The 56774-nt window shown below is 72.2% G+C and carries 50 protein-coding genes and 3 pseudogenes (2 of these 53 only partly in view); 28 read left to right on the plus strand and 25 right to left on the minus strand.

Annotated features, from left to right (window positions below; genetic code table 11):
- The 3 genes from ODJ79_RS30095 to ODJ79_RS30105 form a co-directional block, all read right to left on the minus strand.
- Nucleotides 1-1000, minus strand: partial view of an ATP-binding cassette domain-containing protein gene (locus tag ODJ79_RS30095; protein ID WP_263026989.1) — the 5' portion only. Its footprint begins 8 nt before the window's first position; 1000 of the gene's 1008 nt are visible here — the first part of the coding sequence; its start codon is at nt 998-1000; its stop codon lies off the left edge, out of view.
- 136 nt (nt 1001-1136) lie between these two features.
- Entirely contained in the window at nt 1137-2015 is an 879-nt protein-coding gene (locus ODJ79_RS30100) for a permease prefix domain 1-containing protein (RefSeq protein WP_263026990.1), read from the minus strand.
- A complete protein-coding gene (locus ODJ79_RS30105) occupies nt 2012-2392 on the minus strand; it encodes a PadR family transcriptional regulator (RefSeq protein WP_263027047.1) in 381 nt (126 codons plus the stop codon). Before ODJ79_RS30105 ends, ODJ79_RS30100 begins: the two co-directional genes overlap by 4 nt.
- A 301-nt stretch (nt 2393-2693) precedes the next feature.
- Here ODJ79_RS30105 and ODJ79_RS30110 point away from each other — a divergent pair.
- A pseudogene (locus ODJ79_RS30110) lies at nt 2694-2870 on the plus strand (sulfotransferase domain-containing protein); the annotation flags it as partial.
- A 147-nt stretch (nt 2871-3017) separates the two neighbouring features.
- Here ODJ79_RS30110 and ODJ79_RS30115 read toward each other — a convergent pair.
- Nucleotides 3018-3827 carry an ABC transporter substrate-binding protein gene (locus ODJ79_RS30115; RefSeq protein ID WP_263027048.1) on the minus strand — a complete coding sequence of 270 codons (810 nt, stop codon included), beginning with the start codon at nt 3825-3827 and terminating at the stop codon, nt 3018-3020.
- Between ODJ79_RS30115 and ODJ79_RS30120 the strand changes: the two genes are divergently transcribed.
- Entirely contained in the window at nt 3729-4082 is a 354-nt protein-coding gene (locus ODJ79_RS30120) for a hypothetical protein (protein ID WP_263027055.1), read from the plus strand. The two genes, ODJ79_RS30115 and ODJ79_RS30120, sit on opposite strands and share 99 nt — an antisense overlap.
- Before the next feature lie 100 nt (nt 4083-4182).
- On the opposite strand, the gene ODJ79_RS30125 is transcribed toward ODJ79_RS30120, so the two are convergent.
- Nucleotides 4183-5070 (minus strand): LysR family transcriptional regulator, encoded by an 888-nt coding sequence (locus tag ODJ79_RS30125; protein ID WP_263026991.1) that lies wholly within the window; start codon nt 5068-5070, stop codon nt 4183-4185.
- A gap of 84 nt (nt 5071-5154) precedes the next feature.
- On the opposite strand from ODJ79_RS30125, the gene ODJ79_RS30130 reads away from it, so the two are divergent.
- Nucleotides 5155-6387: an MFS transporter gene (locus tag ODJ79_RS30130; RefSeq protein ID WP_263026992.1), complete on the plus strand. Its 1233-nt coding sequence runs from the start codon at nt 5155-5157 to the stop codon at nt 6385-6387.
- Nucleotides 6388-6425: 38 nt separating this feature from the next.
- Here the strand turns inward: ODJ79_RS30130 and ODJ79_RS30135 are convergent, their stop codons facing one another.
- Together ODJ79_RS30135 and ODJ79_RS30140 are read right to left on the minus strand one after the other, a co-directional pair.
- Nucleotides 6426-7541, minus strand: coding sequence for a sensor histidine kinase (locus ODJ79_RS30135; RefSeq protein ID WP_263026993.1), 1116 nt, complete (start codon nt 7539-7541; stop codon nt 6426-6428).
- Nucleotides 7538-8194 (minus strand): response regulator transcription factor, encoded by a 657-nt coding sequence (locus ODJ79_RS30140; protein ID WP_263026994.1) that lies wholly within the window; start codon nt 8192-8194, stop codon nt 7538-7540. The genes ODJ79_RS30135 and ODJ79_RS30140 overlap by 4 nt, the downstream gene beginning before the upstream one ends.
- 108 nt (nt 8195-8302) lie before the next feature.
- Between ODJ79_RS30140 and ODJ79_RS30145 the strand changes: the two genes are divergently transcribed.
- Nucleotides 8303-8830, plus strand: coding sequence for a hypothetical protein (locus ODJ79_RS30145; RefSeq protein WP_263026995.1), 528 nt, complete (start codon nt 8303-8305; stop codon nt 8828-8830).
- On the opposite strand, the gene ODJ79_RS30150 is transcribed toward ODJ79_RS30145, so the two are convergent.
- A complete protein-coding gene (locus tag ODJ79_RS30150; protein WP_263026996.1) occupies nt 8811-9392 on the minus strand; it encodes a TetR/AcrR family transcriptional regulator in 582 nt (193 codons plus the stop codon). The genes ODJ79_RS30145 and ODJ79_RS30150 overlap by 20 nt on opposite strands.
- A 117-nt stretch (nt 9393-9509) precedes the next feature.
- Between ODJ79_RS30150 and ODJ79_RS30155 the strand changes: the two genes are divergently transcribed.
- The 4 genes and pseudogenes from ODJ79_RS30155 to ODJ79_RS30170 all read left to right on the plus strand — a co-directional run bounded on the left by ODJ79_RS30155 (nt 9510) and on the right by ODJ79_RS30170 (nt 15885).
- Nucleotides 9510-11030, plus strand: a complete 1521-nt coding sequence (locus ODJ79_RS30155) for an MDR family MFS transporter (RefSeq protein ID WP_263026997.1) — start codon at nt 9510-9512, stop codon at nt 11028-11030.
- Between the two features lie 77 nt (nt 11031-11107).
- On the plus strand, nt 11108-11611 hold the full coding sequence (locus ODJ79_RS30160) for a hypothetical protein (RefSeq protein ID WP_263026998.1): 504 nt from the start codon (nt 11108-11110) through the stop codon (nt 11609-11611).
- Between the two features lie 1034 nt (nt 11612-12645).
- Nucleotides 12646-12909 (plus strand): annotated as a pseudogene (locus ODJ79_RS47245) (carbohydrate-binding protein); the annotation flags it as partial.
- A 135-nt stretch (nt 12910-13044) separates the two neighbouring features.
- Entirely contained in the window at nt 13045-15885 is a 2841-nt protein-coding gene (locus ODJ79_RS30170; protein ID WP_263027000.1) for a GH92 family glycosyl hydrolase, read from the plus strand.
- A gap of 53 nt (nt 15886-15938) precedes the next feature.
- Here the strand turns inward: ODJ79_RS30170 and ODJ79_RS30175 are convergent, their stop codons facing one another.
- From ODJ79_RS30175 to ODJ79_RS30195, 5 genes are all read right to left on the minus strand, one after another.
- The gene (locus ODJ79_RS30175; RefSeq protein ID WP_263027001.1) at nt 15939-17510 is read right to left on the minus strand and encodes a Na+/H+ antiporter; all 1572 of its coding nucleotides are present in this window, start codon (nt 17508-17510) and stop codon (nt 15939-15941) included.
- Nucleotides 17511-17694: 184 nt separating this feature from the next.
- Nucleotides 17695-19290, minus strand: coding sequence for a GMC oxidoreductase (locus ODJ79_RS30180; RefSeq protein WP_263027002.1), 1596 nt, complete (start codon nt 19288-19290; stop codon nt 17695-17697).
- Nucleotide 19291: 1 nt separating this feature from the next.
- Nucleotides 19292-20959: a 3-oxosteroid 1-dehydrogenase gene (gene kstD, locus ODJ79_RS30185; RefSeq protein WP_263027049.1), complete on the minus strand. Its 1668-nt coding sequence runs from the start codon at nt 20957-20959 to the stop codon at nt 19292-19294.
- A gap of 151 nt (nt 20960-21110) precedes the next feature.
- A complete protein-coding gene (locus ODJ79_RS30190; protein WP_263027003.1) occupies nt 21111-22166 on the minus strand; it encodes an LLM class F420-dependent oxidoreductase in 1056 nt (351 codons plus the stop codon).
- Nucleotide 22167: 1 nt separating this feature from the next.
- Nucleotides 22168-23262 (minus strand): Zn-dependent alcohol dehydrogenase, encoded by a 1095-nt coding sequence (locus ODJ79_RS30195; RefSeq protein WP_263027004.1) that lies wholly within the window; start codon nt 23260-23262, stop codon nt 22168-22170.
- An 89-nt stretch (nt 23263-23351) separates the two neighbouring features.
- On the opposite strand from ODJ79_RS30195, the gene ODJ79_RS30200 reads away from it, so the two are divergent.
- Genes ODJ79_RS30200 through ODJ79_RS30215 form a run of 4 tightly spaced genes read left to right on the plus strand, consistent with a single transcriptional unit; the run spans nt 23352 to nt 26101 of the window.
- Nucleotides 23352-23957, plus strand: a complete 606-nt coding sequence (locus ODJ79_RS30200; RefSeq protein WP_263027005.1) for a TetR/AcrR family transcriptional regulator — start codon at nt 23352-23354, stop codon at nt 23955-23957.
- A 41-nt stretch (nt 23958-23998) separates the two neighbouring features.
- Nucleotides 23999-24754: a glucose 1-dehydrogenase gene (locus tag ODJ79_RS30205; protein ID WP_263027006.1), complete on the plus strand. Its 756-nt coding sequence runs from the start codon at nt 23999-24001 to the stop codon at nt 24752-24754.
- Between the two features lies 1 nt (nt 24755).
- On the plus strand, nt 24756-25655 hold the full coding sequence (locus ODJ79_RS30210) for an SDR family NAD(P)-dependent oxidoreductase (protein ID WP_263027007.1): 900 nt from the start codon (nt 24756-24758) through the stop codon (nt 25653-25655).
- Nucleotides 25652-26101, plus strand: a complete 450-nt coding sequence (locus ODJ79_RS30215) for a pyridoxamine 5'-phosphate oxidase family protein (protein ID WP_263027008.1) — start codon at nt 25652-25654, stop codon at nt 26099-26101. Before ODJ79_RS30210 ends, ODJ79_RS30215 begins: the two co-directional genes overlap by 4 nt.
- Here ODJ79_RS30215 and ODJ79_RS30220 read toward each other — a convergent pair.
- Nucleotides 26073-26798: an SDR family oxidoreductase gene (locus tag ODJ79_RS30220; RefSeq protein ID WP_263027009.1), complete on the minus strand. Its 726-nt coding sequence runs from the start codon at nt 26796-26798 to the stop codon at nt 26073-26075. The genes ODJ79_RS30215 and ODJ79_RS30220 overlap by 29 nt on opposite strands.
- 46 nt (nt 26799-26844) lie before the next feature.
- Here ODJ79_RS30220 and ODJ79_RS30225 point away from each other — a divergent pair, with 46 nt between their 5' ends.
- The 4 genes from ODJ79_RS30225 to ODJ79_RS30240 are packed head-to-tail and all read left to right on the plus strand — an operon-like array spanning nt 26845 to nt 30193.
- Nucleotides 26845-27582, plus strand: coding sequence for an enoyl-CoA hydratase family protein (locus ODJ79_RS30225; RefSeq protein WP_263027010.1), 738 nt, complete (start codon nt 26845-26847; stop codon nt 27580-27582).
- 57 nt (nt 27583-27639) lie between these two features.
- Nucleotides 27640-28458, plus strand: a complete 819-nt coding sequence (locus ODJ79_RS30230) for a CoA transferase subunit A (RefSeq protein WP_263027050.1) — start codon at nt 27640-27642, stop codon at nt 28456-28458.
- Nucleotides 28455-29147 carry a CoA-transferase subunit beta gene (locus ODJ79_RS30235; RefSeq protein ID WP_263027011.1) on the plus strand — a complete coding sequence of 231 codons (693 nt, stop codon included), beginning with the start codon at nt 28455-28457 and terminating at the stop codon, nt 29145-29147. The genes ODJ79_RS30230 and ODJ79_RS30235 overlap by 4 nt, the downstream gene beginning before the upstream one ends.
- Nucleotides 29144-30193 (plus strand): NAD(P)H-dependent flavin oxidoreductase, encoded by a 1050-nt coding sequence (locus ODJ79_RS30240; protein ID WP_263027012.1) that lies wholly within the window; start codon nt 29144-29146, stop codon nt 30191-30193. Before ODJ79_RS30235 ends, ODJ79_RS30240 begins: the two co-directional genes overlap by 4 nt.
- Here ODJ79_RS30240 and ODJ79_RS30245 read toward each other — a convergent pair.
- Nucleotides 30177-31310: an acetyl-CoA C-acetyltransferase gene (locus ODJ79_RS30245; protein ID WP_263027013.1), complete on the minus strand. Its 1134-nt coding sequence runs from the start codon at nt 31308-31310 to the stop codon at nt 30177-30179. The genes ODJ79_RS30240 and ODJ79_RS30245 overlap by 17 nt on opposite strands.
- A gap of 68 nt (nt 31311-31378) precedes the next feature.
- On the opposite strand from ODJ79_RS30245, the gene ODJ79_RS30250 reads away from it, so the two are divergent.
- The 3 genes from ODJ79_RS30250 to ODJ79_RS30260 are packed head-to-tail and all read left to right on the plus strand — an operon-like array spanning nt 31379 to nt 34419.
- Nucleotides 31379-32539, plus strand: a complete 1161-nt coding sequence (locus ODJ79_RS30250; RefSeq protein WP_263027014.1) for an acyl-CoA dehydrogenase family protein — start codon at nt 31379-31381, stop codon at nt 32537-32539.
- A gap of 9 nt (nt 32540-32548) precedes the next feature.
- Nucleotides 32549-33550 carry an acyl-CoA dehydrogenase family protein gene (locus tag ODJ79_RS30255; RefSeq protein ID WP_263027015.1) on the plus strand — a complete coding sequence of 334 codons (1002 nt, stop codon included), beginning with the start codon at nt 32549-32551 and terminating at the stop codon, nt 33548-33550.
- Entirely contained in the window at nt 33547-34419 is an 873-nt protein-coding gene (locus tag ODJ79_RS30260) for a TIGR03619 family F420-dependent LLM class oxidoreductase (RefSeq protein WP_263027016.1), read from the plus strand. The genes ODJ79_RS30255 and ODJ79_RS30260 overlap by 4 nt, the downstream gene beginning before the upstream one ends.
- Nucleotides 34420-34443: 24 nt before the next feature.
- On the opposite strand, the gene ODJ79_RS30265 is transcribed toward ODJ79_RS30260, so the two are convergent.
- A complete protein-coding gene (locus tag ODJ79_RS30265; protein ID WP_263027017.1) occupies nt 34444-36420 on the minus strand; it encodes a hypothetical protein in 1977 nt (658 codons plus the stop codon).
- Nucleotides 36417-38201 (minus strand): annotated as a pseudogene (locus ODJ79_RS30270) (HSP90 family protein). The gene ODJ79_RS30265 and the pseudogene ODJ79_RS30270 overlap by 4 nt, the downstream one beginning before the upstream one ends.
- 157 nt (nt 38202-38358) lie before the next feature.
- Here ODJ79_RS30270 and ODJ79_RS30275 point away from each other — a divergent pair.
- On the plus strand, nt 38359-38826 hold the full coding sequence (locus tag ODJ79_RS30275; protein ID WP_263027018.1) for a hypothetical protein: 468 nt from the start codon (nt 38359-38361) through the stop codon (nt 38824-38826).
- A 27-nt stretch (nt 38827-38853) separates the two neighbouring features.
- On the opposite strand, the gene ODJ79_RS30280 is transcribed toward ODJ79_RS30275, so the two are convergent.
- From ODJ79_RS30280 to ODJ79_RS30290, 3 genes are read right to left on the minus strand one after another with little or no spacing between them, the layout of a single operon-like run.
- Nucleotides 38854-39981 (minus strand): sulfotransferase family protein, encoded by a 1128-nt coding sequence (locus tag ODJ79_RS30280; RefSeq protein ID WP_263027019.1) that lies wholly within the window; start codon nt 39979-39981, stop codon nt 38854-38856.
- A gap of 9 nt (nt 39982-39990) precedes the next feature.
- Complete coding sequence (locus ODJ79_RS30285) at nt 39991-40767, minus strand: SDR family oxidoreductase (protein ID WP_263027020.1); 777 nt, start codon at nt 40765-40767, stop codon at nt 39991-39993.
- Nucleotides 40768-40771: 4 nt separating this feature from the next.
- Nucleotides 40772-41926 carry a hypothetical protein gene (locus ODJ79_RS30290; RefSeq protein WP_263027021.1) on the minus strand — a complete coding sequence of 385 codons (1155 nt, stop codon included), beginning with the start codon at nt 41924-41926 and terminating at the stop codon, nt 40772-40774.
- Between the two features lie 88 nt (nt 41927-42014).
- Between ODJ79_RS30290 and ODJ79_RS30295 the strand changes: the two genes are divergently transcribed.
- Nucleotides 42015-42995: an alcohol dehydrogenase catalytic domain-containing protein gene (locus ODJ79_RS30295; protein WP_263027022.1), complete on the plus strand. Its 981-nt coding sequence runs from the start codon at nt 42015-42017 to the stop codon at nt 42993-42995.
- On the opposite strand, the gene ODJ79_RS30300 is transcribed toward ODJ79_RS30295, so the two are convergent.
- On the minus strand, nt 42982-44010 hold the full coding sequence (locus ODJ79_RS30300) for a hypothetical protein (protein WP_263027023.1): 1029 nt from the start codon (nt 44008-44010) through the stop codon (nt 42982-42984). The two genes, ODJ79_RS30295 and ODJ79_RS30300, sit on opposite strands and share 14 nt — an antisense overlap.
- Nucleotides 44011-44065: 55 nt before the next feature.
- Between ODJ79_RS30300 and ODJ79_RS30305 the strand changes: the two genes are divergently transcribed.
- Nucleotides 44066-44965 carry a M15 family metallopeptidase gene (locus tag ODJ79_RS30305; RefSeq protein ID WP_263027024.1) on the plus strand — a complete coding sequence of 300 codons (900 nt, stop codon included), beginning with the start codon at nt 44066-44068 and terminating at the stop codon, nt 44963-44965.
- Nucleotide 44966: 1 nt separating this feature from the next.
- Here the strand turns inward: ODJ79_RS30305 and ODJ79_RS30310 are convergent, their stop codons facing one another.
- The gene (locus tag ODJ79_RS30310) at nt 44967-46064 is read right to left on the minus strand and encodes an NAD(P)H-dependent flavin oxidoreductase (RefSeq protein WP_263027025.1); all 1098 of its coding nucleotides are present in this window, start codon (nt 46062-46064) and stop codon (nt 44967-44969) included.
- Entirely contained in the window at nt 46054-47676 is a 1623-nt protein-coding gene (locus ODJ79_RS30315) for an acyl-CoA synthetase (protein WP_263027026.1), read from the minus strand. Before ODJ79_RS30315 ends, ODJ79_RS30310 begins: the two co-directional genes overlap by 11 nt.
- A 21-nt stretch (nt 47677-47697) precedes the next feature.
- On the opposite strand from ODJ79_RS30315, the gene ODJ79_RS30320 reads away from it, so the two are divergent.
- The 4 genes from ODJ79_RS30320 (at nt 47698) to ODJ79_RS30335 (ending at nt 51755) form a co-directional block, all read left to right on the plus strand.
- On the plus strand, nt 47698-48516 hold the full coding sequence (locus tag ODJ79_RS30320; RefSeq protein ID WP_411267384.1) for a crotonase/enoyl-CoA hydratase family protein: 819 nt from the start codon (nt 47698-47700) through the stop codon (nt 48514-48516).
- A gap of 76 nt (nt 48517-48592) precedes the next feature.
- Nucleotides 48593-49540: a Zn-ribbon domain-containing OB-fold protein gene (locus ODJ79_RS30325; protein WP_263027028.1), complete on the plus strand. Its 948-nt coding sequence runs from the start codon at nt 48593-48595 to the stop codon at nt 49538-49540.
- The gene (locus ODJ79_RS30330; protein WP_263027029.1) at nt 49537-50595 is read left to right on the plus strand and encodes a thiolase domain-containing protein; all 1059 of its coding nucleotides are present in this window, start codon (nt 49537-49539) and stop codon (nt 50593-50595) included. Before ODJ79_RS30325 ends, ODJ79_RS30330 begins: the two co-directional genes overlap by 4 nt.
- Nucleotides 50592-51755: a thiolase domain-containing protein gene (locus ODJ79_RS30335; protein ID WP_263027030.1), complete on the plus strand. Its 1164-nt coding sequence runs from the start codon at nt 50592-50594 to the stop codon at nt 51753-51755. Before ODJ79_RS30330 ends, ODJ79_RS30335 begins: the two co-directional genes overlap by 4 nt.
- On the opposite strand, the gene ODJ79_RS30340 is transcribed toward ODJ79_RS30335, so the two are convergent.
- A complete protein-coding gene (locus ODJ79_RS30340) occupies nt 51727-52959 on the minus strand; it encodes a cytochrome P450 (protein ID WP_263027031.1) in 1233 nt (410 codons plus the stop codon). The two genes, ODJ79_RS30335 and ODJ79_RS30340, sit on opposite strands and share 29 nt — an antisense overlap.
- A 120-nt stretch (nt 52960-53079) precedes the next feature.
- On the opposite strand from ODJ79_RS30340, the gene ODJ79_RS30345 reads away from it, so the two are divergent.
- A complete protein-coding gene (locus tag ODJ79_RS30345; protein ID WP_263027051.1) occupies nt 53080-54195 on the plus strand; it encodes a steroid 3-ketoacyl-CoA thiolase in 1116 nt (371 codons plus the stop codon).
- Here ODJ79_RS30345 and ODJ79_RS30350 read toward each other — a convergent pair.
- Nucleotides 54179-55426 (minus strand): polysaccharide biosynthesis protein, encoded by a 1248-nt coding sequence (locus tag ODJ79_RS30350; protein ID WP_263027032.1) that lies wholly within the window; start codon nt 55424-55426, stop codon nt 54179-54181. The genes ODJ79_RS30345 and ODJ79_RS30350 overlap by 17 nt on opposite strands.
- 64 nt (nt 55427-55490) lie before the next feature.
- On the opposite strand from ODJ79_RS30350, the gene ODJ79_RS30355 reads away from it, so the two are divergent.
- A protein-coding gene (locus tag ODJ79_RS30355; protein WP_411267385.1) for a hypothetical protein crosses the window boundary here: on the plus strand, nt 55491-56774 show its 5' portion. It continues 438 nt past the right edge of the window; only the first 1284 of its 1722 coding nucleotides appear in the window; its start codon is at nt 55491-55493; its stop codon lies beyond the right edge, outside the window.

Here is a 56774-nt window from a genome sequence, read left to right on the forward strand (position 1 = left end):
CCACCGCCTCGGACGAGCGGGACTGATCGGTCCCGAGCCGGTCCGCCTCGCCGAAGCTGCGGCCCGCGTGGTGCAGGTACACGTCGTCGAGCGACGGCCGGGCGACACTGATCGACGCCAGCGCGACACCGGCGTACTCCAACGCGGCCAGCACCGTCGGCAGGACGGCCGCGCCGTTGGTCACCCGGGCGTGCAGCGCGCCGCCCTCGGTCACCACGGCCCCGACGCCGGGAATCGCCTCGATCGCCGCCCGGGCCCGGCCGGCGTCGGTCTGCCGGACGAGACCGGCCCGGATCGTGTCCCCGCCGAGGGCGGTCTTGAGCTCGTCGGGTGTCCCGGTCGCCACCACCCGACCGGCGTCGACGATCGCGAGCCGCGCGGCCAGGTGGTCGGCCTCCTCCAGGTAATGGGTGGTGAGCAGCACGGTCAGCCCGTCCTCCCGGGCCAGCCGGTCGATCTCCGCCCAGAGGTCGAGACGCGCCTGCGGGTCCAGCCCGGTGGTCGGCTCGTCCAGGAACAGCACCCGCGGCCGGTGCATGAGCCCCATCGCCACGTCGAGCTTGCGCTGCATGCCGCCGGACCAGGTGCCGGCCAGCCGCCGGCCGGCGCCGGCCAGATCGAACCGGTCGAGCAGCGACGTGGCCCGCGCCCGGGCGTCCCGGGCCGAGGCGCCGTGGATCCGGCCCTGGAGCACCAGGTTCTCCATGCCGGTCGCGACCGGGTCGAATCCGGGCTTCTGCGACACGTACCCGATCTGCCGCCGCACCCGATCCGGCTGCCGGACCACGTCGATGCCCTGAACGCGGGCCCGGCCCCGATCGGGGCGCGCGAGCGTGGTGAGAATGCGAACGGTGGTGGACTTGCCCGCGCCGTTCGGGCCGAGCAGCCCGAAGACGATCCCGGGCTCGACGGTGAAACTCAGCGAGGTCAGGGCGTGCACGGTCGTGCCGTACGTCTTGCCCAGCTCCACCGCCTCGATGGCGGGTTCCGGTAATGACATCATGCGCTCCTAGACAGGGAGGCGTGAGCTACCGTGTTCGCTGCAGGCACGCACGGTGGGCTCGACCGCCTCGGTCGACAGTTCCGGTGTGTCATCCGTGGCCGCGGTGTTGGCGCACCGCGGCCACGGTCTTGTCTCAGGTACGGGTGGTATCTGAGGGGACGAACAGCATGCGAGCGACCAGGACCATCATCAGTACGACCCCGCCGACGATCGCGAGCCACGACCACAGCCAGCCGACCGTGAGCGTGAGCAGCACGAACCCGGCCAGCGCGACGATCCAGACGATCACGGTGTAGATGCCGAACCGGGCCGCGGCCGACGGGTCCTCGGTGAACCGGTTGCCGACCGCGGCGTGCGACTCGGCCATCCGCATCACCCATTGCTTGTGCCGGTTGGTCTGGGTCGCGCCGAGATAGCTCAGGATCCCGGCGCCGGCGAGCACCGGCGCGATCCCGCCGATCACCCAGCCGATGCCGCCGCCGCGCACGTACAGCCAGCCGCACGCCAGCCCCGCCAGCACGAGGAACACGCCGGCGCCGTAACCGATCGCGCGACCGGTCGGCATCGGGTGGTTGCTGGTGGTCTCCTGCCGCAGCGCGTCGGCGGTCACCGCGCCCGCGGCGAGCGCGACCACGAACGCCGCCACGGCCTCGGCCCCGAACGGAACGCCCCCCGCCGTCGCCGCGAGCACCAGCACCGCCAGCCCGGTCACCCCGAGCGCGGACAGCACGACGGTCCGCAGCACGAAATTCGGTCGCGGCCGGACGCGCGGCGGCAGCGCCGCCCCGGACGAGTCGGTTCCGTCGAGGATCGTGTGCACGTCCCCGAGCTCCGCGATCGCCTGCCGGGCCGCCGCGTCCCCGGCGAGCCCGGCGGCGGTCAGCTCGGCGGCCCGAGCGATCAGGTTCGCTCGCACCTCCTCCTTCAGATCCTGCCGCTCGGGCGTCATCTCGATGCCCGCGAACGCCTCGTCGAGCAGTCGGTGGACGTCGGTGTCGTTCGAATTGGTCACGATGACCGCCTTCCCGGTGCCGCATCGCGGGGACCGGCATTGGAGTCCAGATCGAGCAGGGAATCGATGAGGTCGCGAGTGAGCGCCCAGGCCGCCACGTTCCGCCGATAGACGGCCCGCCCGGCGTCGGTGATCCGGTAGTACTTGCGCCGGCCACCCTGGCTCTCGTCACCCCAGTAGGCCTCGATGAGCCCGTCCTTCAGCAGCCGCCGATAGGTCGCGTAGAGCGTTGCCTCTTTGATCTCATGCCGGCCCCCGGTCGCGTCCCGGATGCGCTTGAAGATCTCGAAGCCATAGCGGTCCTCATCGCGCAGCACCCCCAACACGATCGTGTCGGTATGCCCCCGCAACAGGTCGGCGGCGAACACGTCCTCCATCACGCCGACTACTGTATCAGATCCAGTACTAGATGCGGCAAACCAAAGCCGCGCCGGCCCCGGACGGCCGGGGCGCCTCGACAACATCGACCGAGCCCGGCTGCGCCACCTCACCGGCGCACCGCCGCCCAGCGGCCCGGAGCCGGCGCGGCGGCCGTTGCATCCGTGGCTGCCGGACTGGATCGCGGCCGACCGCGATCCGCGCCTGGCGCTCGACTCGCTGCCGCTGGTCGCCGCCGCCGACACGCCGGCCGTGGACGAGGCCGTCCGAGCCGCGATCACCCAGCTCATGTCGGGCGTGATGTGGCACCTGCGGGACGCCTGGCAACGCCGACACGAGCCGAATGCGCTGTTGGTGCACTATGACGACCTGCTCAGCGACCTGGGCTCGGAGATGCGGCGCATCGGGGCCTGGTTGGACATCGACGTGCCCGCCGGTCCCTGGCCGGAAGTGGTCCAAGCCGCCACCTTCGACCGGATGAGGCAGCGCGCCGGCGACCTGGCGCCGGACAGCGGCGGCGCGCTCAAAGACAGCCAGGCCTTCTTCCGTACGGCAGCGGCCTGCCGGAGTAGGTGTTCGCCCACGACGGCGAGTTTGTCGTCGCCGGTCCGAGGCGCAGCCTCCTCAGTACTCCCGGTCGTTGATGTAGTCCCGCACGTTCTCCGGGAAGAAGACCGTCTCGTCGGTGTCGACCCGCCTCGGCACCCGGATACCGAGGTAGACGTCCTTGATCAGCGCCACCAGCTGCGGCCCGATCAGCGGGTTGCACTCCACGACGTAGTTGATCTTCCCCTCGGCCAGCGCGGTCAGGCCGTCGTGGATGGCGTCGATGGTGACGACCTTGATGTCCTTGCCGGGCCGCTTCCCGGCGGCCTGGATCGCGGTGAGCGCACCGATCCCCATGTCGTCGTTCTGCGCGAACACCACGTCGATGTCGTGCTGGGTCTTGAGCACGGTCTTCATCGCGGCCTCGCCTTCCGACCGGGAGAAGTTTCCGTTCGGCGTCGCGACGATCCGGAACCGCTCGTCGTCGCCCAGCCCTTCCCGAAAACCCGCCTTCCGCTGTACGGCCGGGGCCGAGCCGGCCGTGCCTTCCAGCTCGACGATGTTCACCGGTTTTTGCGAGTTCCGGAACTCCCCCTTGACCCAGACCGCCGCGCTGCTCCCCTCGGCCGTGAAGTTCGAGCCGATCGAGGACAGGTAGAGCCCCGGGTCGGCCGTCTTGATCACCCGATCGGTCAGGATGACCGGGATGCCGGCCGCCTTGGCCTGGCGCAGCACATCGTCGTAGCCGGTCTCCACCACCGGGGAGAACGCAATGACGTCCACTTTGTCGTGAATGAAGCGTTGAATATCGGCGACCTGTTTATCCCGGCTCAGTCCGGCGACCGCGAAGATGAGCCGAACGTTCTCGATCCCGAACGAATTCTTGATCGACTTGGTATTGGCAGCCCGCCAACGACTGGACTCCCCGATCTGCGAGAATCCGACGGTGATCTGGCCGGTCCTCGCCGGCCGCACCTGCACATTTCCATCCTGTCCGCATCCGGCCAGCGCCAGGGCCGTGAGCAGGCACACCAGCAGTCTTCTTCGGACCGGCATTCGACTCCTCGTATCGTCGCAACGGCATTTCCGGGCAATGCAGCGACGCGGGAAAGCACCCATGGCCGGGGAGCGCTCACGGATTGATCAGGAGGCGAGAATCCCGCAGCACACAGGAATGTTAACGTTATCAATCGATTCGTCAACCCCGCTGGTGGGCAGCGCGTCAAGGTGGCACAAAAGCCGATCAGGCGACGGCACCCTCGTAGGGGCCGGCCTCCTCCACGAGCGTCCGGAACCGCGCGGCCGCGGGCCCGAGAGGGCGATCGGTGCGCCAGGTCAGCCCGACGACCCGCTCGGCGCCGGGCGCGGAAAACGGCAGCCCCACCGTTCCCGAGGCCCCGGCGAACGCGGACGGCACGAGTGCCACCCCGAGCCCGGCGCCGACCAGGCCCTCGACCGTGGCCAGGTCGCCGATCTCGAAGGCGACCCGCGGCACCACGCCGGCCGCCGCGAACAGGTCGTCGACCAGGGCACGGAAGCCGAACCCGGCGGGAATGGTCACGAAGTCCTCCCCCACCACGTCGGCCGGCCGGGTGCGCCGACGGGACGCCAGCCGATGCCCGGGCGCAACGATCAGCACCAGCCGCTGACGTTGCAAGGCGATCCACCCGTACGGCCCCTCCGGCGGCCCGGCCATCAACGCCAGCTCGCTGACGCCCGACGAGAGGTCGCGCACCATTTCGTGACCGGGTTCCTGACGCAGCTCGATCCGCATCCGCGGCGCCTGCCGCCGCACGTCGTGCAGGATGCGCGGCACCAGCGAGGTGGCCATCGAGTCGAGGAACGCGAGCCGCACCGTCCCCGCCTCCGGATCGAGCAACCCGGACAGGTCGCGCCGCAGCCGGTCGTACCGGTCGACGATGTCGCGCGCCGCGGCCAGCGTGTGATCGCCCAGCGGGTTCGGGTGCGCGCCCTTGGCATCGCGCTCGAACAGCCGCGCCCCCAGCTCGGTCTCGACCCGGGCGAGCAGCCGGGACAGCGTCGGCTGGCTGATGGCGAGCGCCGTCGCGGCCGCGGTGACGTGGCGGTGCTCACCGAGCGCCAGCAGAGCCCGGAGCTCCTCGATCTCCATGACCAGCGATCATACGTCCCACGCATCAGACAGATAGGAATCATGCATTGGACACATGCGGCAGGCGCGCGGAGCGTGTGCCGGGTGACCGGATATCGCGCCGGAGAGCCCGGCTACCGCCGCGTCGTGCTCGCCCTGTTCGCCGCGGGCGTGGCCACCTTCGCCCTGCTTTACAGCACCCAGGCGGTGCTGCCCGAGCTGGCCGCCGCCTTCCGCGTGACCCCGGCGCAGAGCTCCTGGTCGCTCTCCCTCGCTACGATCGGGCTCGGACTGACGCTGCTGGTCACTGGCCCGCTGTCCGAGCGGATCGGCCGCACTCGCCTGATCCACCTGTCGCTGACGCTCTCCGGGCTGGCCGGGCTGGCCTGCGCCGCCGCGCCCGGCTGGCACGCGCTGCTGATGCTCCGGCTGGTGCAGGGAGTCACGCTGGCCGGCCTGCCCGCGGTCGCCACCGCCTACCTGCGCGAGGAGTTGCACGCCGAGACGCACGCCCGCGCCGCCGGCCTCTACATCGGCGGGACCGCTCTCGGCGGGATGGCGGGCCGGCTGATCAGCGGCGGGGTGGCCGAGGTGCTCGGCTGGCGGTGGGCGCTCGCCGCGGTCGCCCTGGTGGGCCTCGGCTGCGCCGCCGTCGTGGCCGTTCTGCTTCCGGCGTCGCGCAACTTCGTCGCGCGACCGACCGCCGCGATGACCCGCCGCGCGCTCACCGACCCCGCGCTTCTGCTCCTGTACGCGATCGGAGCATGCGCGATGGGCGCCTTCGTCTCGGTGTACAACGCGATCGGTTTCCGGCTCACCAGCGCCCCGCTCTCGCTGGGCGCGGGCGCGATCGGCGCGGTGTTCCTGGTCTATCCGCTCGGCACGGTCAGCTCCGCGCTCGCCGGGCGCCTGGCCGACCGGTACGGCCGCCGCGCGGTCCTGCCGTTCGGGTGCGCGCTCACCGGGATCGGATTGCTGCTCACCCTGCCCGACCGGTTGCCGGTCGTGATCGCCGGCCTGGCCGTGATGACCGCCGGCTTCTTCGTCGTGCACGGCGTGGCCAGCGGCTGGGTGCCGGCCCGCGCCCACCTCGGCGACGTGCCGGCCGGCCAGGCGGCCTCGCTCTACCTGGTCGCCTACTACGCCGGCTCGTCGGTGTTCGGCAGCCTCGCCGGCGCCGCCTGGACGCTGGGCGCCTGGCCGGCCGTGGTCCTGCTCGCCGCGGCGTTCGTAGCGCTCACCGGGCTCCTGGCCACCAGCCTCCGGCGCATCCCGGCCCTGGCACCCACCCCGCGATCGACGACGACGGCGGCTGCCGCGACCGGGTCACCGCGATGACGTCGAGGACGGACGCCGGGTCACGCCCCGCCAAGGAATCATGAGGTTTGCGGAGAGCCCGCGGGTGGCAGCGTGACGGTCACCTCGAGGCCACCGCCCTCGCGCGGACGTGCGGTGACGTCGCCGCCGTGCGCGTGCGCGACCGATCGCACGATGGACAGTCCCAGCCCGGTGCCGCCGTCGTGCGCGACCCGATCGCGCAGCCGGCGAAAAGGCTCGAACAACCCCGGGATCTCGTACGCCGGGATGCGCGGCCCGGTGTTGCGCACGACCAGCTCGGCCCGCCCGTCCCGGGTCGCGGTGGTGACCGATACCCAGCCGTCCACCGTGTTGTAGTCGAGCGCGTTCTGGACCAGGTTCTGCGCGACGCGTTCGAGCAGGATGGGATCGCCCGCGGTCGGCGCCGGCGCGAGATCGATGGTCACCTGTGCGCCGTTCTGCTCGGCCACGTGCCGGGCGATGTCGGCCAGGTCGACCGGATCGCGCATCGTGATGCTCTGTTCCGATCGGGCCAGGGTGAGCAGCCCGTCGATCAGCCGCTCGTGCCGGGCGTTCACCGCGAGCAGGTTCTCCCCCAGGTCGCGGACCTGCGGCGGCGCGCCCGACCGGCGCAGCGCCACCTCGAGCAGCGTGCGGTTGATGGCGAGCGGGGTGCGCAGCTCGTGCGAGGCGTTCGCGACGAACCGGCGCTGGCTGTCGAACGATCGGTCGAGCCGTTCGAGCATCGAGTCGAACGTGTCGGCCAGCTCCTTGATCTCGCCGCGCGGGTCGGTCAGCGCGATCCGCTCGTGCAGGTTGCGGTCGGCCACCCGCCGGGCGGTCTCGGTGATCCGATGCAGCGGGCGCAGCACCCGCTCGGCGATCAGCCAGCCCAGCCCGATCGCGACCACGCCGACCGCGACCAGCGCGAGGGTGCCCTGGGTGAGCAGGGTGTGCATGGCATCGGCGCGCACCTTGTCGCCGAGCGAGCTGTAGCTGAGGCTGGGCGGGTCGTCGCCCGTGGGCGTCCCGCCGACCGTGGTGCTGCTCTCAAAGCGGCCGGTCAGGCTGTGCTGCACGAGCACGTAGGTCAGCGCCAGCAGGGTCGCGCCGGCCACCAGGAACAGCCCGCCGTACAGCACGGTGAGGCGGGTGCGCAGCGTCCAGCCGCTCATCGGATCCGGTACCCGGCGCCGGCCACGGTCTCGACCACCTGCGGCTCGCGCAGCTTGCGGCGCAGCGTCATCACGGCCATCCGCACCACGTTGGTGAACGGGTCGGCGTTCTCGTCCCAGACCCGTTCCAGCAGTTGCTCGGCGGAGACCACGCCGCCCGCCGCGCGCAGCAGCTCCTCGAGCACACCGAACTCCTTGCGGGACAACCCGACGTACCGGCCGTCCCGGTAGACCTCCCGGCGGTTCGGGTCGAGCCGCAGGCCGGCCCGCTCGAGGATCGGCGGCGCGGCGAGGCGGGACCGGCGACCCAGCGCGCGTACGCGAGCAACCAGCTCCTCGAACGCGAACGGTTTGCCCAGATAGTCGTCGGCGCCGAGGGCCAGGCCCTGCACCCGGCTGCCCACCTCGGTCGCGGCGGTCAGCATCAGGATCCGGACCGGGCCGCCGCCCTCGACCAGGGCCCGGCAGACCTCGTCACCGTGCACGATCGGCAGATCCCGGTCGAGCACGACCACGTCGTACTCGTTGATTCCCAGGCGTTCGAGGGCGGCCTCGCCGTCGTAGGCGACGTCCACCGCGAGGGCCTCCTGTCGCAGGCCCTCGGCTATCCCGTCGGCCAGCATCCGCTCGTCCTCCACCACCAGCACACGCACGTGCCGAGCCTGGCGAACCCGGCGTCAACTCGGGGTAAACGTCGGCGCTGACGACGGTCTTACGACCGGCGGCCGCCAATGGTTCCCATGCGATTCACATCAGGAGCAGTGCTCGGCACGCTGATCGTGCTGAGTTTGGGTGCGTGCGCCGCCGAAAAGACGGGCAACGGTGTGGCCACCGCCGGCAACGGCGCCGCGAAGCCGGCAAGCAGCGCATCGGCGGGGCCGGGCGGGGACGACGCCGCCTTGAAGTACTCCGCCTGCGTACGGGCAAATGGGGTGCCGAATTTCCCTGATCCCAATCCGCAGGGCGGCCTGGACCTCGACCTCGGCAAGCTCGGGGTGAGCAAGGAGACGATGGACGCGGCCGACGCGAAATGCAAGCAGTACCTGCCGAATGGGGGCCGGCCACAGAAGATCGACCCGGCGAAGCTGGCGCTGGCCCGGGAGTATTCCAAGTGCATGCGGGCCAACGGCGTGCCGAAGTTTCCCGACCCGGACGCGTACGGCGGCATCGCGCTCGACGGCGGCAAGCTGGGCGTGGATCCGGTCGGCTCGACCATGAAGGCGGCCGAGAAGGCCTGCCAGAAGTACCTCGGCGACGGCGGCGGGCAGCTCAGCAGCCGGACCGGGTGACCAGCGGCAGGAAGATCTGGTCGAGGATCTCGGCGAAGAGCTCGTCGGCGGCGCCTTCGTCGAGTACCTGCCACGCGCGCGGGCTGCGCAGTCCCTCGTAGCGGATCAGATTGAGCGGCAGGGCGGCCACCCGCTCCGGCAGCTCGGCGGTCGGGATCTCGCCGCGGGCGGCCGCCTTGCGCAGAATCTGGGTGACGACGTCGGGCAGCGTGGAGAAGAGCTCGCCGCCGAGCTCCGGCATCTCGGCGAGCAGGCCGTGCATCAGCTCGGGCGTGTAGTGCCGGGCGCGCGCGGCCATCGCCCGCAGCACGGCGAGGTAGTCCTCGCGCAGCGACCCGGTGTCCGGCACCTCGGGCACCAGCGGGCCGAGGGCATGCCGGATAGCGGCCACGGCCAGCTGGACCCGGTTGGGCCAGCGGCGGTAGAGCACCTGCTTGCCGGTGTGCGCGCGGGCGGCCACGCCCTCGACGGTCAGCCGCTGGTAGCCGTTCTCCTGGATCTCGGCCCACGCCGCCTCCAGGATCGTGACCTCCAGTTCCTCGCCGCGACGCCTGCTCGGCACGGCACACCCGCTTCCTGAGAATCCTGAGAAGAGACGTTGCGTCTCTTACGAACGCAGCCTACCATTCCGGCCTAGAGACGCATCGTCTCTTATTTGATCCGGAAGGGACGGCTACCCATGACTCGCCGACAGACCAGCCCCCTGGTGGTGGCGCTGGTGATCGTCCTGGGGCTGATCGCCCCGCTGATGGACACCACGATCGTCAACGTGGCGATCCCCTCGCTGCGATCGGATCTGGACGCCACCGTGTCGACCATCCAGTGGGTCAGCACCGGGTACCTGCTCGCCATGGCGGTGGCGATCCCGGTGACCGGGTGGGCCTCGCAGCGCTGGGGCGCCCGCCGGATGTGGCTCGCCGGACTGTGGCTGTTCCTGATCGGTTCGGTGCTCGCCGGGCTCGCCTGGAACACCGGGTCGCTGATCGGTTTCCGGGCGCTCCAGGGCGTCGCCGCCGGCCTGCTCATCCCGATCATGCAGACGCTGCTGATCGGCGGTGGCGCGGCCGGCGGTCCGGGCGGCGGCGCCCCGATGCGGAACATGATGGCGCTGATCAGCCTGCCGGCCCTGCTCGGGCCGGTGTTCGGCCCGGTGATCGGCGGCCTGATCGTCAACCACATGTCCTGGCGGTGGATCTTCTACGTGAACCCGCCGATCTGCCTCGTCGCGATCGCGCTGGCCATGGTCTTCCTGCCGCGCGACGCCGGCATCCGCACCCATCGACTCGATCTCGTCGGGCTGCTTCTGCTTTCGCCGGCGGTGGCCGGGATCGTGTACGGGCTGAGCGAGCTCGGCAACCGCGGCGGCGTCGCTCATGCGGCCGTCCTGCTTCCGCTCGTCGGCGGCGCCGTCCTGCTCGGCGCGTTCCTGTGGCATGCCCTGCGCACCGCCGAGCCGCTCGTCGATCTGCGGCTGTTCAAGGTGCGCACGTTCTCGGCGGCCGGCGCTCTGCTGTTCCTCACCGGGATGGCATCGTTCGGCGCGCTGCTGCTCCTGCCGCTGTACTACCAGCAGTTGCGCGGCGACAGCGTGGTCGTGGCCGGGCTGCTGATGATGCCGCAGGGGATCGGCATCGCGCTCTCCCGCGGGGTCGCCGGCGTGGCCGAACGGTGGGGCGCCCGCACGGTGGTGCTCACCGCGGTGCTGCTGTCGATCGCCGGCACGCTGCCGTTCGCCTTCGCCGGCCCGGACACCAGCCCGGTCCTGCTCGCGGCGGCCCTGGTCGTGCGGGGCGCCGGGCTCGGCACGGTGATGATGGCGGTGCTGTTCGGCGCGTACGAAGGTCTGGCGAAGCCGCAGATCCCGCACGCCAGCACCACCACCCGGATCTTGCAGCAGCTGGGCGGCTCGTTCGGCACCGCGGTCCTGGCCGTGCTCCTCCAGCGCGGGCTGGCCGCGCACGCCGCGGACCCGGCGGTCGCGTTCGATCACGCCTTCGCCTGGTCGATCGCGCTGAGCCTGCCCGCTCTGGTCGCGGCGTTCTTCGTGCCGGGCCGGAAGCGGCCGGGCGACGCGGGCCCGGAGAGCGATCGCACGCGGGTGGGTGGCCGGCCGACCGACGGGCCCGCCGTCGAGGACGGCCACAGTGGCGACCGGAGCGATCCGATGAGCGATCAGCCCGTCGTCGCGGATCGGCGCTGAGCGATCGCCGCGGCGCGCGAGCATCCGGACGGGCTCGGCGACGGCTGGCGCGAGCCGCGGGAGGCGCGTGACAATCGATGTCTGACCTGGAGGTGAACGTGGCCGTTATCTCGAAGCTCGCAGCCCCTGGCACCCAGCGTCACCAGGACGCCCTGGCCGTCCTCGACGCGACCCGCGCGGTGGTCGCCCGCGGCTGGACCCAGCGCACCTGGTTCGTGATGGAGACCCCGCGCGGACGCCGCCGCCTGGCGCAGCGGTTCTTCCCGACCCGGCTCGACCACCGCCGCGTCGTCGAGGCGTGCCTGGTCGGTGCGGTCGTGCACGGCGCGCATCGGCTGAGCTCCCGCCCCGAGTACGCCTACCCCGCCCTCGATGCGCTCTGGAACGCGCTGTTCGACGCCGAGGCGACCGGCGGGGTGTCCGGCGACCCGGTGGGACCGCTGACGCCGCCGCTGATCCGGGCCGCCCGGGTCCGCGACCTCACCACCTGGAACGACCGGCCGTACCGGACCAAACAGGACGTGGTCCGGCTGATCGACCTCGCCACCGCCCGGGTCGGCGGCGCGCGAGCCCGGGTGTAGCCCCACCGCATCGACAGTCTTCAAAGACCCATGACATTTGTCATGGGTCTTTGCCTCCCTTAACGATTAAGAAACTTTGTTAAAGGTTTCTGGGAGGCCACATGAAACGACTGTTCCTCGCCGGGGCCGGCGCCCTGGCACTCGCGGCGGCTGGCGTCGCGGTGGCGACGCAGGCCGACGCCGCCACTCTCAGCAGCAACTGGTACGCCTCGGCGCCCTATCTGATGCCGTTCGACAACAGCCCGCCCGACCCGGTCGAGGTCATGAACGCCACCGGCCAGAAGGCCTTCCAGCTGGCCTTCATCCTGGCCCCGAACGGCGGCGGCTGCTCGCCGACCTGGGACGGCACTCGCGCGGTCTCGTCCGACACCGACGCCACCACGCTGATCAACCGGATCCGGTCCAACGGGGGCGACGTCAGCGTCTCGATCGGCGGCTACGGCGGCACCAAGCTCGGCCAGACCTGCGGCACCCCGGAGGCGACCGCGGCCGCGTACCAGCAGGTCGTCACGAAGTACGGGCTCAAGGCGATCGACTTCGACCTGGAGGAGCCGGAGTACGAGAACACCGCGGCCGTGCACAACGAGATCGGCGCGGCACGCATCCTGCAGCAGAACAACTCCGGCCTGTACGTGTCGATCACCACCGCGGGCACGGCGGCCGGCACCGGCTGGTTCGGCACGCAGATGCTCAACGAGGCCAAGTCGCAGGGCTTCACCCCGGCGAACTACTCGATCATGCCGTTCGACGGCGGGTTCAACGGGGCGAGCTCGCAGGTGGCCGCGCTCGAGCAGTTCCACACGCTGCTGATGAACACCTTCGGGTGGAACAGCGCCACGGCGTACGCCCACGAAGGAATCTCGCAGATGAACGGCCGCAGCGACTCCGGCGAGTACTTCCGGCAGGCCGACTTCCAGACCACATTGGACTACGCGACCAGCCACGGACTGGCCCGGTACACGTACTGGTCGGTCAATCGCGATCGGCAGTGCGCGGACCCGAATCAGAGCACCACGTCGGGCACCTGCAGCAGCGTGCCGCAGACCGCCTGGGAGTTCACGAAGTACACGACCCGGTTCGCCGGCGCCACGCCGCCGACCACCCCGCCGACCACGAGCCCGACCACCGGCAACCCGGGCACGTGCACGATCCCGGCGTGGAGCGCGACGGCGGTGTACACCGCGGGCAACCAGGTCAGTCAGAACGGGCACAAGTACACCGCGAAGTGGTGGACGCAGAACGAGTCGCCGGCCACCCACAGCGGTCAGTGGGACGTCTGGGCGGACAACGGCCCCTGCTGATCCACGCATTTTCCCGCGGGGGACGCAGGCGCGTCCCCCGCGATCGTAAGGCATTGACATATTCCTGTATATGGATGGAATCTGGCCTGACATCGTTGTCACTGACATCGTTGTCAGGGGGAGGAAGTCCATATGCTCCGAAGCGTCCTGGCCGCTCTCACCGGGCTGGCGGTGACCGTCCCGATCGGCGCCGCTGCCCAGGCCGCCGGCCCCACGGATCCCGTTTCGTACGTCAACCCGTTCATCGGCAGCACCAACCTCGGCAACACCTACCCGGGCGCGGTCAGGCCGTTCGGCATGCTCGCCTGGAGCCCGCAGACCTCCAGGGGCAACCAGGTCTCCACCCCGGCCCCGGGCGGCTACCAGTACACCGCCACCAAGATCCGCGGCCTCAGCCTGACCCATCTGAGCGGCGTCGGCTGCTCCGGCGCCAACGGCGACATTCCGATCTTCCCGTACGCCGGAAGCCCGGTCACCTCGCCCAGCGCCGACACCACCGACTCGGTATACGCCGGCACCTTCGCCCACGCCAACGAGGCGGCCGAACCCGGCTACTACCGGGTCGGCCTGGACAGCGGCGCCGGCGCCGAGCTGACTGTCACCGACCGCACCGGCATCGGCAAGTTCACCTTCCCCGCCGACAAGCCGGCCAGCCTGCTGTTCCGCACCTCGCTGTCGGAGACCGGCAGCACCGACGCGACCGTCCACATCGACCCGGCCACGCGAACCGTCACCGGGTCGGTCAGCGCCGGCAACTTCTGCGGCCCGCAGAGCACCGACAACTCGCACGCGTACTACACGCTGCACTTCGTCGCCACGCTCGACCAGCCGTTCGCGGCCACCGGCACCTGGAAGGACGGCACCCTCGCCCCGGACAGCACCGACGCCCAGGGCGGCAGCGGCTACACCGCCTCGGGCCGGCCGGTCGCCGGGAAGGGCTCGGGCGGCTACGTGACGTTCGCGCCGGGCACCACGGCGGTCACGATGCGCGTGGCCATCGCGTACACGGATCTGGCCGGCGCCGAACGCAACCTGGCGGTGGAGTCCCCGGATCGGATCGGTTTCGACCAGATCCGGGCGAAGGCCCGGGCGGCCTGGACGGCCCGGCTGAGCAGGATCCGGATCGGCGGCGGCACGGCCGACCAACTGACCACGTTCTACACCGCGCTCTACCATTCCGCGCTCGAACCCACGCTGACCAGCGACGTCGACGGCCGCTACTACGGCGCCGACGACCAGATCCACCGGCTCGCGCACGGCCAGCGGGCGCAGTACGGCACCTTCTCCGGCTGGGACCAGTACCGCGCGCAGGTGCAGCTTCTGGCTCTGCTCGACCGGCGGCAGGCGAGCGACTATGCGCAGTCGCTGTTCAACTACGCCACCCAGCGGGGCGGCGAATGGGATCGCTGGCTGCTGGAGCACGGCAAGACCTCGGTGATGTCCGGCGACCCGTCCGCCGCCACGATCGCCGCCATGTACGCGTTCGGCGCCCGCGACTTCGACGCCCGCGGCGCGCTCACGTCGCTGGTGCACGCCGCGACCGTGCCGACCGAGAACGACACGAAGGACGACGGCTGCAACGTGGAGTGCGTCGGCCAGCGCCCGGCACTCGACTTCGCGCTGGCCAACGGGTATGTGCCGGCCGACGACTGCCACTGCTGGGGCGGCGCCGCCGAAACGCTCGAGGACGCGGCCGCCGATTACGGCATCGCGCAACTGGCCGCCGCGCTCGGCGACCACCGGACCTACCGCGCCTTCCTCGATCGCTCACACAACTGGCGCAACGTCTACGACCCGGCCGCCCAGGCCGACCCGGGCCTCGCCCACAACATCCGCGAGCACATCACGACGATCACGGCGAGCGGCGAGAACGCGCCGTACGAGGGCAAGGCGCAGGCCTTCGACGGCGACAAGGGCACCAAGTGGCTCACCTTCGCCACCACCGGCTGGATCGCCGCGCAGCTCGACGCGCCGCTCACCGTCGACCGGTACGCGCTCACCTCCGGCAACGACGAGCCGGCCCGCGACCCGGCCGACTGGCAGCTGCAGGGCTCGGCCGACGGCAGCACCTGGACGACCATCGACACCGAGACCGGGCAGAGCTTCCCGAAACGAGGACAGACCAAGACGTACGCGGTGGCCGATCCGCAGCCGTACGCGTACTACCGCTTGACCGTCAGCAAGAACGGCGGCGCGGACATCGTGCAGCTCGGCGAGCTCGAACTGGCCGACCCGGCGGTGCCGACGCCGGCGCCGATCGACAGCCCGTACGTCGGCTGGATGCGCGACCGGTACCGCGACGGCACCTGGGCCGAGGGCTTCAGCCCGTCCACCGAGACCGGTTTCGTGGAGGGCACCAGTGCCCAGTACACCTGGATGGTCTACTCGGACGTGACCACGCTCGCGCAGAAGATGGGCGGGAACGACATCGCGGTCCAGCGGCTGGACTCGTTCTTCCGCAACCCGGACGGCACCTTCGACCTGAGCGCGACGAAGGGCACCCGGATCGACGTCACCAACGAGCCGGACATCCAGACGCCGTACCTGTACAACTACCTCGGCGCGGCCGCGCGGACGCAGGAGACGGTCAAGGCCATCATCGACACGAAATGGAACAGCGGCACCGGCGGCATCCCGGGCAACGACGACGCCGGCACGATGAGCGCCTGGTACGTGCTGTCCGCGCTCGGCCTCTACCCGACCGTGCCGACCCGCGCCGAGCTGGCCCTAACCACGCCGCTCTTCCCGCACGCCGTGGTCCGGCTGGGAAGCGGCCGCACGCTCGTCATCGACGCGCCGGGCACCGAGTCCGAGCACTACGTCAGCGCTCTGCGGGTGGACGGCCGGCCGACCACGAAGGCGTGGCTGCCGGCCCGCGCGGTGACGGCGGGCGCGCACCTGACGTACACGTTGAGCGCGACGCCCAGCGCGACGTGGGGCAGCGGCCCCGGCGACGTCCCGCCGCAGAACTGAGAAGACCCCCGCGCCGCCGGTCTCGACCGCCATCGGTCCGGCGGCGCGGGTCATCACAGCTCGTCGGTGTAGCGGGCGTCCTCGAGGTCGAGCTGGCGCTCGACGCGGCGGCGGGTCTGCTCGCCGGCCTGGCCGCTGTCGTGCAACCGGCGCAGCTCGGCCCGCTGCACCGCGACCACCGCCCGGCGCAGCGCCCGGTACTCGGCGTCCAGGCCGTCCGCCGCGGTCGACTCCCGGACCAGGTCGGCCCGGGTGGACAGGCTGCGCCGCACCCGGTCGGCGACCACCGGCGGGACCGACTCGGCGTCGAGCCGGCTGTCCACGTAGTCGATGGCCGTGTCGGCCAGGCGCAGCCGCACCTCGGCCAGTTCGGCGCGCTCGTGCTCGGCGGGCACCGCGAGGCCGGTGAGCCGCACCAGCGGGGCGAGGGTGAAGCCCTGCACGATCAGCGAGATCACGATGACCGTGGCGGCGATCGCCTGGAGCAGATCCCGGTACGGCAACGGCAGCCCCGCGCTGTCGGTGAGCGGGATGGACAGGGCCGCGGCCAGCGGGACCACACCGCGCGCGCCCGCCCAGGACAGCACCACCGGGACCCGCCAGGATCCCGGCAGCCGGGCCTTCGCCCCGCGCCCGCGCTGCCGGCCGCGCCGCCAGGCGGCGAGCGGGAACACCCAGGCGATCCGGACCACCAGCAGCACCACGGTGACCACCAGCCCGGCCAGCAGCCACGGCTGGTCGGCCGCGGAGAGCCGGCGGACGATGCCGGGCAGGGTGAGGCCGATCAGCGCGAAGATCACGCTCTCCAGCAGGAAGACCGTCGTGCTCTGCACCGCGGCGGCGTGCAGCCGGGTCGTCGGGGTGCTCAGCCGGGGCGCCAGGATGCCCAGCAGGACGCCGGTCACCACCACCGCGGTCACGCCGGACGCGCCGACCGCCTCCGCCGTCGTGTACGCGGCGTACGGCGCCATCACGATGATGACCGTCTCCACCACCGAGTCGTCGGTACGCCACCGCACCAGCGACGCCACCGCGGTGGTGAGCAGCCCGGCCAGCACGCCACCGCCGGCCAGCCGGAGGAACTCCAGCACCGTCTGGCCGGCGCTCAGGGTGCCCCCGGCGACCGCGACGGCGACCGCGATGCGGAACAGGATCAGGCTGGTCGCGTCGTTGAACAGGCTCTCCGCCTGCACCAGCACCTGCATCCGCGGCGGCAGCGCGAGCCGCCGGCCGAGCGCGGTCACCGCGACCGGATCGGTGCTGGCCAGCACCGCCCCGAGCAGGAAGCCGAGGGACAGCGGGATGTCGGTGATCAGGGTGGTGGCCACGGCGACCGCGCCGGCCGAGGCGAGCACCAGCCCGACCGACAGCACCGCCACCGGCTTCCAGGTGCGGCGCAGCTCGGGCCAGGACAGGTCCTCGCCGGACGCGTACAGCAGCGGCGGCAGCACGATCAGGCTGATGATCTGCGGGTCGACCTGGATCGCCGGCACGCCCGGCAGCAGCGCCACCGCCACCCCCACGGTGACCAGCAGCGAGGGTGGCGGGACGCGCAGACGCTCGGCGACGGCGGCGACCAGGGTCGCGGCCAGCACCAGAAGGAGAATGACCGGAACACCGTGCACGCCGCATCGCCCCCGGGCACACGCTAACAGTCCGGGTCAGCGCGCGACGATCAGACACCCTGGGCGTCCCGGCCCGCGCGGCGTGTCGCTCGGTCGCCGCCCGGGCCGGCTCGGCCGGCGTCTCTCAGAGCCCGTCGTTCTCTCTCAGAGCCCGTCGTTCTCTCTCAGAGCCCGTCGTTCTCTCTCAGAGCCCGTCGTTGGCGAGGATGTTCTCGATGTTGCGCTCGGCCAGGGCCGTGATGGTGACGAACGGGTTGACCCCGGTGCTGCCCGGGATCAGCGAGCCGTCGATCACGTACAGGCCCGGGTAGCCGGGCAGCCGCCCGTAGTTGTCGGTGGCCTGGTTGAGGATGCACCCGCCGAGCGGGTGATAGGTGAAGTCGTCGCCCCAGATCTTGTTCACGCCGAACAGGTCGCTGCGGTAGACGGTCACCTGCCTGGCGTTGATCCGGTCGAAGACCCGTTTCGCCGCGTCGATGGCCGGTTGGTTCTGGGCCGTCTGCCAGCTCAGATCGACCGCGCCGGTGGAGGTGTTGAAGGTGAACTGCGCGCGGTTCGGGTTCTTCGTGATCGCCAGGTAGAGGCTGATCCACAGCTCGGTGCCGGCCGGGAACGGCGCTATCTCGGCGAAGACCGGCCCGGCGGAGTCGGCCCAGTTGTCGATGCCCATGGCCGGCATGCCGGACTGGAGGGCGCCGGTGGTGTTCCAGATGTGGTTGGCCCGGGCGACCATCACGTTGCCGTTGTTGCCCCAGCCCTTGCCGACCGCGTCGGGCAGGCCGGGCAGCAGCCCCTGGGCGCGCATCGCGACGAGCAGCTTGCTGGTGCCGACGCTGCCGGCGGCGAAGAACACGCGATCGGCCCGGACCGTCTTGGTGGCCACCGTGGCGCCGCCGGTGTCGATCTGGTTCATCGTGACCGCGTAGCCGCCCGCCGAGCTCGGGGCGACCGCGGTGACCACGTGCTGGGCGGAGACGGTCAGCCGCCCGGTGGCGGCGGCCGCGGCCAGGTACGTCCGGTCCAGCGACCGCTTGCCGTAGTTGTTGCCGTAGATGACCTCGCTGGCCAGCGCCGAGCGGGTCACCGTGCCGGCCTGCTCCTGTTTCATGTAGCCGAAGTCGTACACGTTGTTGAGGAAGGTCGTGGTGTAGCCGGACGCCTTGGCCTGGTCGCGACTGACCCGGGCGTACCGGTAGCAGTCGGCGGTCTCGAACCAGGCGGTGTCGATGGCGTTGACGGCCAGCCCGGCGTTCGCCCGCGGGAAGTACGTGTCGTACATCGAGGCGACGTCGACCGACGGCAGGATCTGGGCGAAGTAGTCGCGCTTGGGCACGACCGCCATCCCGCCGTTGACCAGCGACCCGCCGCCGACACCGCGGCCCTGGTAGACGCGGATGCCGGCGAACTTCTCCGAGTCGAGCACGCCGGTGTACCGGCCGATCGACTTGTTGGCGTTGATGCCGAGGAAGTAGCCGAGCGGCTGATCGGTGGTGGTCCGCAGCCAGTACGAACGCTGGTCCGGGTTGAGCATGTCGCAGAACACCTTGCCGTCCGAGCCGGCCGTGTTCCACGCCATGCCCATCTCGACCACCGCGGTGGCGATGCCCGCCTGGGTGAGCCGCAGCGCGGCGACCGCGCCGCCGTAGCCGCTGCCGATGACCAGCGCCGGTACGTGGTCGCCGGACGACAGGGCAGCGCCGGCCGCGGACGCCTTGGCGAGCAGCGCCGCGGCGGGAGCGCCGAGCACGGCGGCCTTGAGCAGGGTGCGACGACTGGTCATCTCAGGCCCCCTCGGCGAGGTCGTTGGCGGCGATGTAGCCGAACGTCATCGCGGGACCGATCGTCGAGCCCGCGCCGGCGTAGCTGTGTCCCATCACCGCCGCGCTGGAGTTGCCCGCGGCGTACAGGCCGGCGATGACCGAGCCGTCCGCGCGCAGCACCCGGGATCGCGGGTCGGTGCGCAGCCCGCCCTTGGTGCCGAGGTCACCCGGCACGATCTTGCAGGCGTAGTACGGCGGCAGCCAGAGCGGCGCGAGGCAGGAGTTCGGGATGACCGCCGGGTCGGTGTAGTAGTGGTCGTACGCGCTGTCGCCGCGGTGGAAGTCGGTGTCCTTGCCGGTGAAGGCGAACCCGTTGAATCGGGCGACGGTGGCCGACAGCGCGGACGACGAGACACCGATCCGTCCGGCCAGGGCGCTCAGCGTGTATTCCTTGAAGACCGCGCCCGAGCTGTACCAGGAGTCCGGGAACGGCAGGGTCGGCGCGACGTCCCGGAACAGGTACCGGTTGCGGTAGTTCTGATCGAAGATGAGCCACGCCGGGATGTCCGGCGTGATGACGTTCTTGTCGTACATGACATGCACGACATCGCTGTACGGCGCGGCCTCGTTGACGAACCGCCGGCCGGCGCTGTTGACCAGGATGCTGCCCGGCAGGGTCCGCTCGGCGAGGCAGAAGTACGGCTCCTCGGGCAGCGGGATGGCCGGACCCCACCACGAGTCCTCGAGGAAGTCGGTGGCCGCGCCCGCGCGCAGGCCGGCCTGGATGCCGTCGCCGGTGTTCTCCCGGGCGCCGACCGTCCAGTCGACGCCGATCGGCTGCCGCTGGTAGGCCAGCCGCATCGCCAGGTTGTGCTCGAAGCCGCCGGCCGCCACCAGCACGCCGCGGTTGGCGGTGACGCCGGTCGCGACGCCGTCCTTGGTGACCACGACGCCGGTGACCCGGCCACCGGCGTCAAGCTGCAGGTCAGTCAGGGGCGTGTTGAGCCAGACCGGCACGCCCGCGGCGGCCAGCCCGGCGCGCAGCGCCCCGGCGAGCGCCTGGCCCATGGTGAGCGGCGTCCGGCCGGCCGCCACCGCCGCGGTGTAGCGGGCGACGCACTCGGTCGCGACGGCGGCGCCCTTCGCGTTGACCAGCGCGAGGTTGAGCCATTTGTAGTCGGCGCTGAACACCGTCAGACCGGCGGGCGTGGGCAGGTACGCCGGGTTGAGGTGGGCCAGCTCCGCGCCGAGCAGTTTGCCGTCGAACATGTCCGGCTCGATCGAGCGGCCCTGCGGCATCCCGCCGGGCAGCTCGGGGTAGTAGTCGGAGTAGCCGGACATGTAGCGGAACCGCAGCGGGCTGTTCGCCATCACGAAGTCGATCATCGATGGCCCGTTGTCGAGGAACGCCTGCTGCTTGGCGGTGGGCACGTCGCCGTTGACGACGGCGGCCAGGTAGGCGGCCGCCTTGGCCGGGGTGTCCGGCACCCCGGCGGCGAGGATGACCTGGTTGTTGGGGATCCAGATGCCGGCGCCCGAGCGGGCCGCCGATCCGCCGAAGGTGGGTGCCTTCTCCACCACGAGAACGCTCAGCCCGCGCTTGCTCGCGCGCAGCGCCGCGGTCATGCCCGCGGCGCCGCACCCGATGACCACCACGTCGTAGCTGGGCTGGGCGGCCCGCGCCGGCATGCCGAGCGCGGACGAACCGGCGACCAGGCCGGTTCCGATGGCTGCGGCGCCGGTGAGGACCTGGCGCCGGTTGAGGTGAGCGGACATCGCGAAGCTCCTCAAAGGTTGGAGCTAGAACGCGTTCTACTATCAGCCCGCTGTTAACAAGATGTCAAAGGGATGCGTCAATTAGAACTTGTTTCAAATCGGCAATGTCCTTGACCCGCTCCGCGCGCGAGCCGGCCAGCGGCGAGACGAGCAGCGTGGTAACCCCGGCGGCGGCCAGTGCGGCGACCTGGGTACGCAGCGAGGACAGATCGCCCACGAGCGACGTCGCGCGCACCAACGGCTCGGGCACCGCGGCGATCGCCTCGGCGCGCCGTCCGCTCAGGAAGTGCTCCTGGATCGCCGCCGCCTCCTGCGGGTAGCCGTATCGGCGTACGAGGTCGTTGGAGAAGTTCCGGCCCTTGGCTCCCATCCCTCCGATGTAGAGCGCGAGTTGCGCGCGGTGGCGGCCGAGCAACTGCTCGCTCGGCTCGGCGACCGCGAACGGCAGCGGCACCATGATGTCCAGCGGCCCGAGCGCCGGATCGCGCCGGGACAGGCCCTCCTGCAGAGCCGGGCCGAAGACCCGGGACAGCGCGGCCGGGTCGAGGAAGAGCGCCTGCCAGCCCTCGGCGACCTCGGCGGCGAGCGCGACGTTGCGCGGTCCCATGGCGGCCAGCAGGATCGGGATGCGGTCGCGGACCGGGCGGTTGATGAGCTTGAGCGGCTTGCCGAGGCCGGTCCCGGCATCGGCCGGCAGCGGGATCCGGTAGTGCGGGCCGTCGTGGACGAGCACCTCCCGGCGCCAGACCCGCCGGCAGATCTCCACCACCTCCCGGGTACGCGCGAGCGGCGCGTCGTAGGCGACCCCGTGGAAGCCTTCGATCACCTGCGGCCCGGAGGCGCCGAGCCCGAGCGAGAAGCGTCCGCCGGAGACGTAGTCGAGCCCGGCCGCGGTCATCGCGGTGAGCGTCGGCGTGCGGGTGTAGAGCTGCATCACCCCGGAGGCGAGCTGCATCCGGCTGGTCCGGGCGGCGAGGTAGCCGAGCTGGCTGACCGCGTCGAAGCTGTACGCCTCGGGCACCACCACCAGATCGGCGCCCGCCGCCTCGAACTCGGCGACCTCCTCGACCGCCGCGGCGAACCCTTCCCCGCTGTACCCGAGCTGAATGCCCAGCCGCATGTCAGGCGCCGGCGTCGTGGACGATCACCTGGCGGATGACGTCGCCGCGGCCGAGCGCGGCGAGCGCGTCCTCGACCTGCTCGAGCCGGATCCGGTGGCTGATCATGCCCTCCAGGTCGAGCCGGCCGGCCCGCCAGAGGGCGATCAGGCGGGGGAAGTCGCGCGGCGGGTAGGCCGAGCCGTACAGCGACGGGATGATCCGCTTGCCCTCGAAGAGCAGCTCGAACGGGCTGAACTCGACCTGGTGCTCGGGCCGGCCGGCGCCGACCAGGACGACGGCGCCGCCCCGGCGGACCGCGGTCCACGCCGTACGCAAGGTCTGCGGGACGGCGACCACGTCGAAGGCGTAGTCGAACCCCTCGCCCGCGGTGATCTCACCGATCAGGTCGCTGAGGGCCTCGGGCGCGACCGCGTGGGTGGCGCCGAAGCGGCGGGCCACCGCCAGCTTCTCCGGCACGGTGTCGACGGCCACGATGACGGACGCACCGGAGAGCCGGCAGCCCTGGATCGCCGCGATGCCGACGCCGCCGCACCCGATCACCACCGCGGTGTCCCCGGGGCGCAGCTCGGCTGTGTTGACGACCGAGCCGACGCCGGTCATCACGCCGCAGCCGACCAGGGCGGCCACCTCGTACGGCACATCCGGCTCGATCTGGACGGCGCCGATCCGGGGCACCACCATCTCCTCGGCGAACGCGCCGCAGCCGGCCATCCCGAACACCGGCAGATCGCCGGCCATGAAGCGGGGCATGGCGTACCCGGCCATCACGTGGGTCATGCAGAGGAACGGCATTCCCCGTACGCACTCGGCGCAGGTGCCGCAGGCGGGCAACCAGTTGACGATGACCCGGTCGCCGGGCGCGAGGTCGTCCACCCCGTCGCCGACCTCGAGGACGTCGCCGGCCGCCTCGTGACCGAGCACCGCGGGCACCGGCTGGGGCAGCCCGCCGTCGCGGGCGGACTGGTCGGAGTGGCAGACCCCGGCCGCGCGCACCCGGATCCGGATCTCGCCCGGGCCGGGCCCGAGCACCGTCACATCGTCGCGTATGTCGAGCTTCTCGCCGTCGCCGATGCCGTGGAGAACCGCTGCTCGCACCTCGCCACCCCCTCCTGAAATTAGAACGCGTTCTACGCTAGTGGCCGCGCCGAAACCGAGCAAGCGTTTGGCCAAGTAGGATCGGTCAGGTGACGACCACGAAGAAGGCCGCGCCCCCGTCGGAGCGCCGTGCCGATCTGATCCGGCTGGCCGCCGAACTGTTCGCCGAGAAGGGTTTCCAGGCCACCTCGGTCCGCGAGATCGCGAAGGCCGCCGGCATCCTCTCCGGGAGCCTGTACCACCACTTCGACTCGAAGGAGTCGATCGGCGACGAGATTCTCCGCGAGTTCATCGACGACGTGCTCGGGGCGTACCGGGAGGCGGTCGCCGGGACGGACTCCCCGCGGGTGGCGATCGAGCGGATGGTGCGGTCCAGCACGGCGGCGCTCAGCCGGCACCGGGCCGCCCTCACCATGCTGCAGAACGACTGGGCCTACATCAGCACCCTGCCGCGGTTCGCGTACCTGCGCACGGCGACCCGGGAGATCGAGCGGACCTGGATCTCCCAGTTGGAGCGCGGCAAGCAGAGCGGCGTGTTCCGGGCCGACCTCGACGCGCGGCTCACCTATCGGCTGCTGCGCGACATCCTGTGGATACCCACGTCGTGGAAGCAGGGCCGGGGCAAGTCGTGGAGCACCGACGAGATCGTGAACGGTCTGCTGCGGCTGCTTTTCGTCGGTATCAGCACGCCCTGACAGTGCTAGTCTCCCAAGCAATCGCTTGGTTGGAGGCTCGGATGGGGCGTCTCGACGGCAAAGTGGCACTGATCACCGGCGGCGCGCGCGGCATGGGCAAGTCGCACGCCCGGCACTTCGCCGCCGAGGGCGCGAAAGTCGTGATCGGCGACGTGCTCGACGACAAGGGGCAGGCGGTCGCCGACGGGCTCGAGGACTGCCGCTACGTGCACCACGACGTGACGAGCGAGGCCGATTGGGCGGCCGCGGTGGCGACCGTGCTCGACGCGTACGGGAAGCTGGATGTTCTGGTCAACAACGCCGGCATCCTGCGGCACGCGCCGATCGCCGAGATGGACCCGGCCGAGTTCCGCCGGGTCATCGACGTCAACCTGGTCGGCTGCTGGCTCGGCGTACACACCGTGGCGCCCACGATGATCGCGGCCGGCCGCGGATCGATCGTGAACGTCTCCTCGATCGAGGGGTTCGCGGGCGCAGCCGGGCTGTCGGCCTACAGCGCCAGCAAGTTCGGCGTCCGCGGCATCACCCGGTCGGCGGCGCAGGAGCTGGGTCCGCTCGGCATCCGGGTCAACTCGGTGCACCCCGGCGGCGTGCTCACGTCGATGTCCCTGTCGGTGGCCGAGCACATGACCGGGATCGACCCGGCCGCGTTCCTCAAGGCGATGCCGATCGCCCGGTTCGCCGAACCGATCGAGATCTCTCGCCTGGTCGCCTTCCTCGCCTCGGACGAGTCGTCGTACACGACCGGCGCCGAGTTCGTGGCCGACGGCGGGCTGCTGAGCGGGCCGGGGTACTGAGATGGCTTCCCTGGACGGAAAGATTGCGGTCGTCACCGGCGCCGGGCAGGGCCTGGGCGCGGCCGAGGCGGTCGCGCTCGCTCAGGCGGGCGCTCGGGTGGTGCTCAACGACCTGCCCGGCCCCGGCCTCGACGCGGTGGCCGCCCGCATCCGGGACGGCGGCGGCGAGGCGACCGTCCGCCCCGGCGACGTTGCCGAGTGGTCGACCGGCGAGGCGCTGTTGCGCGCGTACGACGGCCTCGACATCCTGGTGAACAACGCCGGCGTGCTCCGCGATCGGATGATCTTCTCGATGTCCGAACAGGAGTGGGACACCGTGATCCGGGTGCACCTGCGGGGTCACTTCGTGACCACCCGGCTCGCCACCGCGTACTGGCGGGACGTGAGCAAGGCACAGAACAAGCCGGTGTACGCCCGGATCGTCAACACCTCGTCGGAGGCGTTCCTGCTCGGCTCGGCCGGGCAGCCCAACTATGCGGCGGCCAAGAGCGGCATCGTCGGGCTCACCGTCGCCACCGCTCGCGGCTGCGCCCGGTACGGCGTGCGCGCCAACGCGATCTGCCCGCGCGCCCGCACCCGGATGACCGGGGAGCTGATGGGTCCCGCGCCGGAGGGTCCCGATCCGATGTCGCCCGACCGCGTCGCGCCGCTGGTGGTCTCGCTGGCCGGCCCGGCCGGCGAGCACATCACCGGCGAGGTCTTCGTGGTGCACAGCGACGTGGTGGCCGTGCTCGCCCCGCCGACCGTCCGGCAGACGTTCCACGCCGCGGGCAGCCAGTGGACTTCCGACGAGTTGGACGCCACGCTGAGCAGTGTGTTCACCGCCGACCCGCCGGTACCCGGCTTCGTCTGCGAGGACACCATGGCCCTGGCCGACGCCACCTTCGGGGAGAACTCGTGAAGCAGCGCGACATCGTGTCGATGCCCGCCGACGAAGTCCAGAAACTGCTCGAGAACGGCCGGAAGCTTCAGCTCGCCACGATCAACCCGGACGGCACGCCGCACCTGGTGAGCATGTTCTACGGGATGCGGGACGGCCGGATCGCTTTCTGGACCTACCGCGCCTCGCAGAAGGCGCGCAATCTCGCTCGCGATCCTCGGGTGACCTGCCTGGTCGAGGATGGCGACGACTACTTCGAACTGCGCGGCGTGCAGGTGAACGGCGTGGTGACCCGGATCGACGACCTCGCGGGCGTCACCGCGGTCGGCAAGCTGGTCGCCTCGCGGATGGCCGGGCAGGATGCCGAGGTGCTCGACGACTACGTCGCGCACGCGGCGGCCAAGCGCTGCGCCTACCTGGTCGAGCCGCGCCGCGTGCTCAGCTGGGACCACCGCCGGCTGCTCTGAGGTCCGCCAGATACGCCGGCCACTCGCCGCCGCCGTGCACGGCCAGCGCCGCACCGCTCAGGTAGGCGGCCAATGGCGAGGCGAGCAGCAGGCAGACGCCGGCCACCTCGGCCGGCGTCGCGGGCCGGCCCAACGGCACGGTGCGGGCGAGGGCGCCGGGATCCAGCCCGGCGTTGCCCACCGGGCCCGGGATCACGCTGTTCACCCGCACCGCGGGCGCCCACTCCACGGCCAGGCTGGTCGCGAGGTGGTGCAGGCCGGCCTTGGCCGCGCCGTAGGCGGCGAAACCGGGGGACGGCCGGGTGCCGCTGACGCTGCCCACCATGAGGATCTGACCGCCGCCCGGCTGCTCCTGCATGACCGCGTTGGCCGCCTGCGCGACGTGCAGCGGGGCGATCAGGTTGAGCTCGATGATCTTCGCGTGCAGCCGGGGCGAGGAGGTGGCCGCGGGGGCCGGTGGCCCGCCGCCGGCGTTGTTCACCAGCAGGTCGAGCCGGCCGAACCGATCCACCGCCGCGTCGATGAGCGCGGCGGCCTGCTCGGGATCGCGCACGTCGGCCCGGACCGCGTCCGCACCCGACGCATGGCGGCCGCAGACCAGCACCTGAGCGCCCGCGTCTCGGAAGGCGGACGCTATCGCCGCGCCGATTCCCCTGGTCCCGCCGGTGACGACCACCGCGCGGCCGGTGAAGTCCATCGGCCGATGGTAGCCGACCAAGCAAGCGCTAGGTTAGCCTGTCGCGATGGGCGTACACCTGGAGCGCGGCGCCGTCGCCGAGGTGGTGATCGACTTCCCGCCGGTGAACGCGGTGCCGGCGACCGGCTGGCTGGCCGTCGCCGATCTGGTGACCGCGGCCGGCGCCGACCCGGCGACCCGGGCGGTGGTGCTGTCCGCCACGGGTCGCGGGTTCTGCGCCGGCGTGGACATCAAGGAGATGCAGCGCGGTCCCGGCCACGAGGTGCTGCTGGCCGCGAACCGGGGCTGCGCCGCCGCGTTCGCGGCCGTCTACGACTGCCCGGTCCCGGTGATCGCCGCGGTGCACGGCTTCTGCCTCGGCGGCGGCATCGGCCTGGTGGGCAACGCCGACCTGATCGTCGCCGCCGAGGACGCCACGTTCGGCCTGCCCGAGGTGGACCGGGGAGCGCTCGGCGCGGCCACACATCTGGCCCGGCTGGTGCCGCCGCAGCTGATGCGCGCCATGGTCTACACCTGCCGTCCGGTCAGCGCCGCCGACCTGCACCGCTTCGGCACCGTGCACGAGGTGGTGCCCGCGGGCCGGCTGCGCGCCGCGGCGCGGGCGGTGGCCGAGGAGATCGCGGCCAAGGACCCGGTGGTGATCCGGCGGGCCAAGGAGGCGCTCAACGGCATCGACCCGGTCGACGTCAAGCGGTCGTACCGGTTCGAGCAGGGCTTCACCTTCGAGCTCAACCTCAACGGCGCGGGCGACCGCGCCCGGCGCAAGTTTGTCGAGGGCAGCTGAGGTGACCGCCGAGCGGGGCTGAGGTGTTTGTCGAGGGGAGCTGACGTGGGGATCGTCATGACGATCGGCGACGTGGTCGGCGAGCTGCGCGACGGGATGACGATCGGGATCGGCGGCTGGGGGTCGCGGCGCAAGCCGATGGCGCTGGTCCGGGCGATCGGCCGGGCCGGTCTGCGCGATCTGACCGTGGTCACCTACGGCGGCCCGGACGTCGGGCTGCTGGTCGCCTACGGGTGTGTGCGCAAGGTGGTCACCGGCTTCGTCTCGCTGGACAGCATCGCGCTGGAACCGCATTTCTGCCGCGCCCGGCAGGAGGGCGCGATCGAGCTGACCGAGTACGACGAGGGGATGCTCTACTGGGGACTGCTGGCGGCCGCCAACCGGCTGCCGTTCCTGCCGATCCGGGCCGGGCTGGGCTCGGACGTGCTGCGGGTCAACCCGTCGCTGCGGACGGTCCGCTCCCCGTACCCGGACGACACCGAGCTGGTCGCCGTGCCCGCGCTGACCCTGGACGCGGCGCTGGTCCACCTGAACCGCGCTGATCGGCACGGCAACGCTCGCTACCTCGGCCCGGATCCGTACTTCGACGATCTGTTCTGCCTGGCCGCGCGGCGCCGCTACGTCTCCTGCGAGCGGCTGATGAGCACCGCCGAGCTGATGGATGCCGGGCCGCCGCAGGGGCTGCTGCTGAACCGGATGATGGTCGACGGCGTGGTGGAGACCCCGCGCGGCGCACACTTCACCAGCTGCGTGCCCGACTACGGCCGGGACGAGGCGTTCCAGCGGGAGTATGCGACGTCCGGCTGGGATCAGTTCCGATCGGCCTATCTGGACGGCGACGAGGAGAGCTATCAGAAGGCGGTGGCCGCGCGATGACCCGGGCCGACGTCTGCGTGGTGGCGTGCGCCGAGGCGTGGCGCGGGGACGGCGCGGTGCTGGCCTCGCCGACCGGCCTGATTCCCCGGCTCGGGGCGCGGCTGGCGCAGCTCACCTTCGCACCCGACCTGCTGCTGACCGACGGCGAGGCGACGCTGCTGCGCGACGACGAGGTCGAGGGCTGGCTGCCGTACCGGGCGGTGTTCGGCGTGGTGGCGGCCGGTACCCGGCACGTGATGATGGGGGCGAGCCAGATCGACCGGTTCGGCAACCAGAACATCTCCTGCATCGGCGACTGGTCGCGGCCCGCCCGGCAGCTGCTGGGCGTGCGGGGCGCGCCGGGCAACACGGTCAACCATGCCACCAGCTACTGGGTGCCCCGGCACGCGCCGCGCGTCTTCGTTCCCCGGGTGGACATGGTCAGTGGTGTCGGCCACGACCGCGGCGCGATCGAGATTCGGGTGGTGGTGACGAACCTGGCGGTGCTGGACTTCGCCACGCCCGATCGGTCGATGCGGCTGCGCTCGGTGCATCCCGGAGTGTCGGTGGCCGAGGTCGAGGCGGCGACCGGGTTTGCGCTCACGATTCCGGCCGACGTTCCCACCACCCGGCAGCCGACGGCCGCCGAAATGAAAGCGATGGCGGAGCGGCTCGACCCGGAAGGCCTGCGGGAGAAGGAGATCCGGTGAGGACCCGGCTCACCGAGCTGCTCGGCTGCCGGCATCCGATCGTGCAGACCGGGATGGGCTACGTGGCCGGCGCCGGGCTGGTGGCGGCCACGTCGGCCGCGGGCGGCTTCGGGATCGTCGCGTCCGCGACGATGAGCGTCGAGCGGCTGCGGGAGACCATCCGGGAGATTCGCTCGCGCACCGATGCGCCCTTCGGGGTCAATGTACGCGCGGACGCGCCCGACGCGACCGACCGGATCGACCTGCTGGTCCGGGAGGGGGTCCGGTTGGCGTCGTTCGCGCTCGCGCCCAGCCGGGAGCTGATCCGGCGCTGCGCCGACGGTGGTGTGCTGACCATGCCGTCGGTGGGTGCTCGCCGGCACGCCGAGAAGGTGGCCTCGTGGGGCGTGGATGCGGTGCTGGTCCAGGGCGGCGAGGGCGGCGGGCACACCGGACCGGTCCCGACCACCCTGCTGCTGCCGCAGGTGGTGGACGCGGTCGGGATTCCGGTCGTGGCGGCGGGCGGGTTCTTCGACGGGCGGGGGCTGGTGGCGGCGCTGGCCTACGGCGCCGCCGGGATCGCGATGGGCACGCGTTTCCTGCTCACCTCGGACAGCCCGGTCGGCGCCGAGGTGAAGCGGCAGTACCTGGCCGCCACGGTCACCGGCACGGTCGTCACCACCCGGATCGACGGTGTACCCCACCGGGTGCTGCGCACGCCCTTCGTCGACGGCCTGGAACGCTCCAACCGCCTGGCCGGCCTGGTCCGGTCGGCACGGCACGCGGCCGCGTTCCGGCGGGAGACCGGGCTGTCCTGGCCGGCTCTGCTGCGGGCCGGGCGGGCGGCCCGGCACGGCCGCGAGCTGTCCTGGGCCCAGACGTTGATGGCGGCCAACACGCCGGCGTTGCTGCGCACCTCGATGGTGGACGGCCGCCCCGAGTCGGGCGTGATGTCGGCCGGTCAGGTGGTCGGCCTGATCGACGACCTGCCCTCCTGCGCCGAACTGATCGACCGCATCATGACGGAGGCCGACGAGTGCCTGGCCGCACTCACCCGCGCTCGATGATGGTGACGTTGGCCTGGCCGCCGCCCTCGCACATGGTGAGCAGGCCGTAGCGGCCGCCGCTGCGCTCCAGCTCGTGCAGCAGGCTGGTCAGCAGACGGGCGCCGGTCGCGCCCAGCGGATGGCCGAGGGCGATCGCGCCGCCGTTCACGTTCACCCGGGACGGGTCGGCGCCGGTCTCGCGCAGCCAGGCGAGCACCACGCCGGCGAAGGCCTCGTTCACCTCGAACCGATCGATGTCGCTCACCCGCAGGCCGGCCTTCCGCAACGCGTACGCGGTGGCCTCGATCGGCGCCGCCAGCATCAGCACCGGATCGCCGCCGCGCGCGGACAGATGCCGGACCACCGCCCGCGGCCGCAGCCGGTGCGCGGTCACGGCCTGCCGGGACGCCACCAGCAGAGCCGCCGCCCCGTCCGCGATCTGGCTGGACGACGCGGCCGTGGTGACCCCGCCGCGGCGCAACGGCTTCAGCGCCGCCATCCGCTCGGCCGACGTGTCCCGGCGCGGTCCCTCGTCGGTGTCGCAGTCCCCGACCGGTACGGTCTCGGCCCGGAACCACCCCTCGTCGATCGCCCGGATCGCGCGCCGGTGGCTCGACAGCGCCCACTCCTCGAGGTCCGCACGCGTCAGCGCCCATTTGGCGGCGATGTCGTCGGCGCTGCGGAACTGCGAGACCTCCTGATCGCCGTAGCGCGCCTGCCAGCCCACCGATCCGGCGTACGGCCCGGACGGCGCCATCGCGCTGCCGATCGGCACCCGGCTCATGCACTGCACCCCGCCGGCCACCACGAGATCGGCCGTCCCGCTCATCACCGCCTGCGCGGCGAAGTGCACGGCCTGCTGCCCCGACCCGCACTGCCGATCGACGGTCACGCCGGGCACGTGTTCCGGCAGCCCGGCCGCCAGCCAGCTGGTCCGGGCAAGGTCGCCGGACTGCGGGCCGAGCGTGTCCACACAGCCCAGGATCACGTCGTCCACGGCCGCCGGGTCGACGCCCACCCGGTCGAGCAGCGCCGCGATGACCTGCCCGCCGAGGTCGGCCGGGTGCACACCGGCGAGCCCGCCGCCGCGCTTGCCGACGGGCGCGCGGACCGCGCCCACCAGATACGCCCTCTCCACGGTTGACGCCCCTCCGCCGGATGGACTCTACTAGAACCTGTTCTAATCTATGACACCGGGCGGCCGCAATGCATGTGGGATACACACCCGAGCAGGAGCACCTCCGCCGGGAGCTGCGCGCGTACTTCGCCGGCCTGATGACGCCGGCCCTGCGCGCGGCGCTCACCAGCGACGAGGGCGAGTACGGCGACGGCACCGCGTACCGGGAAGTGGTTCGGCAGCTGGGCCGGGACGGCTGGCTGGCGCTGGGCTGGCCGGTCGAGCACGGCGGCGGCGGGCGGTCCCCGATGGACCAGCTCATCTTCGCCGACGAGGCGGCCATGGCCGGGGTTCCGGTGCCGTTCCTGACCATCTACACGGTCGGCCCGACCATCGCCCGGCACGGCTCCGATCAGCAGCGCGCCGAGCTGCTCCCCCGGATCGCCGCCGGCGAGGTGCATTTCTCGATCGGCTACTCCGAGCCGGACGCGGGCACCGACCTCGCGGCGCTGCGCACCCGCGCGGTCCGCGACGGCGACGAGTACGTGATCAACGGCCAGAAGATGTGGACCAGCCTGATCCGGTACGCGGACTACGTCTGGCTGGCCTGCCGCACCGATCCGGAAGCGCCCCGCCACAAGGGCATCTCGATGCTCGTGGTGCCGACCGACGCGCCCGGCTTCTCCTGGACGCCGGTGCGCACCGTGGCCGGGCCGACCACCAGCGCGACCTACTACAGCGACGTGCGGGTGCCGGTGTCGGCCCGGGTGGGCGCCGAGAACGAGGGCTGGCGGCTCATCACCGATCAGCTCAACCACGAGCGGGTGGCGCTCACGCCGGCCGCGCCGCTGCGCCGGGCCCTGGACGAGGTCACCGCGTGGGCGGTGGAGAACCGCCGGGTCGAGAAGGAATGGGTTCGGTTGCATCTGGCCCGGGTGCACGCCAAGACCGAGGTGCTCAAGCTGCTCAACTGGCGGGTCGCCGCCGGTGACGACGGTCCGCCCACCGCGGTGCGGGCGTCCGCCGGCAAGGTGTACGGCACGGAACTGGCGGTCGAGGCGTACCGCCTGCTCATGGAGGTGCTCGGCCCGGCCGCCACGGTGCGGGCCGGCTCGCCCGGCGCGCTGCTGGCCGGGCGGATCGAGCGGATGCACCGGTCCTCGCTGATCCTCACCTTCGGCGGCGGCACGAACGAGGTGCAGCGGGACATCATCGCGGCCGGGGCGCTCGGCCAGCCGGTCCGGCGTTAGGAGGCTCCCATGGACTTCACGCTCAGCGGCGAGGCGCACGATCTCGCGGCATTGACTCGCGATCTGGCGGACTCGGGCCGTCCACTGTGGCCGGCCCTGGCCGAGGCCGGCGTGCTCGCCGCGGCGCTGCCCAAGCGGGCCGGCGGCGAGGGCTACGGGCTGCTGGAACAATGCGCGATTCTGATCGAGCTGGGCCGGGCCGCGGCCACCGTGCCCTACCTGCCCTCGATCGTCGCGGCGGCGTCCGCGCTGGCCCGTTCCGGCACCGACGAGCAGGTCGCGGCGTGGGCCGAACCGGCCGGCCGCGGCGAGCTGGTGCTGACCGCCGCGCCGGTCGACGGCGTCGACGCCCGCCCCGCCGGCGACGGCTGGCTGCTGGACGGTGCGGTTGCCGCCGTACCGGCCGCCGACCGGGCCGCTCTGGTCCTGGTCGCATCCGGTCCGGATGTGTTCCTCGTCAGAGCCGGTGACCCAGGTGTGGAGGTGCAACCGCAACGGGTCGCCGGTGGCCCGGGAGCGGGCCTGCTCCGGCTGGCCGGGGCGGCGGGTCAGCCGCTGGCGGGTGCGGCGGCCCGGCTCCGGGCGCACGCCACGATCGGCGCCTGCGCCGCCCAGTTGGGCGTCGTCGAGCGCGCCCTCGAGATGACCGCCGAATACGCCCGCTCCCGGGTCCAGTTCGGTAGACCGATCGGATCGTTCCAGGCGGTGTCGCAGCGCCTGGCCGACGCGTACGTCGATGTGGAAGCTCTTCGGTTGACGACGTGGCAGGCGGCCTGGCTGCTCGCCGCGGAGCAACCGGCCGCCGCCGAGGTCGCGACCGCCGCGTTCTGGGCGGCCGAGGCCGGCCACCGGGTGCTGCACACCGCCGTTCATCTGCACGGCGGCGTCGGCGTCGACGTGGAGTACCCGCTGCACCGCTACTTCCTGGCCGCCAAGTACCACGAGTTCCTGCTGGGCGGCGCCACCGGCCAACTGCTCGAGCTGGCCGCGACCCTAGGAGAGAACGGATGAAGTTCAGTCTCGGCATCGCGCTCAGCCCCCTCGACCAGCTCATCGAACTGGCCCGCACCGCCGAGGAGTGCGGCTTCGCGTCGATCGCGCTGCCCGACTCGCTGTTCTACTCCGAGGAGGTCAGCGCGAAATACCCGTACACCCCGGACGGCAGCCGCTTCTGGAACGCCGAGACACCGTGGTCGGACCCGCTGGTGACCGCCGCCGCGCTCGGCGCCGCCACCACGACCATCCGCTTCTACACGCAGGTGCTCAAGCTCGGCCCGCGCAACCCGGTGCTGCTGGCCCGTCAGGTCGGCTCGGTGGCCGCCCTGACCGGCAACCGGTTCGGGCTCGGCGTCGGCCTGGGCTGGTCGCCGGAGGAGTCGCTGTGGTGCGGCGCCCCGTTCAGCGACCGCGGCGCCCGCGGCGACGAGGCGATCGAGGTGCTGAAGCTGATCCTCGGCGGCGGCATGGTCGAGTACCACGGCAAGCACTTCGAGTTCGGCAGGCTGCAGATGAGCCCGGCCCCGACCGAGCCGGTCCCGATCTACATCGGCGGCCACACCGGCGTGGCGCTGCGCCGCGCGGCCCGGGTCGGCGACGGCTGGTCCTCGGCGATGATGCGCTTCGACGAACTACGGACGGTCATCGGCAAGCTGGACGCGCTGCGCGCCGAGTACGGCCGGGCGGACAAGCCGTTCGAGATCCAGGCGGTCTGCATCGACCGGTTCGGCCTGGACGGCTTCCGGCAGCAGGCCGACATCGGCGTGACCGACGCGATCGTCGTACCGTGGCGCGCGTACGGCGTCGGCTTCGACGGCGACCTGGCCGCCAAGCGCGACGGCCTCCGCCGCTTCGCCGACGAGGTGATCAGCAAGATCGCCTGACGGCGGCGAAGCCGGACTCGTTCGTCAATCGCCCAGCTCGTCCATCTCGTCCAGCTCGTCCAGCTCGGACGGGTCGATGTCGTGTTCGGTGAGGAACGCTTCGGCGTCAGGCCTGCGGTCCTGGGCCAGCAAGGCCTTGGCGACGAGCATTTTCGGCCACCAGTTCGCCCGGTCGGCGGCGACGAGCTCGCGGGCGCGCTCTTCCGCCTCCACCGGCCGATTCAACGCCAGCAGCGAGTTGATCTCGCTGTTGCGCAGGCCCGCGTGGTTGCCGGGGTACCGGCGTGCACGGTCCAGGGCAGCGCCGTGCCGGCCGGCGGCGGCGTCGTGGTTGCAGAGCATCTCCTGCGTGTCGAGCAGGTCGTCGCCTCGCAGCGAGCCGGTGAGCGCGTCGAGCCGGGCGATCGTGTGGTCCGCGATGGGGCCGTGGCCGCGGGTGTTGCGCAGGCTGCGCGCCTCGCCCGGCGCGTCCGCGGACGCACGGTACAGGTCGGCGGCCGCCAGGAGGTGGGCGGCGGCCGCCGGTCCGTGGGTGAGGACGGCCGCCTCTTCCAGCAGGGCGGCGCGCGACGGCAAGCCGTCCGGCAACGACGCCGCATCGAGCAGTTCCCCCAGCAGCGTGTACGCCGTGTCGCGCCGGCGCCAGTCGCGCCGGTACAACTCGACGAGCAGGTGCCGGGCGGCCAGCGCCTCATCGGTCAGCCCCGCCTGCTGGAGGCTGCGCAATGCTTCCTCGGCCGTTTCGGTGGCGTCGGCCCACTGGGCGGCGTTGCGCAGTTGGTAGGCGATGTCGAGGCGGGCCCGCGCGGCGGCCGGCGCGTCCGCGGCCACCGTCAGCTGCGCCACCCGGGCGACGAGCTCATCGATCCTTTCCTTTCCCGGGTACGCGATGAGCGGGCGCCCCTGCAGCACGGTGAGCGGCAGTCGCGCCACGACAGGCTCGGCCGCGATGCGCCGCTCGACCTGCCCGCTCTGGTAGTCGTTCTCGTTGCGCGCGTCGAACTTCGCCGCGAGCGTACGGGCCAGCGCCGCCATCTCGGCGTACGTGTCGGCGACGGTGGCGGTCCACTGCCGGTCGCCGCGGTCGGTGCGCCGCCGCACGCGGTCGTCACCGTGACCGGTATCGCGCAGCCGGCGCAGCAGCAGCGCCGCGGATGAGGCGAACCGCATGGCGGCCAGCTCGGAGCAGGGCCGGTCGAGCCAGGGCAGGTGCCGTTCGACGATGGCCAGACCGTGGTCCTCGTTGCCGGAGAGAGCGCAGAACTCGACGTGCATGGCGATCAGCCCGAGGTCGTCGCGATCGTCGCGCTGGCGCGGGTAGGCCGTGCGGTGCGCGTTCGCCGCTTCGGCCAGCCGACCGCTGCGCAGGTACGGCAGCAGCAGGTAGGCGAGCAGGTTTTGCGGCTGATTGGCGCAGCCACCGCTGAGGTGCGGATCACCGACGCGCACCGCCTCCTCGTCGTCGCCACGCGCCGCGTGGTACATCACGACGCTCATCGGCACGCAGGCGGCACAGCTGGACAGGCCGTCGCGGCGGGCTGTGCTCATCTCGGCGTACCAGTGCCCGGCCGCGTCCAGGTCGCCGAGGTGCAGGGCGACCCGGCCGCGCCGCTCGTAGACGGCGTGCAGACTGTGCCCGCCCGCCCGGTAGCGGCGTTCCATGTCGTCCATCAGCGCCCGGGCACGGTCCAGCGGCACCGTGCTGAACGACGGCATCCCGTCGACGATCCACTTGTACGACCACAGCAGCGTTCGCTCGTCACCCGAGCGCACCAGCTCGGGCCGGCCGTCGAAGACCGGCAGACACGACGTGAACGCCAGGAACCCGCGCGCGAACTCGCCGCTGTTCGTGAACTGCTCGATCAGCCCGAGCCGGGTTCGATACGCGAACTCGTCCTCGCCGTCCGCGTCCGCCTGCCGCAGCACCGCGTCGAAGGCCGCATACCTGGCCTGGCCGGAAAGCCGGTACGCCTCGTTCAGCCGGTCCTGCAGGTCGGTCATCGCGGTTGTCCCATCGCGCGGGTGAGCAGACCCAGGAACGACTGGTTGAATGCGGCGGTCGCCGCCGGGGTCAGCGGCTGGCGGCTGAGCAGCAGCGCCTGCGTGAACAGGCCCTCGACGGCCAGCGTGGCCAGTTCGTCGTCGCCGGTGCTCATTGCCTGCCGGGCGAGCGGGTTGCGGTGGTTGAACACCAGCTGTGGCCGGGTGTCGTTCTCGGCGGTGAACGCGCCGAGCAGCGACGCCCACAGCTCGTCGGCGTCGTCGCGGGCGCGGCGCAGGTCGCCCTGCAGCGCGGTGTCGCCGTCGAGCAGGTACAGCGCGGGCAGACTCGGCGGGTCGAACGTGCGGACCACGACCTGCACGCCCTGCCGGTCCAGGACCCGCTGGGCGAGCACGACGAACGGCCGCACCGCCTCCTCGTCGGCGGGTGCGAGCCGGTCCAGCCGCAGCGTGAGGTCGCCGGGGGCGAGCACCTCGATCGCGGTGGCGGCGACCGCGTCCGGGAGGCGGGCGATCAGCTCCGCCTCGTACACGTAACCGCCGTTGACGACCGGGATCCGCTGTGCGGCGGCCACCGCGGCCACCTGGCGGAACTCGTCGACCGACGGCGAATAGCGGATGACGCCGTACCGGTCGTGGAACTCGGCGAGGGTGAGCGAGCCGGTGTTGGTCTCGAACGGCCACCACTGGTGCACCAGGCGCAGCATCTCGTCGTCGTGCACAGCCAGTGCCTTCACGCCGAGGTGATGCACGGCGAGGAACTCGCGCAGCCGGCGCGGATCCCGGGCGCCCAGCCGGGCCAGCCAGCCGCGCAGGCCGTCGCCGAGGCTCTCGCGCACCTGTTCGAGCAGGCTGTCGTCGTACAGAGCCTCGCGGCTGGCGGTGGGCCGCAGCTCCGTGGTGTCGGCGACGCAGCGCACGAAGAACGCCCATGGGGGCAGCAACCCCTCGACGCCCTCCGACAGCAGCATCTGCTTGAGGTAGACGCGGTGGGTCACCCGCACCGCCGGATTGGCCGGCGCGGGCAGCACGAACGCGATCGCGCGCACCCCGCCCTCGGGCGCGGCCAGCTCGACCGTGTCGAACGGCAGGAAGCCGAACGCCTCCTCGCAGTACGCGGCGAGCCGAGCGCGCCGCTGCAACGGTGTCTCGCCGGCGCTGCGCTCCCACGGCGGCAAGTCGGCGGTGACGGTGTCGTCGCCGACCCGCACCGTGATCGGCAGCATCGACCCGTACAGGGTGGCCAGCTCGCGTACGGTTCGCGCGCTGACCCACTGCTCCTGGCCGGGGCGCGGCACGAGCGTCACCGTGGTGCCCGGCGCGGCGCGCTGCTCCGGCGGCAGCTGCACGGTGTACCGGCCGTCGGAATGGCCCGTCCACACCACGGTCGGGTCGTCTCCGCTGCGGGTCACCACGCGGATCTCGTCAGCGACCATGAAGCAGGAGAGCAGGCCGATGCCGAACTGGCCCAGGAATTAGTGCCGGGCGAAGCCGAGGTCGTCACGCTTGGAGCTTCGGCCGATGGTGGCGAGCAGCTCATGAACCTGACTCTCGGTCAGGCCGATGCCGGTGTCGTGCACCCGGAGCGTGCCGTCGCCGGTGCATTCGGCCGGTTCGAACCACACGTCCCCGGCCGCGTCCGGCTCCGACAACCGGCGCGCGGTGATCGCGTCGACGGCGTTCTGCGTCAGCTCACGCACGTAGACGCGGGGAGTCGCGTACAGGTGATGGCTCAGCAGATCCACCACGCCACGCAGATCAACCCGGAAGGCGAAGCTCAATCTCTTGTCCCCCAGCGGTCCGGGCCGAATGATTTCCCGGCGAGACAGGCATGATATCCAGCAAGATCGACGCAAGCACGTCCTTTACCTCCGGACGGCGCGCGGCGGCCCGGTCCCGGTGCCGGCCAGGTGAAGCGAATCGATAGAGTGCCGCGCTGTGCGGATGAAGATCGTGCTCGGCTCGGCCATCGCCGTCGTCCTGATTCTGGCCGGCGCCGGCTATGTCGCGGTGCGGGGCCTGCGGGTGAACCCGGCACCATGGAGCCTCACCGGGCTGTGGGTGAGCGACGACCGGTCGACCTGGATCAGCCTCCGGCACGACGGCGGCTTCACGGCGAGTGGCATCAGCAACTGCATCGGTCAGGTCGGCCTGGTCAACCGGGGAACCGGCCAGATCGACCAGGTGCCCGACATCCCGTACGGGGAAGGGTCCTGGAATTACGGCCCGAACCCCGACGGCGGCAGCGACGTGTTGACGATGCAGTTCCAGAAGCCGGCGCCGCTGCGATTGCCGTGGTTTGTCGTGGGATCCGTCGAGTGGCGATTTCGCCCGGTCTCGGTCACCCTGGGCATCATCAACCAATCGGGCGACGCGGACGTGCGACGGTGCTCTCTGCATACCTGATCCGGCGTGATCGGCAGGACGGCACGCCTATGCGAAGGCGGCGTCCACGTCGGCCGCGGTCAGGCCGAAGTCGGCCAGGTCGTAGTGGTGGGCCGGGCCGCGCGGCTCGGCCTGCAGCGACGTCATGGCGGCCCGCGCCTCGGCGGTCAGGGGCGATCCGATCCGCTCGTAAACGGACTCGACCGTGCCGATCGGATCCGCCACGAAGTCGTCGTAGTCGACGTCGATGAAGTGCGCGGGGTCGTGCCGCTCGCGTTCGGTCGCGAACCGCCGCAGCCCGCGTGACCACAGCTCCAGCTGCGCCCGGCCGAGCACCTCGCCCCGGAACAGCTCCGACCAGCCCTCGGAGGCGCGCGCATTCAGACTGCACACCGAGGCGATGACGGTCCGCGGCGCGCGATGTGTCTGGATGACCACCGCGTCCGGGTAGACGGCGAGCAGCGCGTCCAGCGCGAACAGGTGACTCGGGTTCTTCAGCACCCAGCGCCGATCGCGGTCGTTCGAACCGATCAGCTGCAGGTTGCGCCGGTGCCGGCGATAGGCGGCCGTCCAGTCCTGCGAGCTCAGCCGGCGCGAGTACGACGGGATGTGCGCGAGGCACTCGAAGGACACCGAGGTCATCGACTGGACGAGCAGCCGCCAGCACTCCTCGACCTGGTCGGCCGCGGTGTAGTGCACCCCGGTGAACTCCGGGTCGGTCACGTGATGCTGCTCGTATCCGGCCTGGAGGGCGGCGAAGAACGGGTTGGACTCCCAGGTGTCGCGGGGCGGCCGGGGCTGCGGCGCCTCGGTCAGCCACAGCTCGAGGCCCTGATGCGCCGGGTCGGCGGCGAGCAGCCGGTGCAGCGCGGTGGTGCCGGTGCGCGGCAGGCCGGTCACGAAGATCGGCCGGGGCACCGGCACCGCGGCGTGCTCCGGGTGCTGTTGCCAGGCCGCCTCGCTGAGCAGCCGGGAAACCAGCGCCGCGCGCAGCAGGCCCCGGGACACCTTGCTGCCGGCCGGGGTCAGGGCCGCTTCCGTCCCGTACGCGAAAAGCAGCGTTTCCAGTCCCTCGCGATACCCGTCGTCGTCGCCGAAGTCGTCGAGCCCGGTGAGGCGGGTCGCGGACGCGTGCAGATCCTCGACCGTGCCGACGTCCGTCCGCGTGCTTGGCATGCCGACCCCTCAGTGGTGGAACTCGCCGCAGTTGACGTCGAGGCACTGTCCGGTGATGCCACGGGCCATCCCGGAAATCAGGAACAGCACGGCGTCGGCGACCTCGTCCGGCTCCGGCAGCCGGCGCAGGTCGGTGGTGGCCGCGACCTCGTCATAGATCTGCTGGGGCGGCACCCCGCGCTGCTCGGCCTGGTAGTCGAACCACCAGCGCAGGCTGTCCGCCCAGATCCAGCCGGGGGCAACGGAATTCACCCGTACGCCCTGCGGCCCGAGCTCGCCGGCCAGGTTCTGCGCGACCGCGAGGAGCCCGGCCTTGGCCAGCTTGTACGGCCCGAACGGCTTCCGCGAGTGCCGCAGCACGGCCGAGTTCACCATCACGACCGAGCCGCCGGACTCGATCAGCGCGGGGGTGAGCAGCCGGGTCAGCCGCAGCGCCGCCAGCACGTTGACCTCGAAGTTGGCCCGCAGCTCGTCGAAGTCCACCTTGCCCAGGCTGCGCATCGGCGGCATCGCGAAGGCGTTGTTCACCAGGGCGTCGACCCGGCCGAACTCGCCGAGCGCGGCCCGCACCAGCGACGCGGTCGCGGCCTCGTCGGTGAGATCGGTCGGCGCCACCAGGGCTCGCCGGCCGGCCGCCTCCACCTTTCCCGCCACCTCGCTCAAATACGATTCCGTCCGGGCGGCCAGCACCACGTCGGCGCCGGACTGCGCGGCGCGCGCCGCGACCGCTTGGCCCAGGCCGGGACCGACCCCGGCGACCACCACGACCTTGTCGGCGAGCAGCATGGGCTCAGCCCAGCATCCGGGCCGCGGTGGCGGCCTGCCGCTCGCGGATCCGGGCCCGCCACTGCGCGGAATCGATCGGTTCGTAGTAGGGCAGCTGCTTGGGCAGGTCGTCCACGGCGATCACTTCCGTTCGAGGGCCGTCGGCGTCGGTGAGCACGCGGGACACCCGTTGCCAGCGCAGTTGCACATAACCGCGGTCGTGGCCGGTGCGTTCGATCCAGTTCGCGAGTGCCGGGTCACGCTCGCTGATCACGTACCGGATCATGCCGTCCGGGTCGACCCGTGCCTGCGGCACGGTGAGGCTGGTCTGGTGGTTGACGTAGTCGAGCGAGACGTACCACATGCTGCCCAGCTGGAGGCCCTGGTACGGCGCGTCGCCGGCCGGGACGGTGACCACCATGGCCTGGTCGTCGGCGAGCTCGTAGTGCCCGGCCGAGGAGTACTGGGTGGCCAGCCCGCCGGGGGTGAGCCGCGGCGGTGTCAGCGTGTTCACCGGCAGGTTCAGGTAGAACCGCTCGGCGAACGCCAGGAACGTGCGGATCCGGCCGACGAGCATCTTGCCGGCCACGGCGTACCGCTTGGCGACGGTTTCCATGGTGAGCGGCGGTGGCGCGGCGCCGGCCCGATCGGCGCGGTGGATGCGCAGCATGCCCGGCCGTTCGTGCCAGTCGCTGAACACCTCGCGCACCACGAGCATGGCCGAGCCGGGCGCGAGCGGGAACGCGTTGCGGCCCGACAGCCCGGGACCGAACCGGATCTCGAAGGAACCATCGTGATCGATCTCGATCGCCCGGTCGTCGAACGCGGCGAGGCTGCCCGGCACGTTCACCGGCGAGTACGACCCGTCGAGGATCTGGAAGCTCAGATCGGTGGTGCTGCCCCGGCGCCCGGTCACCACGTACTCGGCGTCGTCGCGCAGCCAGGCGTGGAAGTACAGCGTGTCCGGGTTGTCGAGACCCATTTTCGTGTACGGGCCGGTCGAGCGCACGAAGTAGGGGAAGTCGCGGTCGAACGCCCACGCCATCTGGATCGATGCCCGGATGCCGCCGGCCAGATAGTCCTGACCCTCGATCAGGTCTTGTGGGCCACGGATGTGGGGGGCTTCGGCGACGACGCGCTCGGCTTCCGCGATGGCGTCGGCGAACGGCTCGGTAAGCACGGTTCATGCTAGAACGCGTTCTAATCTCGGGTCAACGTGCCCATCGGCGTCCCTTGACCACCGCTAGAACATGTTCCACTCTTGAGCGATGCGGGCGTTCCGAATGTTCGACTGGGGTGCGGCACCGTCGCACGAGGAGGTGCCCGTGCCGGAGCCCGGCGCCGGGCAGGTGCTGGTGCGCGTGGCCGGGTGCGGGCTGTGCCGGTCAGATCTGACCATGCAGCAGATGCCCCGGCCGGTCGGCGAGAAGCTGGGCTGGCAGATGCCGTTCACCCTCGGCCACGAGACGGCCGGCCGGCTGGACGACGGCTCGCCGGTCGCGCTGGTCGCCACCGCCTCGTGCGGGCGGTGCCGGCTGTGCGTGCGCGGCCTGGAGAGCGTCTGCCCGCACGGCCTGACCGGCCGCGGCTACGGGCGGGACGGCGGCCTCGCCGAATACGTGCTCGCCGACCGGCGCAGCGTGCTGCCGCTGGGCGACCTCGACCCGCGACACGCCGGTCCGCTCACCGACGCGGGCGCCACCGCGTACCACGCGGTGCGGCGGGCGCTCCCGCGCATCGTTCCGGGCGGCACGACCGTGGTGATCGGCGCGGGCGGGCTGGGCGCGTTCGCGGTGCAGTTCCTGCGCGTGCTGACCGCCACCACGGTGATCGCGGTCGATCCGGCGGAGACCCGCCGGGCGTACGCGGAATCGGTCGGCGCCCATCAGGTTCTGTCCGGTTTGGAGCTTCTCCCCCGCCGGCTCGGCGCCGATGCGGTGCTCGATTTCGTCGGCGCCGACCAGACCATTGCGGCCGGGATCGCGGCGGTCCGGCCCGGCGGCGCGTACGGGCTGATCGGCTCGGCCGGCGGACGGCTCGACCGGCCCTGGTTCGGCACGCTGCCCCGCGACGGCGAGGTCTTCACCTTCCAGGGCTCGACGATCGCCGACGCCCAGGAGGTCATCGCGCTGGCCGCGGCCGGGCTGGTGCGCAACCAGGTGGAGGAGTTCCCGTTCGAGAAGGTTGAGGAGGCGTACGAGCGGCTGGCGACCGGCACGCTCACCGGCCGCGCCGTCATCGTGCTGTGACCGGCCGGTCCAGGCCGAGACTCGGGTGCGCAGGTCCGCCCAACTGCGCCGAGATCCGGTCGAGCAGGTGCCAGGTCTTGCGTTCCTCGGCGGCGGCCGCAGGCCCGTCGTCGTCCGCCTGCTCCCAGGCGGCCGCGCTCGATGCCACGCTCGAGGCGACCGAGGCCCATTCGTAGCCGCGCAGGACAACGATTGCTGGGCGGCCCGCCGCGCGTCCGGCGATCCGTGCCCGGATGTCCGCGTCGATGCGTCGGTCCCGCTTCCGGGCCTCGATCTGGTACTGGGTGATGAACTCACCGTCGGCCGGCGTGCGGTCGCCGCCGTCGTCCGGGAGGAGCCCGTCCAGCACCAGCCGCCATTCGCGGACCGTCAGCGTGACCGGATAGCGGCGCCTCGGTTCCAAGCCCAATTCCCGGATCGTGGTGTCGTCCGCCTCGATCAGGTCCGCCAGCCCGGACCTCACGGTGAACTCGCACCAGTCGGACCAGCCCGGCACCGTGGCGTCCTCCGCCGTCCCGCGGACCCGCCACCGGTAGGACCTGCCCGGCACCAGTTCGGTGTCTGGCTCCAGGACCGCCTGCCGGCCGGCGGCCACCGGAACGGTGCCGAGGCTCGACTGCTCCGACCCGTCCAGCGGCGCCTGCTCGAACGTGGCCTCGGCCGGCGTCGGCCCGGCCGCCGCGAAGGTCACCGCCAGGGTAGGTCCGACCGTGTCGAGCACCGGGCGCGCCGGCCCTCGGACACAGCCCGACAAGCCGTTCGTGGCCAGCCGTATCGGTAGCGGCACGCCCACCGCCTGCCCGCTGCTCGGCGACCGGGGTGCGGGTGTCGGGTCGATTCTGATCACGCAGGTGGCGGCACCCGGCTCAGCGGCACCCGAGATGGACCGGCACAGGGCGACCGCGTCGTCGATCGTCGCCCGCCTCGGCTCGGCCGGGCCGCCGGCCAGCACCGCGGCGGACGCCGCGAGCACCCCGGCGATCGCCACGAATCGCCCGGCACTCGCCTTGATCATCGGCACACTGTACGGGCAGGTCGCCGGAAGCGGAACAACGAGGCAGACTGCCTCCGTGCGACTTCGGCGGCTGTTGACGACCCTGCTCGCGTGCGGGGTCGCGGCCGGCTGCGCAGGCCCCTCGCCCGCGCCGGCGCCGGCGACCGCACCCGGCGCGCCGGCCGCCACACCCTCGACGCCGGAAAACAGCCGAGGCCGCGGGCAGGCCGCCGCGCCGGAGCCGAGCCCGTCGGTCACCCGCGTCGGCGATGCCACCGCGGCCCCGGCCTGGCTCGGCACCCGGGTGCTGCCGGTCGGCGCCAACGGCTTCGCCGCCGCCCGGGCCACCCCGCCCGAGCTGCGGAATCGCTCGATCATCACGACCGACTACCTCCCGCCGCCGGGGGACGGAAAGTTCCACGCGACGATCCGCGCCGTGCCGGCCGCGGTGCTCGCCCGCTCCAGCTGGACCAGCGCCTGCCCGGTGAAGGCCACCGACCTGCGATACGTCACGGTCGGCTTCCGCGGCTTCGACGGCCGGGCGCACACCGGCGAGATGCTGGTCCACCGGAGTGCCGCCAACGGCCTGGTCAAGGTGTTCGGGCGGCTGTTCGCCGAGGGCTACCCGATCGAGGGGATGCGGATCACCAGCCGGGCCGCGCTCGACGCGCCGCCGACCGGGGACGACAACCTGACCGACGCGTACGCCTGCCGCCCGGTCCGCGATGCGAAGGCCTGGTCGCAGCACGCCTACGGCCTGGCCGTGGACGTGAACCCGTTCCAGAACCCGTACCACAAGGGCAAGATCGTGCTGCCCGAGCTGGCCACCTCGTATCTCGACCGCGGCGCCGTGCGGCCCGGCATGATCGGGCCGGACGGGCCGGTGGTGGAGGCGTTCGCCGCCATCGGCTGGAAGTGGGGCGGCGCCTACCGCTCGCTGAAGGACTACATGCACTTCTCGGCCACCGGCGGCTGACCTAGAGGATGAGCTTGCCGAGCCGGGCCAGGGTCTCGTCGGCCTCGGCGACCAGGTCGGCCAGCACGGCGGCGACCGGGCGCACCTCGTTCATCCGGCCCACGATCTGACCGACCGGCATCGGCACCACCGTGGGGTCGCCGGACTCCATCAGCCGGGTGTGCGCCTCGGCCACGAGCAGGTTCTGCAGCGGCATCGGCAGCGGTTTCGGCGCATCGTCCTCGTTCCAGGCCTCGGTCCAGCGGTTGCGCAGCAGGCGGGCCGGCTTCCCGGAGTAGATCCGGCTGCGGACGGTGTCGCTCGACCGCGCCTTCAGCAGCGCCTCGCGCAGCGCCGACGACGTCTGGTACTCGGCCGTGCCGAGCCAGACCGAGCCCATCCACACCCCGCGCGCGCCGAGGGCGAGGGCGGCCGCGATCTGCCGGCCGCTGCCGATGCCGCCGGCCGCCAGCACCGGCACGTCCTCCCCCACCGCGTCGACCACCTCGGGCACCAGCACCATGCTGGCGATCTCGCCGGTGTGCCCGCCGGCCTCGTAGCCCTGGGCCACCACCAGATCGACGCCGCTCGCCACGTGGCTGCGGGCGTGGTCGGCCCGGCCGGCCAGCGCGGCCACCAGCAGGCCGTGCTCGTGGGCCTGGGCGATGACGTCCGGCGGGGGCGGGCCGAGAGCGTTCGCGATCAGCCGCGGGCGGTGGGTCAGCGCGACCTCGACATGCGAGCGGGCCACCGAGTGCAGCCAGCCCAGCACGCCGGCCCGGCGGGACTCGTCCACCCCCAGCGGCGGCACGCCGAGACGCAGCAGGGTGCGCTCGACGAAGTCGCGGTGGCCCGGCGGGATCAGTTTGTCCAGGTCGGTGGCGGCGCCTTCGGTGGGCACGTGGCTGGGCATGACCACATCCACGCCGTACGGGCGGCCGTCGGTCGCCTGGTCGAGCCAGGTGAGCGCCTCGTCCAGCTCCTCGGCCTCGTTGTAGCGGACGCAGCCGAGCACGCCGAGGCCGCCGGCCCGGCTGATCGCGGCGACCACCTGCTCGGACGGGCTGAAGCCGACGATCGGCTGCTCGATGCCGAGCCGTTCGCACAGCTCAGTCCGCATGGCTGACCTCCTCGGCGCCGGACGCGGCGGAATGCGACGCGGCGTACTCGTGGGCCCAGCGGTAGTCGGCCTTGCCGCTGATCGTGCGGGAGATCTCGGCGACCAGCCAGACCGCGCGCGGCACCTTGTAGCCGGCCACCTGGTGGCGCAGGTGCTCCTCGACCGCGACCAGGTCGACCCGGGCACCGGGGCGGGGCTGGATCAGCGCGGCGACCCGCTGGCCGAGGCGGTCGTCGGGCAGGCCGATGACCAGGGCGTCGAAGACGTCGGGGTGGGTCTTCAGGGCGCCCTCGACCTCCTCCGGGAAGACCTTCTCGCCGCCGGTGTTGACGCAGGTCGCGCCGCGGCCGAGCAGGGTGATGGTGCCGTCCTCCTCGAGCCGGGCGAAGTCACCGGGCAGCGCGTACCGGACGCCGTCGATCTCGGTCAGCAGCTGAGCGGTCTTGACCGGGTCCTTGTAGTAGCCGAGCGGGAGATAGCCGCTCTTGGCGAGCCGGCCGACCGCGCCGGGCGGCACCGGCTTGCCGTCGTCGCCGAGCACCACGGTGGTCGGGCCGGGCATGACCCGCGGGTCCTCGATCGCGCCGCCGGGCACGTCGGCGACCACGCCCAGCCCGGTGAAGCCGGTCTCGGAGGCGCCGACCGCGTCGGTGACCAGCACGTTCGGCAGCAGGTCCAGGTATTGCCGCTTCACCACCGGGGAGAACAGGGCGCCGCTGGAGGAGACCGCGCCGAGCGAGGAGCCGTCGAAGTCGCCGGCCGCGTAGGCCTCGACGATCGGCCGGGCCATCGCGTCGCCGATCAGCACGACCACGTTGACCCGGCGCCGGTCGATGGTGCGCCAGACCTCGTCGGCGTCGAAATGCGGCAGCATCACCACGGTGTCGCCGGCGAACAGCGCCATCAGCGCGGCCCACTGCGCGTTGCCGTGGATCAGCGGGGCCAGGCAGAGCCGGACCATCGGCTCGGCGCCGACACCGCGCGCGGACTGCTGCCACTCGTCCTCGAGCGGGATGCCGGTCATGAAGTCGACGCCGCCGCCGAGGGTGCGCCACACGTCCTCGTGGCGCCACAGCACACCCTTCGGGTAGCCGGTGGTGCCGCCGGTGTAGAGCAGGTAGACGTCGTCGGCCGAGCGCTCGCCGAAGTCCCGGCGCGGATCGCCGGCGGCCAGCGCCTCGTCGTAGTGGCAGTCGCCGGTGTCCTCATCGGACCCGTCCGGCAGCACGACCACCGTGTGCAGGCCGGGCGTGGCGTCGCGCACGGCGGCCACCCGGGGCGCGAACCGGCGGTCGTGCACCAGGGCCGCGAGCTCGGCGTCCGCGAAGAGGAAGTGCAACTCGTTCTCGACGTACCGATAGTTGACGTTGACGACCGCGGCGCGCAGCTTGTAGACGGCGATCATCGCCACCACGGCCTCGATCGAGTTGCCCGCGTACAGCCCGACGTGGTCGCCCGGGCGCACGCCGCGATCATGCAGGAAATGCGCCAGCCGGTTGGCGCGCTCCTCGAGCTCGGCGTACGTGATGCTCTGCTCGCCGAAGAACACGGCGGTACGGTCGCCGAAGGCGTCGACCGCATGCTCGAACAGGTCCGCAATATTTGCCGCCATCACCAGAAAGTAGAACCTGTTATTGTTCGTGACAAGCCCCAGCTTCGGTGGAGGAGAGCCGTGGAATCGCATGCCCTCGTCGAGCAACGCGGACCGATCCTGATCGTCACGATGAACCGTCCCGAGGTCCGCAACGCGCTCTCCGCCGAGATGATGGCCATCATGCGCGACGCCTTTGACCGGGTGGACAACGATCCGGACCTCCGGGTGTGCATCCTGACCGGGGCGGGCGGCGCGTTCTGCGCGGGCGCCGACCTGCGCGCGATGACCCGGTCGCACCCCGGCGACAGCTTCGACGGCGCCGACCTCTCCCGGATCGACGCGCTCCTCAAGGGACGCCGCCTGACCAAGCCGCTGATCGCGGCCGTGGAGGGGCCGGCGGTCGCCGGCGGGACCGAGATCCTTCAGGCCACGGACGTACGCGTCGCCGCCGAGAGCGCTCGTTTCGCGGTCTCCGAGGCGCGCTGGGGTCTGTTCCCGCTGGGCGGTTCGGCGGTGCGGCTGGTGCGCCAGATCCCGTACACGATCGCGGCCGAGATGCTGCTGACCGGTCGCCAGCTGAGCGCGGCCGAGGCGCTTTCCGCGGGTCTGATCGGGCACGTGGTACCGGACGGGCAGGCCCTGACCAAGGCGCTCGAACTGGCCGAGGCGATCGCGGCGAACGGGCCGATCGCGGTGCAGGCCATCCTGCGGACGATCCGGGAGACCGAGGGCCTGGCCGAGAACGACGCGTTCGCGGTCGAGTCGAAGATCGGCATGGCGGTGTTCCGGAGCGACGACGCCAAGGAGGGTCCGCGCGCCTTCATCGAGAAGCGCAGGCCCCAGTTCCGCGGTCGATAGAACTCGTTCTAGTTGCTCGGATGCGGCTGCGCGACCCGCTTGCCGCGGGAAGTTAGAACGTGTTTCACTGGCGTACGTGGACACCGTGCTCGCTGCCCCGCTGGAGATCGGCTTCGACTACACCCGCTCGCTCGGCCCGGTCCTGGGCCGGTTCATGACCGGCCTGCGCGACCGCCGGGTGCTCGGCAGCCGCACCGCGGACGGGCGGATCCACGTGCCCCCGCTCGAGTACGACCCGGCCACCCACGCGCCGGTGACCGAGCTGGTGGACGTCCGGCCGACCGGCACGGTGGTCAGCTGGACCTGGACCGACCGGCCGCTCGACGGGCAGCCGCTGGATCGGCCGTTCGGCTGGGCGCTGATCCGCCTCGACGGGGCGGACACCGCTCTGCTGCACGCCGTCGACGCCGGCGCGCGCGAGCGGATGCGCACCGGAATGCGGGTCCGGATCCGCTGGGCCGCATCCCGGGTCGGGCACATCCGCGACATCGAGTGCTTCTCGCTGCTGGACGCGCCGGAACCCGACGCCGAAACGATCGCCGGCGATCCCGTGACGGTCATGACGACACCGGTCCGGCTCGCGTACACGCACACCACCTCGCCCGAAGAGGGTCGCTACCTGCGGGCGCTGGCCGAGGGCCGGCTGCTCGGGCAGCGCTGCCCGGTGTGCCGCAAGGTGTACGTGCCGCCGCGGGTCTGCCCGGCCGACGGGGTGCCGACCGAGGAGGAGGTCACCGTACGCGATCACGGCACGGTGACCACGTTCTGCGTCGTGAACGTGCCGTTCGCCGGGCAGCGGCTGGAACCGCCGTACGTGGTCGCCCAGATCCTGTTGGACGGCGCCGACATACCGATCCCCCATCTGATCCTCGGCCTGCCCGCCGACGAGGTGCGGATGGGCATGCGGGTGGCGGCGGTCTGGCGCGACCGGGCCGAATGGACCACCAGCCCGACGAACATCGCGCACTTCCTGCCGACCGGCGAACCGGACGCGCCCTACGAGTCGTACGAGGACCACTTGTGAGCGAGACTGTCGCCGTCATCGGCTTCGCCCAGGCGCCCAACCGTCCGTCCGCGGGAACCACCAGCGGCGTCGAGACGCTCGTGCCGGTCTTCCGCGAGGCCCTCGCCGCGGCCGCGCTCGACCGGCGGGACGTCGACTTCTGGTGCTCCGGCTCCTCCGACTACCTCGCCGGGCGGGCGTTCTCGTTCGTGAACGCGGTCGACGCGATCGGCGCGTACCCGCCGATCTGTGAGTCGCATGTGGAGATGGACGCGGCGTGGGCCTTCTACGAGGCGTACGTGAAGATCCTGGCCGGCGAGGCGGAGACCGCGCTGGTGTACGGGTTCGGCAAGTCCTCGGCCGGCCTGCTGCGCCGGGTGCTGGCGCTGCAGCTCGACCCGTACGTGACCGCGCCGCTCTGGCCCGACTCGGTGAGCGTCGCCGCGCTGCAGGCCCGGCTCGCGCTGGACGCCGGGCTCGTCACCGAGCGGGCGATGGCCGAGGTGGCGGCGCGCAGCCGGGCCGACGCGACCACCAACCCGTACGCGCGGGTGTCCGGGAACGCCGATCCGAGCGACCTGCTGGCCGCGCCGTACGTGTCCGACCCGTTGCGCGCCCACGACTGCGCGCCGGTCTCGGACGGCGCGGCCGCGCTGGTCCTCGCCGGCGGTGAGCGCGCCCGGCGGCACCGCGAGCGGCCGGCCTGGATCACCGGCGTCGCCCACCGGATCGATCCGCCGGGTCTCGGCGAGCGCGACCTCACCGCGGTGCCCTCGGCGGCGGCCGCGGCCGAGGCGGCGGGCCTGCCGGACGACCTGGACGTGGCCGAGCTGCATGCCCCGTTCACACATCAGGAGCTGCTGCTGCGCGCGGCGCTCGGGCTGGGCGACCGGGTGCGGATCAACCCGTCCGGCGGCGCGCTGTGCGGCAACCCGATGTTCTCGGCCGGCCTGGCCCGGATCGGCGTCGCCGCCGAACAGGTCATGTCCGGGCGGGCGCGCACGGCGGCCGGGCACGCCACGAGCGGCCCGGCCCTGCAACAGAACCTGATCTGCGTGCTGGAGGCGGAGTCGTGAGACGAGCGGCCGTGCTGGGTACCGGGCAGACGTACCACCGGACCAGGCGTACCGACGTGTCGATGGCCGGGCTGTGCCGGGAGGCGATCGACCGGGCCCTCGCCGACGCCGGCGTGGACTGGCCGGACATCGACGCGGTGGTTCTGGGCAAGGCGCCCGACCTGTTCGAGGGCGTGATGATGCCGGAGCTGTTCCTGGCCGACGCGCTCGGCGCGAGCGGGCGGCCGCTGCTGCGCGTGCACACGGCCGGCTCGGTCGGCGGGACCACGGCGGTCGTGGCGACCAGCCTGGTGCGGGCCGGGGTGCATCGGCGGGTGCTCGCGGTCGCGTTCGAGAAGCAGTCCGAGTCGAACGCGATGTGGGCGCTCTCCATCCAGCCGCCGTTCACCGCGCCGATCGGGGCCGGGGCCGGCGGCTACTTCGCGCCGCACATCCGCTCGTACATCCGGCGGTCGCACGCGCCCGGGCACATCGGGGCGATGGTCGCGGTCAAGGACCGGCGCAACGGGGCGCTCAACCCGTACGCCCATCTGCGCCAGCCGGACATCACCCTGGAGTCGGTGCAGGCCTCCCCGATGCTCTGGGACCCGGTCCGGTACGACGAGACCTGCCCGTCCTCGGACGGGGCGTGCGCGGTCGTGATCGGCAACCAGGAGGCGGCCGAGGCGAGCGAGCGGCCGGTGGCCTGGATCCGGGCGACCGCGATGCGCACCGAGCCGACCTTCTTCGCCGGCAAGGACCACGTGAACCCGCGGGCCGGCGCGGACGCGGCCCGCGCGCTGTGGCAGGCGGCCGGGATCGACGACCCGTTCGAGCAGGTCGACGTCGCCGAGATCTACGTGCCGTTCTCCTGGTTCGAGCCGATGTGGCTGGAGAACCTGGGCTTCGCCGAGGCGGGGCACGGCTGGAAGCTGACCGAGTCGGGCGAGACCCGGCTCGGCGGCCGGTTGCCGATCAACCCGTCCGGCGGGGTGCTCTGCTCGAACCCGATCGGCGCCTCCGGCATGCTGCGCTTCGCCGAGGCGGCCATGCAGGTGATGGGCCGGGCGGGCGACCACCAGGTGGCGGGCGCCCGGACGGCACTGGGTCACGCGTACGGCGGAGGGTCGCAGTTCTTCTCGATGTGGGTGGTCAGCGATACCGCACCGGCAAGTGCTTGATGCTGTTGAGCCAGCCCGAGCGCAACCGCTCGGGCTCGCCGGCCAGGGCGATCTCCGGCATGTGGTCGGCGATCGCGTTGAAGATCAGGTCGATCTCCAGGCGGGCGAGGTTCGCGCCGAGGCAGAAGTGCGCGCCGCTGCCGCCGAAGCCCAGATGCGGGTTGGGGCTGCGGGTGATGTCGAAGCGCTCGGGGTGGTCGAAGACCTGCTCGTCGAAGTTCGCCGAGCCGTAGAAGAGCGCGACCCGCTCTCCCTTCCTGATCTGCTGACCGCCGAGCTCGGTGTCGCGGGTCGCGGTGCGCTGGAAGACGTTCACCGGGGTGCCCCAGCGGACGATCTCGTCGACCGCGGTGCGCGGGCGGGTCGCCTTGAACGCCGCCCACTGGTCGGGGTGCTGGAGCATGGCGAGCATCCCGTGCGAGATCGCGTTGCGGGTCGTCTCGTTGCCGGCCACCGCCAGGATCAGCACGAAGAACCCGAACTCGTCGGCGGACAGGTGCTCCCCGCCGATCTCGGCCTTCACCAGCGTGGTGACGATGTCGTCGCGGGGGCACTCCTGCCGCTCCTCGGCCATCTTCATCGCGTAGCCGAGCAGCTCCATCGCCGGCTCGAGCGGGTCGCCGGCGGCGCTGTACTCCGGGTCGTCGTAGCCGATCATCGCGTTCGACCAGTCGAAGACGTCCTTCCGATCGCTCTGCGGCACGCCGAGCAGCTCGGCGATCGCCTGCAGGGGCAGCTCGCAGGCGACCTCGGTGACGAAGTCGCCGACGTCCGACGTGTTCGCCTCGGCGACGATCCGCTCGGCGCGCTCGTTGAGGGCGGTGCGCAGGCTGTTGATCGCCCGCGGGGTGAAGCCGCGGGACACGATCGCGCGCTGCTGGGTGTGCTGCGGGGGGTCCATGTTGAGCAGCACGTACCGCTGCATCTCGATGCGGTCTCGGGGCATGTCGGCCTGGAACCGGACGATCGCCGTGTTTTCCCAGCTCGACCACGTGTCGCTGTCGCGCGACACGGCCATCACGTCGGCGTGCCGGGTCACCGCCCAGTACCCGTCGTCGTCGAAGCCGGCGCTGCCGCGCCGCTGCGGGATCCACCAGACCGGGGCGTTGCGCCGCATCTCGGCGAACTCGGCGTGCGGGATGCCGCGGACGCAGATCTCGGGATCGGTGAAGTCAAAACCGGTGGGGATGCGGGGCTCGGCCACGACTCCTCCTACGGGAACAGGTTCTACCGATTCAAGCACGGGCAGCGCTCCCAGTGGTATGCCTATTGTGCTTTTATATAGGAACACGTTCTAGATTCTTACGTCGTGCGGGAGGCCGTTGTGGGCGTGCCGGTGATCGTCGACGCCGTTCGCACGCCGATCGGGCGCCGTCGTGGCGCACTGGCTGGCCTGCACCCGGCCGAGCTGCTGGGCGCGGCGCAACGGGGGTTGCTCGACCGCGCGGGGATCGACCCGGGCGAGGTCGAACAGGCGATCGGCGGGTGTGTCACGCAGGGCGGGGAGCAATCCAACAACATCACCCGTACGGCGTGGCTGCACGCCGGACTGCCGTACGCGACCGGCTGCGCGACGCTCGACGCCCAGTGCGGGTCGGCGCAGCACGCCACGCATCTGATCGCCGGGCTGATCGCGGCCGACGCCATCGAGACCGGGGTCGCCTGCGGCGTCGAGTCGATGAGCCGCGTGCCGTTGCGGGCCAACCTCGGCGAGGCCGGGCTGCCCCGCCCGTCGTCGTGGGAGATCGACCTGCCCAACCAGTACGTGGCGGCCGAGCGGATCGCGACCCGGCGCGGGTTGACCCGGCGCGATCTCGACGGGTTCGGGGTGCGCTCACAGGCCAACGCGGCGCGGGCCTGGCGGGACGGGCGCTTCGAGCGGGAGGTCATTCCGATCGGAACCGTGGACCGGGACGAAGGGCTGCGGGAGACCACGCTGGAGGGGCTGGCCGGGCTGCGTCCCGTTCTGGAGGACGGCAGGCACACGGCGGGCACCTCGTCGCAGATCTCCGACGGCGCGGCCGCGCTGCTGCTGATGGACGCCGAACATGCCCGGCGGCTGGGGATGCGACCACGGGCCCGGATCCTGGCGCAATGCCTGATCGGGGCGGAGCCGTACTACCACCTCGACGGGCCGATCGCGGCCACCGACCGGGTGCTGGCCCGCACCGGGATGAAGATCGAGGACATCGACGTGGTCGAGGTCAACGAGGCGTTCGCCAGCGTGGTGCTGTCCTGGCTGTCGGTGCATCAGGCCGATCCCGATCGGGTCAACGTGAACGGCGGGGCGATCGCGCTGGGTCATCCGGTGGGAAGCACCGGGGCGCGGCTGCTCTGCACGGCGCTGCACGAGCTGGAGCGGTCCGACGGGCGGACGGCGCTGGTCACCATGTGTGCCGGCGGGGCGATGTCCACGGCGACCATCATCGAGCGGATGTGAACGGTTTCCGGCGCACGCTCAGGGCGGCCGTGGTGAGCACGCTCAGGGCGGCCGCGCCGACGGAGCAGGCGAGCAGGTGGGCCACGGTGGCCGGGCGGACGGCGGCGACCACCGCGACCAGCACGGCCAGCGAGGCCCAGACGCCGGCGGCGGGTCGCTGCGCGCCGGCCGCCAGCAGGGCGTTGACCAGCAGGACGGTGACCGCGTACAGGGCGCCCACCAGGACGAAGTACGGGGCCAGGTGGGCGAGGGCGGCGTATCGGGTGCCGCCCACTGCGGTCACCACGAGGTGGCCGGCCACCGCGACGCCGGTGATCAGGACGGCGCCGACGCCGGCCACCAGCGCCAGGCCGATTCGCCGGGCGGGGCCGCCGCGCACCAGCCTGGGCAGGGCGACGATGGTGACCACCTGCGGGGCCCAGATCGCGGCCCTGGTCAGGACGGCGCCCACCGCGTACGCGCCGGACTCGCCCGGCGGCAGCAGCCGGCGGGCCAGGATGAGATCGGCGTAGGAGGCCACGAGAATGGCCAGCGACGCGCTCGCCGCCGTGAACACCGCCCGCCCGCGCAGTTCGGCGCCGGGCGGGACGGACGGCGCCGCGTCCGCCCCGCCCGGCACCGGGTCTGCCGCGCGGTCCGCTGACGTGCGTGGCAGCCGGGACAGTGCCGGCGGCAGCAGCCAGGCGACCGCCGCGGCGAGCGCGAACGTGCCGGTCAATCCGAAGCCCGCGGCCAGGCCGATCAGGACTCCGGCGTACCTGCCGAGGGCCAGCAGCACCGTGCCGGCGGCCAGCCGGCCGAAGCGCTCACTGCCCTGGAGGAGACCGAGCGGCCAACCGGCCAGCACCGCGGGCACGGTCATCGCGGCGAGCAGCGGGGGCAGCGCCACCGGCAGGCTGAGCGCGGCGGCCAGCACCGGCGTGGCCGGCAGCAGCGCTCCCCCGCAGACGAGCGCACATCGCCAGGACTGCCGGGCCGCCGCAACCGGGGCGCCGGAGCGGGCGGTGGCGACCGCCACCGCGGTCTGCAGCCCCACGCCGGGCATCGTCGCGATCGCCACCAGCGCCAGCGCGGCGGCCAGCGCACCCAGGTCGGCGGGGGCGAGTCGGCGGGCGGCGAGCACGGGCGGCAGGTACGCCAGAAGGTTGGCCGCCGCGGTGGCCGCCGTGACGGCGAGACCCGCGCGGCCGAGAGTGGCGAGGGAGCCGCGGGTGCCGGGCGAATCGTCCACTGTGCCTCCGGAAGGTGCCGACAGGGTAACCGGCCGGACGGCGCCGCGGCAGCATCCGCTTCCGATCGCCGCATCGGGCCGCCGGGATCGGCTGCTCCTCTACGGCTGCGCCGCGATCGTGGTCGTCGTGGTGCTGGCGCCGCTGGCCCGCGCCGGGTACGCGCTGCGCTCCGACATGGTGTTCGTGCCCCGGCAGCCACTGCGGTGGGACCTGCTGGCGCCGGCCGACACGCTGCCCCGGGCGGTGCCCCAGGACGCGTTGGTGAGCCTGTCCGCGCTGGTCGCGCCCGGGTGGCTGGTGCAGCGGGTGGTGCTGGCGGCCCTTCTCGCGGCGGCGGCGATCGGGGCGGGCCGGCTCGTTCCGGCGCGGCACGGCTGGACCCGGGTGGTCGCGGCGATCGGTTACGCATGGACGCCCTATCTCGCCGAGCGTCTGTTGATCGGGCAATGGGGGCTGCTGCTCTGCTATGCCGCGATGCCGTGGCTGATCCGGGCGGCCCGCGACGTCCGGCTGGGCCGGCCGCGCGCGGGCGCCCGGGTCGTGCTGGCGGCCGCCTGCGCGGCGGTGACTCCGACCGGCGGGCTCATCGCGCTGGTCACCACCGTCGTCCTCGCTCGTCCGGCCGGGTCATCCCCCCTGGGCCCGGCCGGGCCCCATCGGCGGGGGTGGGGCCTCGCGGTGACGGTGGTCGCGTTGAACGCGCCGTGGCTTCTGGTTGCGGTCAGTTCCCGAGCGTCCACGGTGTCCGATCCGGGGGCGACGAGCGCGTTCGCGGCCCGGAGCGAGAACTGGGGTGGTGTGCCTGCCGCGCTGGCCGGCACGGGGGGAATCTGGAACGCCGCGGCCGTGCCGGGCAGCCGGTCCGGCCCGCTGGTTCCGCTGATCACGGCCGGACTGCTCGTGGTGGCCGGGTGCGGCTTCGGGACCCTGCGGCGGCGCTGGGCCGAGGGCACCGCGACCCGCTTGGCCTGGCTCGCGGGCGGGAGCCTGCTGCTGTCCGCGGCCGGCGCGCTGCCCGGCGCGTCCGGCGCCGTGCGGGCGGCGGTCGATCTGATACCGGGCGCGGGGTTGCTGCGGGACGGACAGAAGTTCCTCATCCCGTACGCAATCTGCCTGGTTCTTTGTGTCGCGCTCGGTGCGGAGCGGATCGCCGATCGGGTGCCGGGCGTGGGCGGGCGTCTCGTGCTGGCCGGCTTCGCGCTGCTGCCGGTGCTGGCGCTGCCCGATCTGGCGTGGGGCGTGGGCGGACGGTTGCGGCCGGTCGAGTACCCGGCGGAGTGGGCGACCGTGGCCGCCGTGGTGCGAGCCGATCCGGGGCCGGTGGTGTCGCTGCCGATGTCGGCCTAT

The organism is Actinoplanes sp. KI2 (assembly GCF_025630775.1).
Taxonomy (GTDB): Bacteria; Actinomycetota; Actinomycetes; order Mycobacteriales; family Micromonosporaceae; genus Actinoplanes.

Bases quoted from the DNA above. Each gene is read 5' to 3' on its own strand.
- ODJ79_RS30285 (WP_263027020.1), bottom strand. From the start codon at position 40,767: ATGCTGCTCGCCGACAAGGTCGTGGTGGTCGCCGGGGTCGGTCCCGGC.
- ODJ79_RS30230 (WP_263027050.1), top strand. From the start codon at position 27,640: ATGACGATCGGCGACGTGGTCGGCGAGCTGCGCGACGGGATGACGATC.
- ODJ79_RS30255 (WP_263027015.1), top strand. From the start codon at position 32,549: ATGGACTTCACGCTCAGCGGCGAGGCGCACGATCTCGCGGCATTGACT.
- ODJ79_RS30250 (WP_263027014.1), top strand. From the start codon at position 31,379: ATGCATGTGGGATACACACCCGAGCAGGAGCACCTCCGCCGGGAGCTG.
- ODJ79_RS30280 (WP_263027019.1), bottom strand. From the start codon at position 39,981: ATGCCAAGCACGCGGACGGACGTCGGCACGGTCGAGGATCTGCACGCG.
- ODJ79_RS30310 (WP_263027025.1), bottom strand. From the start codon at position 46,064: ATGCGGACTGAGCTGTGCGAACGGCTCGGCATCGAGCAGCCGATCGTC.
- ODJ79_RS30235 (WP_263027011.1), top strand. From the start codon at position 28,455: ATGACCCGGGCCGACGTCTGCGTGGTGGCGTGCGCCGAGGCGTGGCGC.
- ODJ79_RS30220 (WP_263027009.1), bottom strand. From the start codon at position 26,798: ATGGACTTCACCGGCCGCGCGGTGGTCGTCACCGGCGGGACCAGGGGA.
- ODJ79_RS30260 (WP_263027016.1), top strand. From the start codon at position 33,547: ATGAAGTTCAGTCTCGGCATCGCGCTCAGCCCCCTCGACCAGCTCATC.
- ODJ79_RS30160 (WP_263026998.1), top strand. From the start codon at position 11,108: ATGTCTGACCTGGAGGTGAACGTGGCCGTTATCTCGAAGCTCGCAGCC.
- ODJ79_RS30180 (WP_263027002.1), bottom strand. From the start codon at position 19,290: ATGACCAGTCGTCGCACCCTGCTCAAGGCCGCCGTGCTCGGCGCTCCC.
- ODJ79_RS30105 (WP_263027047.1), bottom strand. From the start codon at position 2,392: ATGGAGGACGTGTTCGCCGCCGACCTGTTGCGGGGGCATACCGACACG.
- ODJ79_RS30295 (WP_263027022.1), top strand. From the start codon at position 42,015: ATGCGGGCGTTCCGAATGTTCGACTGGGGTGCGGCACCGTCGCACGAG.
- ODJ79_RS30210 (WP_263027007.1), top strand. From the start codon at position 24,756: ATGGCTTCCCTGGACGGAAAGATTGCGGTCGTCACCGGCGCCGGGCAG.
- ODJ79_RS30135 (WP_263026993.1), bottom strand. From the start codon at position 7,541: ATGAGCGGCTGGACGCTGCGCACCCGCCTCACCGTGCTGTACGGCGGG.
- ODJ79_RS30225 (WP_263027010.1), top strand. From the start codon at position 26,845: ATGGGCGTACACCTGGAGCGCGGCGCCGTCGCCGAGGTGGTGATCGAC.
- ODJ79_RS30155 (WP_263026997.1), top strand. From the start codon at position 9,510: ATGACTCGCCGACAGACCAGCCCCCTGGTGGTGGCGCTGGTGATCGTC.
- ODJ79_RS30265 (WP_263027017.1), bottom strand. From the start codon at position 36,420: ATGACCGACCTGCAGGACCGGCTGAACGAGGCGTACCGGCTTTCCGGC.
- ODJ79_RS30300 (WP_263027023.1), bottom strand. From the start codon at position 44,010: ATGATCAAGGCGAGTGCCGGGCGATTCGTGGCGATCGCCGGGGTGCTC.
- ODJ79_RS30205 (WP_263027006.1), top strand. From the start codon at position 23,999: ATGGGGCGTCTCGACGGCAAAGTGGCACTGATCACCGGCGGCGCGCGC.
- ODJ79_RS30170 (WP_263027000.1), top strand. From the start codon at position 13,045: ATGCTCCGAAGCGTCCTGGCCGCTCTCACCGGGCTGGCGGTGACCGTC.
- ODJ79_RS30125 (WP_263026991.1), bottom strand. From the start codon at position 5,070: ATGGAGATCGAGGAGCTCCGGGCTCTGCTGGCGCTCGGTGAGCACCGC.
- ODJ79_RS30315 (WP_263027026.1), bottom strand. From the start codon at position 47,676: ATGGCGGCAAATATTGCGGACCTGTTCGAGCATGCGGTCGACGCCTTC.
- ODJ79_RS30190 (WP_263027003.1), bottom strand. From the start codon at position 22,166: ATGCGGCTGGGCATTCAGCTCGGGTACAGCGGGGAAGGGTTCGCCGCG.
- kstD (WP_263027049.1), bottom strand. From the start codon at position 20,959: ATGCCGGCGCGGGCCGCCCAGCCCAGCTACGACGTGGTGGTCATCGGG.